The 57,671-nt window shown below is 58.3% G+C and carries 52 protein-coding genes and 1 tRNA gene (1 of these 53 cut by a window edge); 15 read left to right on the top strand and 38 right to left on the bottom strand.

The window, feature by feature from the left end:
* From dnaB to HZC36_05750, 3 genes are all read left to right on the top strand, one after another.
* A protein-coding gene (gene dnaB / locus HZC36_05760; protein ID MBI5706478.1) for a replicative DNA helicase crosses the window boundary here: on the top strand, positions 1 to 1,237 show its 3' portion. It extends 131 nt beyond the left edge of the window; only the last 1,237 of its 1,368 coding nucleotides appear in the window; its start codon lies beyond the left edge, outside the window; its stop codon occupies positions 1,235 to 1,237.
* 93 nt (positions 1,238 to 1,330) lie between these two features.
* Positions 1,331 to 1,405: transfer RNA gene (locus HZC36_05755), tRNA-Val, on the top strand.
* A gap of 110 nt (positions 1,406 to 1,515) precedes the next feature.
* The gene (locus tag HZC36_05750) at positions 1,516 to 2,715 is read left to right on the top strand and encodes a tyrosine-type recombinase/integrase (GenBank protein ID MBI5706477.1); all 1,200 of its coding nucleotides are present in this window, start codon (positions 1,516 to 1,518) and stop codon (positions 2,713 to 2,715) included.
* Here the strand turns inward: HZC36_05750 and HZC36_05745 are convergent.
* The 4 genes from HZC36_05745 to HZC36_05730 form a co-directional block, all read right to left on the bottom strand.
* The gene (locus HZC36_05745) at positions 2,645 to 2,860 is read right to left on the bottom strand and encodes a helix-turn-helix domain-containing protein (protein ID MBI5706476.1); all 216 of its coding nucleotides are present in this window, start codon (positions 2,858 to 2,860) and stop codon (positions 2,645 to 2,647) included. The genes HZC36_05750 and HZC36_05745 overlap by 71 nt on opposite strands.
* Positions 2,861 to 2,875: 15 nt before the next feature.
* Positions 2,876 to 3,235 (bottom strand): hypothetical protein, encoded by a 360-nt coding sequence (locus HZC36_05740; protein ID MBI5706475.1) that lies wholly within the window; start codon positions 3,233 to 3,235, stop codon positions 2,876 to 2,878.
* 199 nt (positions 3,236 to 3,434) lie between these two features.
* Positions 3,435 to 4,265, bottom strand: coding sequence for a replication-relaxation family protein (locus tag HZC36_05735; protein ID MBI5706474.1), 831 nt, complete (start codon positions 4,263 to 4,265; stop codon positions 3,435 to 3,437).
* The gene (locus HZC36_05730) at positions 4,262 to 5,698 is read right to left on the bottom strand and encodes a type IV secretion system DNA-binding domain-containing protein (GenBank protein MBI5706473.1); all 1,437 of its coding nucleotides are present in this window, start codon (positions 5,696 to 5,698) and stop codon (positions 4,262 to 4,264) included. The genes HZC36_05735 and HZC36_05730 overlap by 4 nt, the downstream gene beginning before the upstream one ends.
* Before the next feature lie 286 nt (positions 5,699 to 5,984).
* On the opposite strand from HZC36_05730, the gene HZC36_05725 reads away from it, so the two are divergent.
* The gene (locus tag HZC36_05725; GenBank protein ID MBI5706472.1) at positions 5,985 to 6,590 is read left to right on the top strand and encodes a hypothetical protein; all 606 of its coding nucleotides are present in this window, start codon (positions 5,985 to 5,987) and stop codon (positions 6,588 to 6,590) included.
* A gap of 170 nt (positions 6,591 to 6,760) precedes the next feature.
* Here the strand turns inward: HZC36_05725 and HZC36_05720 are convergent, their stop codons facing one another.
* From HZC36_05720 to HZC36_05685, 8 genes are all read right to left on the bottom strand, one after another.
* On the bottom strand, positions 6,761 to 10,408 hold the full coding sequence (locus HZC36_05720; GenBank protein MBI5706471.1) for a hypothetical protein: 3,648 nt from the start codon (positions 10,406 to 10,408) through the stop codon (positions 6,761 to 6,763).
* Complete coding sequence (locus HZC36_05715) at positions 10,402 to 11,706, bottom strand: restriction endonuclease subunit S (GenBank protein MBI5706470.1); 1,305 nt, start codon at positions 11,704 to 11,706, stop codon at positions 10,402 to 10,404. The genes HZC36_05720 and HZC36_05715 overlap by 7 nt, the downstream gene beginning before the upstream one ends.
* Positions 11,703 to 12,695, bottom strand: coding sequence for a virulence RhuM family protein (locus HZC36_05710; GenBank protein ID MBI5706469.1), 993 nt, complete (start codon positions 12,693 to 12,695; stop codon positions 11,703 to 11,705). Before HZC36_05710 ends, HZC36_05715 begins: the two co-directional genes overlap by 4 nt.
* 939 nt (positions 12,696 to 13,634) lie before the next feature.
* Positions 13,635 to 15,053 (bottom strand): SAM-dependent DNA methyltransferase, encoded by a 1,419-nt coding sequence (locus HZC36_05705; protein ID MBI5706468.1) that lies wholly within the window; start codon positions 15,051 to 15,053, stop codon positions 13,635 to 13,637.
* Between the two features lie 9 nt (positions 15,054 to 15,062).
* A complete protein-coding gene (locus tag HZC36_05700) occupies positions 15,063 to 17,663 on the bottom strand; it encodes a DEAD/DEAH box helicase family protein (protein ID MBI5706467.1) in 2,601 nt (866 codons plus the stop codon).
* A 303-nt stretch (positions 17,664 to 17,966) separates the two neighbouring features.
* Positions 17,967 to 18,149, bottom strand: coding sequence for a hypothetical protein (locus tag HZC36_05695; GenBank protein MBI5706466.1), 183 nt, complete (start codon positions 18,147 to 18,149; stop codon positions 17,967 to 17,969).
* Positions 18,146 to 19,063 carry a DUF1738 domain-containing protein gene (locus HZC36_05690; protein MBI5706465.1) on the bottom strand — a complete coding sequence of 306 codons (918 nt, stop codon included), beginning with the start codon at positions 19,061 to 19,063 and terminating at the stop codon, positions 18,146 to 18,148. The genes HZC36_05695 and HZC36_05690 overlap by 4 nt, the downstream gene beginning before the upstream one ends.
* A gap of 185 nt (positions 19,064 to 19,248) precedes the next feature.
* On the bottom strand, positions 19,249 to 19,593 hold the full coding sequence (locus tag HZC36_05685) for a hypothetical protein (GenBank protein ID MBI5706464.1): 345 nt from the start codon (positions 19,591 to 19,593) through the stop codon (positions 19,249 to 19,251).
* 77 nt (positions 19,594 to 19,670) lie between these two features.
* Here HZC36_05685 and HZC36_05680 point away from each other — a divergent pair, with 77 nt between their 5' ends.
* The 6 genes from HZC36_05680 (at position 19,671) to HZC36_05655 (ending at position 23,687) form a co-directional block, all read left to right on the top strand.
* Entirely contained in the window at positions 19,671 to 20,168 is a 498-nt protein-coding gene (locus HZC36_05680) for a helix-turn-helix transcriptional regulator (GenBank protein ID MBI5706463.1), read from the top strand.
* On the top strand, positions 20,152 to 20,898 hold the full coding sequence (locus HZC36_05675; protein MBI5706462.1) for a restriction endonuclease: 747 nt from the start codon (positions 20,152 to 20,154) through the stop codon (positions 20,896 to 20,898). Before HZC36_05680 ends, HZC36_05675 begins: the two co-directional genes overlap by 17 nt.
* Positions 20,895 to 21,158 carry a hypothetical protein gene (locus HZC36_05670; GenBank protein ID MBI5706461.1) on the top strand — a complete coding sequence of 88 codons (264 nt, stop codon included), beginning with the start codon at positions 20,895 to 20,897 and terminating at the stop codon, positions 21,156 to 21,158. The genes HZC36_05675 and HZC36_05670 overlap by 4 nt, the downstream gene beginning before the upstream one ends.
* Complete coding sequence (locus HZC36_05665) at positions 21,127 to 21,714, top strand: hypothetical protein (protein ID MBI5706460.1); 588 nt, start codon at positions 21,127 to 21,129, stop codon at positions 21,712 to 21,714. Before HZC36_05670 ends, HZC36_05665 begins: the two co-directional genes overlap by 32 nt.
* A 13-nt stretch (positions 21,715 to 21,727) precedes the next feature.
* Complete coding sequence (locus HZC36_05660; GenBank protein MBI5706459.1) at positions 21,728 to 21,943, top strand: hypothetical protein; 216 nt, start codon at positions 21,728 to 21,730, stop codon at positions 21,941 to 21,943.
* Positions 21,944 to 22,106: 163 nt separating this feature from the next.
* The gene (locus tag HZC36_05655; GenBank protein MBI5706458.1) at positions 22,107 to 23,687 is read left to right on the top strand and encodes a recombinase family protein; all 1,581 of its coding nucleotides are present in this window, start codon (positions 22,107 to 22,109) and stop codon (positions 23,685 to 23,687) included.
* A 54-nt stretch (positions 23,688 to 23,741) separates the two neighbouring features.
* On the opposite strand, the gene HZC36_05650 is transcribed toward HZC36_05655, so the two are convergent.
* The 15 genes from HZC36_05650 to HZC36_05580 form a co-directional block, all read right to left on the bottom strand.
* Entirely contained in the window at positions 23,742 to 24,383 is a 642-nt protein-coding gene (locus HZC36_05650) for a hypothetical protein (GenBank protein ID MBI5706457.1), read from the bottom strand.
* Entirely contained in the window at positions 24,380 to 25,006 is a 627-nt protein-coding gene (locus tag HZC36_05645) for a hypothetical protein (protein ID MBI5706456.1), read from the bottom strand. Before HZC36_05645 ends, HZC36_05650 begins: the two co-directional genes overlap by 4 nt.
* Before the next feature lie 41 nt (positions 25,007 to 25,047).
* Entirely contained in the window at positions 25,048 to 26,574 is a 1,527-nt protein-coding gene (locus HZC36_05640) for a hypothetical protein (GenBank protein ID MBI5706455.1), read from the bottom strand.
* Entirely contained in the window at positions 26,571 to 26,978 is a 408-nt protein-coding gene (locus HZC36_05635) for a hypothetical protein (protein MBI5706454.1), read from the bottom strand. Before HZC36_05635 ends, HZC36_05640 begins: the two co-directional genes overlap by 4 nt.
* 291 nt (positions 26,979 to 27,269) lie before the next feature.
* The gene (locus tag HZC36_05630) at positions 27,270 to 27,827 is read right to left on the bottom strand and encodes an NYN domain-containing protein (protein MBI5706453.1); all 558 of its coding nucleotides are present in this window, start codon (positions 27,825 to 27,827) and stop codon (positions 27,270 to 27,272) included.
* 167 nt (positions 27,828 to 27,994) lie between these two features.
* Positions 27,995 to 31,186 carry a CHAT domain-containing protein gene (locus HZC36_05625; GenBank protein MBI5706452.1) on the bottom strand — a complete coding sequence of 1,064 codons (3,192 nt, stop codon included), beginning with the start codon at positions 31,184 to 31,186 and terminating at the stop codon, positions 27,995 to 27,997.
* Between the two features lie 78 nt (positions 31,187 to 31,264).
* Positions 31,265 to 32,035 carry a hypothetical protein gene (locus tag HZC36_05620; GenBank protein ID MBI5706451.1) on the bottom strand — a complete coding sequence of 257 codons (771 nt, stop codon included), beginning with the start codon at positions 32,033 to 32,035 and terminating at the stop codon, positions 31,265 to 31,267.
* Between the two features lie 542 nt (positions 32,036 to 32,577).
* Entirely contained in the window at positions 32,578 to 33,309 is a 732-nt protein-coding gene (locus HZC36_05615) for a sigma-70 family RNA polymerase sigma factor (GenBank protein MBI5706450.1), read from the bottom strand.
* Between the two features lie 52 nt (positions 33,310 to 33,361).
* Positions 33,362 to 33,940 (bottom strand): S26 family signal peptidase, encoded by a 579-nt coding sequence (locus HZC36_05610; GenBank protein ID MBI5706449.1) that lies wholly within the window; start codon positions 33,938 to 33,940, stop codon positions 33,362 to 33,364.
* Between the two features lie 89 nt (positions 33,941 to 34,029).
* Positions 34,030 to 34,428, bottom strand: coding sequence for a cupredoxin domain-containing protein (locus HZC36_05605; GenBank protein MBI5706448.1), 399 nt, complete (start codon positions 34,426 to 34,428; stop codon positions 34,030 to 34,032).
* On the bottom strand, positions 34,425 to 37,889 hold the full coding sequence (locus HZC36_05600) for an efflux RND transporter permease subunit (protein MBI5706447.1): 3,465 nt from the start codon (positions 37,887 to 37,889) through the stop codon (positions 34,425 to 34,427). Before HZC36_05600 ends, HZC36_05605 begins: the two co-directional genes overlap by 4 nt.
* On the bottom strand, positions 37,886 to 40,237 hold the full coding sequence (locus tag HZC36_05595; protein ID MBI5706446.1) for an efflux RND transporter periplasmic adaptor subunit: 2,352 nt from the start codon (positions 40,235 to 40,237) through the stop codon (positions 37,886 to 37,888). Before HZC36_05595 ends, HZC36_05600 begins: the two co-directional genes overlap by 4 nt.
* Positions 40,234 to 41,505: a TolC family protein gene (locus tag HZC36_05590; GenBank protein ID MBI5706445.1), complete on the bottom strand. Its 1,272-nt coding sequence runs from the start codon at positions 41,503 to 41,505 to the stop codon at positions 40,234 to 40,236. The genes HZC36_05595 and HZC36_05590 overlap by 4 nt, the downstream gene beginning before the upstream one ends.
* Complete coding sequence (locus HZC36_05585; GenBank protein MBI5706444.1) at positions 41,502 to 41,933, bottom strand: hypothetical protein; 432 nt, start codon at positions 41,931 to 41,933, stop codon at positions 41,502 to 41,504. Before HZC36_05585 ends, HZC36_05590 begins: the two co-directional genes overlap by 4 nt.
* A gap of 103 nt (positions 41,934 to 42,036) precedes the next feature.
* On the bottom strand, positions 42,037 to 42,228 hold the full coding sequence (locus tag HZC36_05580; GenBank protein ID MBI5706443.1) for a hypothetical protein: 192 nt from the start codon (positions 42,226 to 42,228) through the stop codon (positions 42,037 to 42,039).
* Positions 42,229 to 43,008: 780 nt separating this feature from the next.
* Here HZC36_05580 and HZC36_05575 point away from each other — a divergent pair.
* Entirely contained in the window at positions 43,009 to 44,568 is a 1,560-nt protein-coding gene (locus tag HZC36_05575) for a hypothetical protein (protein MBI5706442.1), read from the top strand.
* Between the two features lie 183 nt (positions 44,569 to 44,751).
* Here the strand turns inward: HZC36_05575 and HZC36_05570 are convergent, their stop codons facing one another.
* From HZC36_05570 to HZC36_05535, 8 genes are all read right to left on the bottom strand, one after another.
* On the bottom strand, positions 44,752 to 45,021 hold the full coding sequence (locus HZC36_05570; protein ID MBI5706441.1) for a hypothetical protein: 270 nt from the start codon (positions 45,019 to 45,021) through the stop codon (positions 44,752 to 44,754).
* Between the two features lie 98 nt (positions 45,022 to 45,119).
* Entirely contained in the window at positions 45,120 to 45,566 is a 447-nt protein-coding gene (locus HZC36_05565; protein MBI5706440.1) for a hypothetical protein, read from the bottom strand.
* 18 nt (positions 45,567 to 45,584) lie between these two features.
* The gene (locus HZC36_05560; protein ID MBI5706439.1) at positions 45,585 to 46,922 is read right to left on the bottom strand and encodes a serine protease; all 1,338 of its coding nucleotides are present in this window, start codon (positions 46,920 to 46,922) and stop codon (positions 45,585 to 45,587) included.
* Between the two features lies 1 nt (position 46,923).
* Complete coding sequence (locus tag HZC36_05555) at positions 46,924 to 47,463, bottom strand: hypothetical protein (protein MBI5706438.1); 540 nt, start codon at positions 47,461 to 47,463, stop codon at positions 46,924 to 46,926.
* A complete protein-coding gene (locus HZC36_05550; GenBank protein MBI5706437.1) occupies positions 47,460 to 47,936 on the bottom strand; it encodes a cupredoxin domain-containing protein in 477 nt (158 codons plus the stop codon). The genes HZC36_05555 and HZC36_05550 overlap by 4 nt, the downstream gene beginning before the upstream one ends.
* An 86-nt stretch (positions 47,937 to 48,022) precedes the next feature.
* Positions 48,023 to 48,709, bottom strand: coding sequence for a hypothetical protein (locus tag HZC36_05545; GenBank protein MBI5706436.1), 687 nt, complete (start codon positions 48,707 to 48,709; stop codon positions 48,023 to 48,025).
* A gap of 64 nt (positions 48,710 to 48,773) precedes the next feature.
* The gene (locus tag HZC36_05540; GenBank protein MBI5706435.1) at positions 48,774 to 49,199 is read right to left on the bottom strand and encodes a cupredoxin domain-containing protein; all 426 of its coding nucleotides are present in this window, start codon (positions 49,197 to 49,199) and stop codon (positions 48,774 to 48,776) included.
* Between the two features lie 348 nt (positions 49,200 to 49,547).
* Positions 49,548 to 50,408 (bottom strand): LOG family protein, encoded by an 861-nt coding sequence (locus HZC36_05535; GenBank protein ID MBI5706434.1) that lies wholly within the window; start codon positions 50,406 to 50,408, stop codon positions 49,548 to 49,550.
* A gap of 323 nt (positions 50,409 to 50,731) precedes the next feature.
* On the opposite strand from HZC36_05535, the gene HZC36_05530 reads away from it, so the two are divergent.
* Both HZC36_05530 and HZC36_05525 read left to right on the top strand, forming a co-directional pair.
* A complete protein-coding gene (locus HZC36_05530) occupies positions 50,732 to 50,872 on the top strand; it encodes a hypothetical protein (GenBank protein MBI5706433.1) in 141 nt (46 codons plus the stop codon).
* A 359-nt stretch (positions 50,873 to 51,231) separates the two neighbouring features.
* Positions 51,232 to 52,350 (top strand): DUF4382 domain-containing protein, encoded by a 1,119-nt coding sequence (locus HZC36_05525; GenBank protein ID MBI5706432.1) that lies wholly within the window; start codon positions 51,232 to 51,234, stop codon positions 52,348 to 52,350.
* A gap of 389 nt (positions 52,351 to 52,739) precedes the next feature.
* Here the strand turns inward: HZC36_05525 and cadA are convergent, their stop codons facing one another.
* The 3 genes from cadA to HZC36_05510 form a co-directional block, all read right to left on the bottom strand.
* Positions 52,740 to 54,839: a cadmium-translocating P-type ATPase gene (cadA, locus tag HZC36_05520; GenBank protein ID MBI5706431.1), complete on the bottom strand. Its 2,100-nt coding sequence runs from the start codon at positions 54,837 to 54,839 to the stop codon at positions 52,740 to 52,742.
* Between the two features lie 233 nt (positions 54,840 to 55,072).
* On the bottom strand, positions 55,073 to 55,978 hold the full coding sequence (locus tag HZC36_05515) for an FTR1 family protein (GenBank protein ID MBI5706430.1): 906 nt from the start codon (positions 55,976 to 55,978) through the stop codon (positions 55,073 to 55,075).
* Positions 55,979 to 56,079: 101 nt separating this feature from the next.
* The gene (locus tag HZC36_05510; GenBank protein MBI5706429.1) at positions 56,080 to 56,430 is read right to left on the bottom strand and encodes a helix-turn-helix transcriptional regulator; all 351 of its coding nucleotides are present in this window, start codon (positions 56,428 to 56,430) and stop codon (positions 56,080 to 56,082) included.
* A 105-nt stretch (positions 56,431 to 56,535) separates the two neighbouring features.
* On the opposite strand from HZC36_05510, the gene HZC36_05505 reads away from it, so the two are divergent.
* Complete coding sequence (locus tag HZC36_05505; protein MBI5706428.1) at positions 56,536 to 56,898, top strand: winged helix-turn-helix transcriptional regulator; 363 nt, start codon at positions 56,536 to 56,538, stop codon at positions 56,896 to 56,898.
* Positions 56,888 to 57,671, top strand: a 784-nt coding sequence (locus tag HZC36_05500) for a hypothetical protein (protein ID MBI5706427.1), incomplete at its 3' end; no start/stop codon positions are given. The genes HZC36_05505 and HZC36_05500, both read left to right, overlap by 11 nt.

Genomic DNA, 57,671 nt, shown 5'->3' with positions numbered 1-57,671 from the left:
CGTACCCGCGCACCGCGAGCTGTTCCGCGCCATGCTCCAGCTCCAACGAGAGAACAAGGCGATCGACCTGGTCACCCTCAAGCAAGAACTCTCGCGCCGTGGGCGGCTGGAGGAGGTCGGCGGAGAGGACTATCTTATCCGCGTGATGCAGGCCGTGCCCAGCCCGGCGAACGCCAGCTACTACGCGCGCATCGTGGTCGATAACGCGACGATGCGACGGCTCGAAGATTCGGCACACCAAATCGTCAAGATGGTGCGCGACCCGGAGCTCGAAGTCGACGACAAGGTCAGCGCGGCCGAACAGGCGGTCTTCCAAGTGGGCGCAAAGCGCCTTGGCAAGGACTTCCTGCCGATGCGTCAATTGGCCACTGAGGTCATGACGGACATCGACACGATTCTGGATACCGGCGAAGAAACGCTTGGCGTGCCCAGCGGCTTCGTCGACTTGGACGATCTGACGACGGGCTTCTATGGGGGCGACCTGGTCATCATTGCGGCCAGGCCCTCTATGGGAAAGACAGGTCTGGTCCTGCGCACCGCGCTCAAGGTGGCTTCTTCGACCGGCCCCGTCGCGTTCTTTTCACTCGAAATGGGTGGCAAACAGCTTGCACGAAGGCTGGTCTCCATGCTGAGCAAGGTGAGCGCCCACACCATGAAGAAGCCCAACCTGGACCACGGGACGCTCAAGAAACTGGCAGACGCATGCGAAACGCTTTATGGCCTGCCGCTCTATGTGGACGAAACCTCTGAGTGCTCACCGCTCCAGATGATGGGCAAGTGCCGGAGGCTGAAGCGTGAGCACGGTCTTTCGATGGTTGTTGTGGACTACCTCCAACTCATGCATGGCGTGAAACGGACGGAAAACCGTGTGCAGGAGATCAGCGAAATCTCGCGCTCGCTCAAGACTCTGGCCAAGGAGCTCGACGTCCCGGTGATCGCGCTCTCGCAGCTCAGCCGCGCGGTCGAAAACCGCGACAAGCGCATCCCGCAGCTCAGTGATTTGCGCGAATCTGGGTCCATCGAAGCCGACGCTGACATCGTGCTCCTGCTCTATCGGGAAATGCACTACAACGAGCGCGACCCGAAGTGGCTCGAAGAGCACCCGGACAGGGACATGAGCCCCGATCGAGTCGAGGTCGCCAATCTGATTGTGGCCAAGCACCGGAACGGTCCGACGGGCATCGTAGACCTGGCGTTCCAGCCCACCTACGCGCTGTTTTCTGATCTGAAGAGGTAAGAGCCGGCCACCTGGCTCCTTCTCCACCGACATGCTGGATACGGCCCATACGCCCATTGAGCCCTATTCGTCGTATACTCAATCGTTGCTTCCGGGCGATTAGCTCAGCGGTAGAGCGCCTCGTTTACACCGAGGATGTCGGCGGTTCGAGCCCGTCATCGCCCACCACCTTTTTTCCTCTATTTTGAACCTAAATTGAGAGAAATAGGCTTGACGAAGCTCCAAGCGAATCAAAGCTGTCTCTCAATTGGTCTCTCAATTATGGTAGTCTCTCAATTATGGGAACGCGGGCTGACAATCGGGAGGGCTCCTGCAGGGAAATCCTGACGGGACGGCACAAGGGCAAGTGGCGCGTTCAATTCACCCTGATAGACGATCTGGAGAGGCGCAAACGCGTCTCCCGGCTCTTCCCGAACAAAACCGAAGGCAAGACATTTCTACAGGGCCTCCGAAAGGGAGCCACCATCGAAGCACGCAAGCGCGATCGGGAGCTGACCTTGGGGGGCTGGTTTGATTGGCTTGCCGAGAACGATTGGCCCGCGTCTCTGGCTGAGCGGACCATCGCAGGTCGAGTTTCGCGGTTCAACCTGCACGTCCGATCAACGTGGGGCCAAGTATCACTTTCCAAGATTGATCCCATGTGCGTGTTCCAGTTCTTCCGCCAGCTTCGGGACAACGGGGTCGGTGCAGCCACGGTGCTTGAGATCAAGCGCGATTTGGTTCGGGTGTTCAACCAAGCGGTATCACCCTACGGCCGCGTCAGTCTCGCCAACCCTTTCAAGCTGACGGTCAAGGCTCCGCCCATTCGGGAAGCAGTGGCTCTGACTCCCGAACAAGCGAAGAACGCTCTCGCAAGCGAAGAACTGGACCCCGAGCGGCGAGCCATGCTGGGAGTCTTCCTCTTGACCGGTCTCAGGCTTGGCGAGCAAATGGCCTTGACGTGTGACCAACTGCTCTTTGATCAGGACCTGATTTTTATCGACAAGGCGATTCAACGGGGAAAGAACGGCGCCCAAACCGTCGGGCTGCCCAAGGGGCGAAAGAAACGTCTGGCCGTGATGTGCCCGACGCTGAAGCGGCTCCTCAAGGACGTAACAACGGGGATGAAGCCGGATCAAGTGGTCTGGTCCGCGGCCTGGGAAAACAAGCCGCGAATGCAGGGGCTGGTCTACGCGACATGGCGAACGATTCTGAAAGACACCGGACTGCCCGCCGAGATGACTCCTCACGACTGCCGGCTGACCCATATCAACTGGATCGAGAAGCTCATGCCCGAGGTCTCCGCCACGACCCTGAAAGAGCACGTTGGCCATGCAGGCGAGGGGGTTACCCAGATCAACTACACCCGCCCACTCACATCGTCTCAGCAGATCCTGAGAGACGGAATTGAGCGGGTGGCCGGCTTGCCTATGCCAGGCGAACAAAGCCGTGATTCTGCTCAACTCGGGACACATACGCCTCCAATTGTGCGTACGTGACACGCCGGCACTTGCCGATCTTGATCGAATCCAAGTCACCGAATTCTATGAGTCGATAGACTTGCGCTCTGGAGAGGGAAAGCAAGTCGCCGGCCTCTTCGACTGTGTAGGCGAGCTTGCTGGATTGCCACTGCGGCTTATGCATTCAAAAAGGCGAAGGTCAATCTCGCCGCGCATCGGATGAGGGTCCAGACTGCTTCGGAGCACCCGAGACTGCCCTCATGAACACCTTCACAGACCAGCGAAGCAGGTGAGGGATCTGCCTCGCACAGCTCTTCAGCACGTTCTCGAATGCCTTGACCGGTAACGAGTTCTGCCCGAGGATGCGACGAAAACCAAGCCACATTATCGCGCAGACAACTGCGATCTGGAAGAGCCCTCCGAAGAACGCTCCCAAGGACTGACCGAAAAGGAACGACCCGATGCCTTCAAGGCCGCCAATCACGATTCCTAGTACAGCGCCAAGGTTCGAGATCAGCAATTTGAGCAGCAAGAGCCCGATGATCCAAGACGCAAGCATCACCGGGATATTGAGGTTTACGTACCTCGCGGATTGGAGAAGCTTCCGGCTGCCGCAAGTGACGCAGCAAACTGACCCGGCCGGGTTGAGATGCTTGTTGGAGCATAGCCTCCCTCCAAAGCTGCATCGGCAGGATCCACAGATCTTAGCTTGGGCGGGCCAAAGGCGATGGCAATTCAGGCAATACTTCATGGTTTCGTTAGGCGGCAGCTCGAAGCGCCGTGTCGAAGCAGACACGGCTGCCGCTCGTTGTGTTGCAGATGCAGCCGAGAATCCCCTGCTCCTCAATTCGTTGCCACGTCGTAACGAAGTGGTTGAAGCTCCTGCTCGGTAGGTCTGCCAGATGGGAAAGTCGCCGCTCGCCAACGGTTACGGTCAAGACTGAAAAGTGGACCTCTCCAAACACCTCTGAGAAGGCACCGCATTCTGCGTATGTTCGATACCGGTCCAGTTTCTGCTCGAAGCGCGGCAGGGACACATTCCCGAGGTCGACTTCAAGAAAGATATGGCGTTGCCCCTGCTCGACTTGGAGGCGAAAGTACGCGTCGGGTTTCATGACAACCGTCGCCCAAAGAGGGGACTGACCAGCGGCTACTTGGAATTCATGCAGGCACTCGGACTCACACAGCCATTCGTTCAGCGTCCGATCAGCCTCTCGATGCAGTTGGACTCGAAAGTCCAGCACCTTAAGGGCATGCTCGACAAGAAGCGGCCCTTCGGTCGCACTGCAATGCCGTGAGATCTCATCTGCAGGCAAGTCCAAGGACCTTCGAAGGTAGGCAGCGGCGGCTTTGCCCGGCGCGTAGACGGACTGGTGACCCGCAAGCCCGTTGATCCCTTCGACTCGTCGAAGCCACCCCGCTCGGACGAGATCGGAGAGGCGCTGATTGCAGCGAGCTACCGAGCCAAAGAACCCAAGCCCCAATAGGTCATCTCTTCTGGCTATTCGATGAAGGAAGATCGTCCTCACGACCTCGAAGTCTCGGCTCTGAAGCCTGAGTTCGCGCTTTGGTCCATTCTCGAGTTTCATTTGCGTCCTGGGCGCCTTGTGTGCCGCACTGCGGGATTCTCTGCCGGTGCATTGCTTGGATTTGTCATGACTTGGCGATTCGCGATTCTCGACTGCGCCTCGTCCGCGGAGAGCGATCCCATTCCTTCGTGCACGAGTGAGAGCAGATTAGCAAGTGTCTCGGCAGAGTGATTGGGCGCCTTGCTCTCGTCGATACGGATCAAGACCGGATCGTTTGGGCGCTTTCGCATGAACGCTTGACCAATCGGCAGAGACTGAAGCAGCTGGACTGGGTCTTCCTCATCGCCAAGCTTGAGATACGAGATGAGCTTTCGGGCATCTTCGCCACCCGTGGCAAAGAAGATCTGGGTGAGGGAGTTGTTGAGGATCGTGTCTCGGAGCTCTCTCCTGACCTGGCTTAGATTCTGGTGCGAAAGGGTCAGTCCAAGACCAAAGCGCCTCCCTTCTGCGATGATGCTGGCGAAAGCTTCTGTGGCCATCGTTTCAAACTCATCGACATAGAAGTTCACTGGGTTGCGATTGTGCTCAACTGTATCGACCCGGGCCATAGCTGCTGCTTCGATCGCCCCGATGATGAGGCTGCCGATCAGCTTCGCTGCAGAATGAAAGCGGTCTACTCCCAGCGAGACAAGCAGGATTCTGCCTGGAGCGTCGAGCGAAGCCTTGAAGTCAAGGCAGTTTGGAGATCCAAATAGAAGTCGCAGCCTTGGGATGCCCAGGAATGGCGTCACCTTGTTGAGCACGGGAAGGAACCAGGCCTGCTGACGCTCGGCCGAAAGGGCATCGTAGCGGCTGAAGAAGGAAGTCACCGATGGATCGCTGGATTGGCTGACGATGCTCTGGCGGTATGCACCGTCCGTAAGGAACGGTTCAAGCTCCAAAAGGCTGAGGTTGGCCTCCGCAAGGGGGATGAGCCCGTTTCGAAGTGTCTCGTCCAGCTGGACGCCCCACGAGTCCGAATGGACTTTGATGGCGTCCTTCACAAGATACGCCCTTGAATGAGGATCGCCGCTTCCTACCAACGGATTAAAGCCAATGATGCGGTTAGAGTCCCGCAAGTCCAGCAGCTGAATTCGCCGGCTGAGGGTTTCATGCCGATTCGGATCGAGCCGGTCGAGCAGCTTGTCCACCAGGTCGCCGCGGAGGTCGATGACGGCAACCGTCCTCCCATCGGCGATGTCTCGCGCCAGGAGCTGCATGATGAAGTTCGTCTTTCCGCTGCCCGTGGCGCCGAGGATGTAAAGGTGGCGGGCTCGCTCCTCTTGTGAGATTTCGAGGGGAAAGCGTGGACCCGGATCCCCGTTAGGCAGAACCCATCCGATCGGCCCGGCCTTTCCATCTGAAGGGGTTTGAGACCTGGTCTGCTTTCGAACCGCCTGTCTGGACGAAGCGAAAAGAAGTACCCCTTCGATGATGGATACGATGCTCTTCATGGTCCCACCCTTGTAATGCCCGGCAACACCTCCCCGCGTGACAGAAGAAAGAATTCAGAGGGAATAAAGTCGGATTTGGAGTCACCTTCACGGTGAACCTACTCTCCCCAAGCAGCCCTGCTTGAACGCCTGCTCGAACAGCTGCTCGAAGAACACCTCCCCTCTTTCTGCTCTCGGACCTTTGTTTCGCTGACGACACCCGATTTGCGCCTCTGCCTAAGTGGCTCTACCGCTGAGTCGAAGGGTCGGACTTGTGCCGGCTCTTCGCACCTCGGAGGTGAAGGAGATGTCTCTATTCGATTGGCCGTTGGGGCCAGAGCTTGTTGAGCGAAAGGTCACGATTGCTCCAAGACCCTTGCGCGGACCGAAGCCGCCTCGACGTGAGATGCCGTTCCAAATCGAGCCGGGCTTCTATGAGGACGGCGAGGTCTGGCTTTACGGCAACGCGCGGATTCTTCAAGGCCATCTGGCGTTTGTTGCCGGTGCCTTGGGATCGAACCATCACACGCTTGCCGAATTGAACTCGATCGAGGCGGAAGCGGAGCGATACGTACTGGACAGCAAGGTTCTCGTCTGCGGCATCCACAGCCCGGCCCATCAGCGAGCTGCGGTCGTGCCACTCAGGTGGGGCTCGCCCCGCATTCTCGTCTTGTCAGGCGGCTTCAAACACCACCTTAGCGAGAAGTTGGATCAGGAACCCTTCCGGGCCGCAAGGCTCTGGCGGTACAAGTGGGATCCACAGACAGATCTTGCGATCTCACGGCGGGCTCCGGAAAAACTCCCTACGTTCGCGACTCACAATCCCACGATTGACCGAATGATCTCCCTGATCGTCGGACGACGGTGGCCAGGTCTATTGTTTGAGGCTTCGTCCAGCTTGCAAACGGTCTGACGACCATCCCAAGAGCCCTCTGAGAGGGCTCGTTTCTTTGCCTCACACTCTGGTTGCCAAGCTTGGCGTAGGTGCGCGAGCCCAGTCGAAGCTACTACATCACAGAGCAATCAGTGACATAGCCTTCGGGTCAAGATCGCAAGTGCGTAGCGGAATGCTGTTAGTTCTGGTTAGTCGCCGATGTCCTGCTGGGCGGAGTCGAGGTCTTCAGCTCGTTTGGCGTCCCTCAGCATTGCCTGGCTTTCCTTCTCAAATCCTGCCGCCCAGTCGCGAATGGCCGGATTAGGGTCGTTCTTCAGCTGGCACGCTACTTTGATGCGGTCGCTAAAAAGCTCCACTCCATGTCCCCAGTAGACGCCGGTGCTGAAGGTCTGAGCCCTGAATTCGCCTTGTAGCTTGTCGAAGTCAGGGGCAGATGGCGGAAAGACTTCCCAAAATGCTCTCGTGACAAGCGGGACTCTGGCTTGACCACTGCCGTCGAGATAAGGTTTAGGGAGGTTTCCAGCGATCGTCATCGCGACCCTAAATTCCTGCTTTGATAGCCAAGTCTTGAAGGCACCATCCTCAATTAGCTCCAGGATCATCGTGACGGAACCGTGAAATAGAAACGGCGGCGAATACGGATCAGCTAACTTTGGAACCAGGGCGTCGAGCACTTCTTCAGGATGGTCTGCTGCTGCAACCTTAAGGACAGCTGTTGCGGCAGAGAACTCCGATTGTTCCATCGCTGCACAAAGCAGAATGATCTCCTTTGGGTAGACCGGAAGGAGCCATTCGGCGACCTCCTGCCACTCATATTCGTCCTGCGTCGAGCGTCGGTCCGGCGGTTCAGTCCTGAAGGCAAGAAGGGCGAATTCGTCAAAAGCCTCGTGTGAAGCAGGGGCGTTCTTCAAGTAGTTGACGACGCTCAGCGCTGGACCGACAGCCTCTGCGTCACCGTTCTGAAGACGAAGGCGAATGGCTTCAACGAACTCTGCCGCAGCACCCTCAAGTGGAAGCTTGATTTCGCGCCACAGTAGCCCAAACAGGCCCGACGAAACGTCAGTCGTGTTTAGCATCCGGGCTGACTCATGGAGGTACACCTCGTCGCCAATCGCCTGGTAAACGGACAGCGACCAGTGGGGATTGGTCGCCTCGGTTTCACGCACAGAGCCCAGGACATGGTCAGTCTCGTCTTGGTGCCTTCCGAGATAGCCGCCGATCATTCCCAGCGCAAACGGGCTGGGGCCCGACTCCTTGAGTCGCCCAAGCACCTGGTCGAGGACACTCTTCTCGACCACGGCACCTAGCTTGACTCCAAGACGCCACCCACCGTGCTTGGCAGGGTCATTTAGGAGCGCGATCACCTGCCCCAAGAATTCAGCATCTTCTCGGCACCTTTTCAGCACCCGAGTTTGGACCTTTTCAATTGCCGGCTCTTGGTCCTTTCGGTAGTAACCGTGCTCTGCGAGCATTAAGGCGTCAACGATCGGATCCGATTGGTCGATCCTTTCGAGCAGCTCCTTGCTCATCGCGTGCATCCGGCTCTTGCGCTGGTCCTTGTCACTGGAAGTGATGCTTAAGTAGTGCCTGGCATCGACGACGATTTCGCGCAATGAATCTTGCGGGAACAGAGGGTGAGAAATCACCTTCAAATACGGTTCGATGGTATTCAGCCGCTCTAGCCAACTGAAGCGAGACTTCTCCATCGCTTTTCCGACTTCGGCCCGCACCGCGACGCTACCTTTGTTCAGCAGACTGCAGAGCAGGTCCGGGATTCGCTGGGCTGCTAAGGCAATCTGGCGATGATGGATGAACTGGAGACTCGGTGGGGCCGCTCTACCTCCAACAATCGGGGACGGCAGATTTGAGCTGCTATGTGGAAATGGACTCGCAAGGGCAGAAAGCACTAGCCGATGCTCATCGTCTTGACCAGACTCAATCCGAGCCCCTAATAGATCGAGTCGCTTCTCATACGGGTACTCAGTGAAGTCAAAGTAGGGCCAAAACCAGTCCACCCAATAGGATGATGCGACATTCGCGTATGGGCTGGGAACCTCCTTGAGCGCAAACCAGTGAACGATCTCCTCCGCTTGCTCGAAGTACTCCTCGAACTGCGCCAGGTCCCGGACCTTCCAGATAATGTCGCGCCTTCCAACGCCTCTGGTTTCATATGGAAGCGACTCAAGCTGGGATAGGTTGTCTTGGATGATCCTGTGCAACTGCGGGAGGTAGGTGTCTGGATCAGCCGTCAGGAGCTGTAGGAAGTGTCGGCCACTCCTTGCGTCCACGAGGTTTGCCAAGCCAAAGTCGGACTGAGGCAAGCTAAAAAAAAGGAGCATCGCCTCCTTCTCCGGTCCAGGCGCAAGACGATTGACGGCTTGTAGCATCGCTTCGAAGAACTTGCCTGGTGCTGCGAGAATCCGTTTGACCTCGTCCGGCTCCTCGGTCCAAAAGCGAATAAGCGCAACTTGAGCGATTGCGGGCCCAGAGACGTACAGGACGTTTTCACTAAAGTGAACAAAACCCGACGTTGACCACGAGGAGCGACATTTCGCGCGGAACGCGGAAGCGTCGATCCCTGTGATCCCACAGAACTCATCGACATCCTCGGACAAGAGCATGGGCACGAGAGCCAACCTCTTGATCGCCTGCTTAGCAGAAGAGTCCTTGTCCAGCTCGTTCGAGACCTCACGGTCCAAGTCCTCCGATGTCAGGTCAGGATTTGGGCGCTTCCTAATGGCATCGCAGAGCCAATTCGTCAGTCTTAGGTTCCCTCTCGCATACTTGATAGCCACCGAACGGGAGGCAGGCAGCAATGCCGGAAAGGCAGTTGAGAAGACCCTTTCGCTCTCGTCGTCTGTAAGCGGTCTTAGTGGGCCGCTTCGTTCTCGCGCCGTGCGGACGTGCTTGAACGAGTGGCCAATCAAGATGACTTTGAGGCCATTGGGAACGGTGTTCTTGTCTATCTGGAGGGAAGGATCGGCGGCGTACTCGTCGATCACGCACACGCCACGGAACTTGTATTGACTGGCCAGGTTGAAGAACGTAGATGCGTTGAGCGGGTTCCGAAAGTAGCAGGCGCATCCCTTGAGCTCAGGAATCGACTCAACGACTTCGAGAATCGCTCGGGACTTCCCAATCCCCGGCTCACCAGCAAAGAACAGCAGGGACTCAGTCGGATCAGGGCTCGCGATAAATCCCTCTACGTCGCTCTTCAGGGCAGCGAAGTAGGAAGGTGCAACATAGTTGGGAAGCAAGGAATGCGGTTTCTCCTTTAGAGCGATATCGGACGATATGAACATCCCACTGGGCCCAACGATTTCCGCAGCGATGACGGGTGTCTGGGACAAGCACGTTGCGAGCCGGTTTGAGTCGAGGAGGACCGGCTTTGGTGCATCGGACTTGATCTCTTTCACGATCTCGTGGAGTGCGTCTTCAAACTCCTTAATCTCGATATCAGTTCGGCCACGCGCCACAACCCATACCAGACGGTAGCCTTCTGCAATCAGGTCTCGAATCCGGGGCTGGCCTTTCTTGGGTGCCTTCGTCAGCTCCTCCTTGGCATTCGCGACCTTCGTGTCGCCAGCTTTGAACTGGAAGACGGTCCTCGCAGCCAGATAACCTGTTGAGTCCGCAATTGAAGCCGCGTTGATCAGACCGTCCACGCCACCATCGGCTCGGAAGCTCTCCCCGCTAATACTCCACTCTGTTCCCGTAATGCCAATTCGCGGAAGGTACACCCCTGCCCACTTTCTGATGAGCGTGGTGAAGCGCTGACCGTCGCTGTTCACGTAGCGGTCAAGAGCACTCGGTTCTACATAGGAGATCTCTAACATGGACTACAGGGACCTGGTTGAACCAACTCACCTCGAAACGCCTTGGCGAGGATGGCTTGGGTGGTGCGCTCGACCTGGGCGGTGGCGTCGGTGAGGCGGGATTCGATGGAGTCGGCAAGGGCGAAGAGGGCATCGACGCGGCGGACGATCTCGGTTTGTTCGTCGACAGGCGGGACCGGCAACACCATCTCCCGACACTGAGTTAGCGAAATGTTTGATTGACCGGCTGACCCTCGGGTCTGCATCAGAATCTCTTCATACGGCATCCCGCTACAGAGAATTACGTAGAGCCATTCCGTGGTTATTCGCGTCGACGGGCGAAACATCGTCAGGGCCTGGTTGAACGTCCACTCAGGATATTGGTCGGACACTATGACAACCTTGCCAAGGGGTGGCCCCACGATGTTCATGAGTACGTCACCGGGGATGGCAGTCGAGCGCGACATCGACTTGGTTGCATACACCGATTCGGAGACAAATTGCGGCTTGTAGTCGAAGTCGAGCCGCTGATCGACCAAGTTGTAGACCTTGAGGAACGGGATTCCCGGCATTCCTTGAAAGCCTTCCTTTGGGGTCGACCCGCTTTGCACACGTCCGCATACGTCCTGAGCCGGGATGTCTTCCCAACCAATAAGGTTCTCTGTCCCTCGCCAGTCGGCGGTGAGCTGGCCAGAGCAGGCGGCGGCGAGGACGGACTGGCGGAAGCGCTTGAGGAGGATCGGGATCGAGGCGAGCCGCTCCCGTGCCGAATTGACCTGCTCAACCAACTCTTCGATCCGCGCCACGATCTCGCGCTGCTCGGCGATGGGAGGAAGGGGAATTTCGATCTCGCCAAGCACTTCGAAACCGATGCGCGGCATTTGCAGGCCCATCGAATGGCGGTGAGCGTATTCAACGACGGTCGCGGAGTTAAGAAAGCGCATCAGGTAGCCCTGATCCAGGTCCTCGTTCGGCGGGAACACCAGAATGTCGGTAGACGAGATTCCGTTGAAGTTCGGGATTGTGACCTTGTTCAAATAAGGTCGGAGTCTGCCATAGAGGACATCTCCAGCCCTGAATGCGGCCTTGGTTGAGTGCACGTCCTCGCCAAGTCCGGCTCCCACGATCTTGGTAGTGTTCGCTTCGATATGCTCAAGGCTTAGATAGGGAGACTTTGGGTAGTCGGTAGGATCGACCTTCGCGGATGATGGCTTGGTCAGGTTCTTCAAGGGGATCATTTGCCAGTGAGCCGGAAGGCCATCGCTTTCGGCGAAGTCTTCGACATCCTGCGGGTTCACAGTGGGAGTGGTTGCGCTCACTCTCCCTCCTGACCGCTGATCCTCTTCACTTCGCGCTCGAAGTCGCTCTCGAACGCCTCGTCCTGCTTTACGCGGAACTGCTCGTACTGCTCCTCTGCGAGCTTTTTGGCGACCTCGGCGGAAACCGTTCCAGGGTTGGTGAGCACGTCACGCTCGTTGAACCTCAAGAAGGCATCGAGCCGCTCCACCCAGTCCGTCATCTTCATCGGGACCTGCCGCGCGGCCATGTCCTCGGCATAGAGCAGGTACTGCTCGACGATGCGGTCAAGCTCCTTGATCTCCTTTTCGATCAGGTAGTTCTTGGCGGTCGAAACGTCGGTTCTCAGGATCTTGCCGTGCGGCGCCTTCTTCCAGGTGGTGAGCCCCATGCTCGGCTTGCCGGCGTCTGCGCGCTCCGCGATGATCTCGGCGGCGGTCTTTCCGCTCACGGCCCAGTGCAGCTTGTTCTGCACGGTGGCAAAAAAGGTCTTGGTGATCTCCGCCTTCGGGTCGTAGTCGATACTCGCTTGCTCGTAGAGGTCGGTGATCTTGAGATAGAAGCGGCGCTCGCTCGCCCGGATCTCCCGGATGCGCTCGATGAGCTCGTCGAAGTAGTCCTTGCCGAACCGCTTGTTGAGCTTGAGGCGCTCATCGTCCAGGACGAACCCCTTGATGACGAACTCCTTGAGGGTGTTGGTGGCCCAGATTCGGAACTGGGTGGCCTGCTTGGAATTGACCCGGTAGCCAACGGCGATGATGGCGTCGAGAGCGTAGAACTGGACCTGGTACGTCTTCCCATCGGCGGCAGTTTGTGCAAATTCTGCACACACTGAATTGCGGTCCAGTTCTCCTTCCTCGAAGACATTGCCAAGGTGCTTGGATATGACCGATCGATCCACAGCAAAGAGGTCGGCGATCTGCTTTTGCGTCAGCCAGAAGGTGTCTCCCTCGTAGGTGACCTCGATCCTGGCCTCGCCGTCTGGCGATGAGTAGAGGATGATCTCACTCATTGCGGCCCCTCGTTCACGCTAGCATTCATGACGCTCCCCCTTGAGCCGTTTTCGAGGGGGCAAGTAGCCCCACATACATCCCGATTAGAGTCGAAATGAGGAGCAAAGACAAGGAAATCTGTGCGACGGCAGCATAGCGCTCAGCTTCTGCTAGTCCCGATCCTCTCTTCGCGACAAACGCGTGATTCATGGTTACCTGGGTCGTGAAACTGTTGTACAGCCATCGGCGACTGCCATTGATCGCTTGGTAGATTAGTCCGAACAGCGCCACAAGTTCAGCCCAGTTCACAAGCCCCAATAGGACAATCCTTGGATTTGAGGCAGGGGGCCCGTCGCCTCGTAATGCCCGAATCTGCGAACGGACAAGTCCGATGCTAAGGACTGCGCAAAGCAGGCAAAGGACCCTCCATATCGCGATTATCCAGACTTCAGGCCCTCGACCTTGAAAGGCTGCCCAATATGCCAACGTCACTGTTCCAAGTGCGTAGGAGTCGATGTACCAACCATGAAGCGTTCTGTTGCGCCGAAACGCATTATTAAACGACAGGAGTGACATCCAATAAAGCAGGCGGCCAAGGGTCCCTTCCAAGAATCCTCGAACGACAGGGCGAGTAGGTCCAGTCCACTTCGGGGAAGACTCCCCCGCATGTAGTTTTGGCGTGAACGGTCCAAGGTCACTATCAAATATGAGAGAAACGAGCTTGCCACCGTTTCTAATAGTGAACTTGTCAGGTGGAAATAACGCTTGCCGCCAAGCAGGCCTCTTCCGAAGCAGGAAAGACCAGCCGGTCGTGGCGATCAGCACCATAAACAGCCTCCAGATTTGCTCTTCAGTTGTCCGGGCCTGAAAGAGGTAATAGAGGACCGCAAGGGGCATTGGTATCGCAAAGAGAATTCCCGCGACTAATTGCCAGGTCATAGCATTCTTTCTGTTTGCGCTCATGCCTCCACCTTCTCTGGCTTCTCCAGAAGTTTGAGCACCTGGTTCAGCTCGTCAATGGCCGCCGTAAGCTGGGTGACCGCCTCGGAGACGATCTCCTCCGGTTCCCCAAGGTCGTCCGCGTCGTCCAGGGATTCGTCCTTGATCCACTTGAAGCCGTCGAGCTTGTATTCGCGCTTCTTGATCTCGTCGATGCCAAAGCATCGGAAGCGCTCTGACTCCACGCGTGGCGACTGGCCGTTCGAATCTTCGCCAAAGCACTTCTCGAAATCCTCGAAGTGCTTCTCTGTGAGAGGCCGGTCCTTCTTCGTGATCCCGGGAACGTTCGCACGGGCATCGTAGAGCCAAACCTGCTTGGTAGGTTTGCCTTTGGCAAAGAAGATGACGTAAGTCTTGGTTCCTGGTGTGTACGGCGTAAACGTCCCTCGCGGGAGCCTGAGCACGGTATGGAGGTCGCAGTCTTGCATGAGGATCTTGAAGACTTCACCGGCTTGGTCGGCAAAGAGCACGTTGTCCGGCACAACCACGGCGGCGCGGCCACCGGGCTTGAGGATCGTCAGGACGTGCTGGATGAAGTTGAGCTGCTTGTTGCTCGTGGTGACGGTGAAATCCTCGCGCTCGGGGGCTTGGTTTGCCCCTCGGTTTCCGAACGGAGGGTTTGTGAGCACCACGTCGAACTTCGGCCCGCTGTAGGTTTCGTAGATCGAGTCACCAATGGCGATGTGTGGCTGAACGTTGTGTAAGTAGAGGTTCATCAGCGCGAGGCGCCGTGGCCGCGCAACCAACTCTTGACCGTAGTAGGTTCTCTCGCGAACCCGCTTCTGGGTCTCACGATCGAGGGCTACCTTGCCCTTCTTAAGTTCGTCCTTTAGCCACTCGTATGCTGAGACCAGGAAGCCTCCGGTGCCGCACGCCGGATCGCCGATGATGAAGTCCGACTTCGTTCGGGGATCGGGCTTGGTGCAGCGGATCATGCATTGGATCAATAGGCGCGGCGTGAAGTACTGGCCTGCGCCTTTTTTGCCTTCACTGGCAGCCTTCTCCAAGAGCCCCTCAAAAGCTTCCGCTTTCACATCCACATCGAGGCTCGTCCACTCGGTTTCGTCGATGAGCGCAATAAGCTTGCGAAGGTTCACAGGATTGGCAAAGCGAGACTGGGCTCCGCTGAAAATGTCCCCAAGGATCCCGTGCTCCTTGCCGAGGTCCCTCAGCATGCGCGGATACTCGTCCGTAAGGTCGGTTCCACTTAGTTTCTTTAGGAATGACCAGTCGCACTTGTTTGGGATCTCGACGCCCCTTTCGTCCGCCATCTTCAGAAACAGCAGATACGTGATCTGCTCGATATAGTCGCCGTAGTCGATCCCGTCGTGGCGCAAAGTGTGGCAGAAGCCCCAAAGCTTAGAAACAACGTCAGTCATTCTTTGTCCTCATGCGGTGGCGGCGACCGCACGGTTAAGGTCGGCAATGAGGTCGCTGAGCATTCCCCCAAAGACCCGGTTCGCTTTGGCCCAGCCGCCGCGCTCGTCCAACGGGTGCAGCTCGAAGTCATCCTTCTCGATGGCCAGGTCTGCGACCAGGCGCTGCCGGATCAGCTCCAGCCAAGATTGCTGCTCGGGCGTGAGCGCCATTCCCATTGTGACCTGCTCGACCGCCCGAGCGACGCGCTCTTCGGCGGTCAGCAATGGATGGGCCCCATCGGCGGCATTCTGAACCATCGAAATGATGTCCGCCAACGCCTTGTGTTTGGCGATCGTAAAGGCCTCTCGAACCCTTTCCTCGGGGAATTGGGCTTGGCGCAGTGCCGCTCGAAGCCCTCGCAGGGCTTCCGTACTCCATCCCTCCGGTTTATCGAGAAGGATGCGAAGCGCTTCGAGCTGAGCACGATTCTCAACGATGAACTTGGTGAATTCGGTCAGGTAGTCGGTCGGTCGAAGGTCCTTGTCGCCATGACGGATCAGCCGCTCCGAACTCACTTCATCGCGGACGCCTGTCGCGATGACGAACTCGCGATTCGCTCGGGGATAATCGATGAGCAGCCTCTGGAAGTCGGGGTTCTTGAGAACGTTCATCGTGCCGTTGAAGTTATGCTTAAGGAGCACGTCCAACTGCTCGGCCAAACCGGAAAGATCAAGGCCGCTCGTGAGTTCTTGGAACTTGAGCCGGCCTTCTCCCGTGACCTCTTTGTCAATTCGCCTGAGCCGCTTGGCAAGGACCCGGACGTGGTAGTCGCGGCGTTCGTTGTTCCAGATGTTGTCGATGACCATCGCAATTGGGATTGGCTCGCTGACGGGGGCTTCGACAAGCATCGCTGAAGCCTCTCGAAAGCTCTTCAGCAGAGTGCCATCGAAGCAGTCGAAGACGACAAAGTGGGATTTGTTTGGCTGGAGGTCATCGCAGAGCCGGGTTCCTCGGCCAAGCATCTGCTCAAAAAGGATGCGGCTCTTGACCGGCCTGAGAAATACGATGAATTCGATTTCGGGGATGTCGACGCCGGTGGTAAGCAGATCGACGGTGACGACGATCTTGGGCTCTGGCCGATTCCGGAACTCCTTGATCCGCTGAAGGGGACGATCAACACGCCCGGTGATCTTCGCGACAAAGGAATCGCCCCGCCCGAACAGTTCGCGTGCCGTTCGCACCAACTGGTCGGCATGCGATGTATGCGGAAGGTCGTTCGCGGCGAAGATGAGCGTCTTGGGAAAGCGCCCGTATTCGGCTTCGTGCGCTTCGGCGTGTTGCTTAAGCTCCTCCAGGATCTTTCGGTTGGAATCAGGAGCGGTGATCTTGGTCTCGATCTGGGACGAATCGTACTTCACTTCGTCTTCCAAGTAGTCGATGCTCTGTGTGGTGCCTTCCCTCGTGTCCACGACTTCAATGCGTTCACCCTCTTTGAGAGTTACGCCCTCGATTCGAACATTCGATTTGACGTTGACCACGTCGAAGTCCACCAGAAAGCCGTCACGAACTGCTTCTTCATAGCTATAGCGAAAGACCGGATCGCCAAAGTAGGCGACCGTGTGAGCGGCCGGCGTCGCAGTCAAGCCAACCTTGATCGCGTCGAAGTGATCGAGCGTGTTGCGCCAAATGGCTTCTTCCTTGGCCGAGTAGCCACGGTGACACTCGTCGGCAATGATTAGGTCGAAGGCGTGTATTGGGATGTTGGTGAGTTGGTCGGCGTCGCCTTCGCCCGAATCACCCTCAAGGTTCTCAAACATGCCTTGTCGGCCAAAGAGATTGATCGCCATACGCTGGATCGTGCTTACGTATACGAAGGCGTCACCAACTTGGGGATCGGTTAGGTAACGATTGGGAAGGAGCTTGGGGTCGAACTTGTCGTCAGCATCGAAATCGCCTTGCTGGAAGCGTTGGCTGTAGACTTCGTAGGCCTTGTCGAACTTCATTCCAGGTTCCGCCTCAAAGGAAGCGAAGGCGCGGACGGTCTGGGCAGCGAGTGCTCGACGGTCCACCAGGAATAAGATTCGCTTTGCAGCTCCCGACTTCATTAGCCGGTACGCCTCCTGGATTGTGGTGCGCGTCTTGCCTGTGCCGGTCGCCATCACGACCATCATCTGGCGTTTGCGATCGCGGATCGCTTGCTCGATGGCAAGAATGGCCCGCTCCTGATATTCACGAACTGAGCCAGGATTGAACGAGAATTGTCGAAGCTTTTCCCAAGTAGCTTCCTCGTCTCGCCCCATCAGTTCAGATATTGCGCTGGGCGTGTGGAAACTGCTGATCTTGCGAGAACGGTTCAGGGGCTTGCGTCCATCGTGAAACCAAAGGACCTCGCCGTTTGTCGAGTATAGGAATGGGACCCGGAGCCCTTCACCGTACTTGGCCCTTGACTCTGCAACACCTCGGGCGTACCGCTCAGCCTGGGTCAACACGTTCTGCGGTCCAACAGTGACCTTTTTGGCTTCAACCACTCCCAGGACCTGGCCATTTACGCAAAGGGCGTAATCTGCAGGACCATTTTCGGTCGGATATTCGGCCACGGCCTGCTTCGAGCGCTGGGACATGGCGATCATCGGATCAAACTCAACCACCGACCACCCTTGGGCGGTCAGCTTTGGATCGATCCGCTTGCGCCGAGTGTTCGCTTCCGACTCGGTACCGTGACCATTTGTCCCAAAGTCATGCATCAGGTTCAACTCTACCAAAATCTGGGTCATCCCGCAATTCAGGTCCCCGATTGACTGGCAAAGAGTGTCCCCGAGCTAGTCCAACGGCGGTCTACCGACATGGCCTTTCACTGAATGCTCGAGAGGGACAGTTTTTGATTGAAAGACCCTTGCGGAACAAGGGTCTTTGGAAAGGGGCTGTGGCAGCCTTCAACTTAGGACGAGTTCAGCCAAAGCATCGATATCGGGAATCATGTCCGACATGAACTCTTCGGGAGTTTGGCCGCTTTCGAAGGCATCGTAGAACGGCATGTCCGGCAGGTCGTAGATCGACATGAGATAGCTGTTCATGCAGATCTCGTTGACCTCTTGCATCCAGCGCTGGAAGGTCATGGCGCCACCGCCTCCGGTCCTGGAGCTGATTCCAAGTTAGGAGACTCGTCAGACTCCAGCTTCCCTTGGATGTAGTTTGCAGCTCGCTGGGCTTGGCCCGAAGCCGCGATGACAGCTCGTGGATCGCCCGACAAGGCGTGTAGCCAGCCATGGATGTAGCTTGCGGCGTTCTCAAGATTCGAGTTGTCGATACCGACCTCGGCACAAACAAATGCCGAAGTCAACTCAGCGACCAGCTCCTCACGGCTGTAGTCGCAGGAGCCGAACACGATCTGTCCGGTTACGCCTGGACGGTTGAGCCTCGTCTCATGGCCGGTCGAGTGGCCGAGCTCATGGAAGAGGGTCGAGTAGTAGGCTTCCGGGGATTCGAAGTCCTGAATCTTCGGTACCCGAACCAGGTCTTGAGGCGGGAAGTACGCTGCGAGCGCTCCGCCTTCAACGATCTTCGGCGGGCTCGGCATCTGCTGGATAACCCGTTCTGCCGACTCGATGCGGGCTTTGAGCTCTGCATGCCAGTCGTCTAGAACCGGCAAGTCCAGGCCAACACACTGCTCGGCGTTGAAAACCGGGTAGTACCGAAGCAGAGGAACCGAGACCTTCTGGCGCTGATATTTGTCGTCCTCCTTCTCCACTTCCAGCCGCTTCCAGAACACGGCGATCGAGGCATGTTCGCCTTGACGAACGTGGCCGCCAAGCTCGTTGGCCTGCCGAAGCGTCAGCCAGCGATGGTCGGTGTAGGGTGTCAGCGACAGAAGCAGCAGGTTGATGCCGTGGTACGTCCGCTTGCTGACGGCGTTGCAGGGCAGCTGATCATGACCTCTCCAAGGTTTGCGCCAAGGCACGACGCCGGCTTGAAGCGCCTGGATGATCCGATCGGTGATGATGTGGTAGGTGGTACGTCGCTCGGCCTTCAACTGGCGAGCATGGTTTCGCCTCGTCTGAGCTGATGCTTGAAAGTGCGATAACAAGGAAGGCCTCCTTGAAGACCACCAATTGGCGGTCCGTCATCGCCACGGTTTCAAAGCTGGGCAAAGACCGCAAAGGGAGTTCGGTCCGAGCAACCATCCGAACGCTTTGCCAGGCGGAGATCTGGCGCTGATCAGTTGAAAAATGTCCTGACGGCGGCGAAGAATCCGGCCAGAAACAGCAGGAGAAGTCCGATCATCGTGAGGAACCACCTTAGCCTGGCTTCGGGAGAACGGTAGGCGCCTCTGCCCCAGTCCAGCTTGGCCGCACAACCTGAGCAGACGATCCTCATGCCGTAGTGTCGCCGATGGCTGCTCTGACGCCTCCGAGCGTAGAGTGTCCAAAAGGATTCGCCGACGTAGACCTGCCGGCGCTGCCTCAGTTCTTGGCCTGTGATCGGTTTCCCGCAACGGTAGCAGCTTGCCATCCCTTCGGCATACGTATAGGCACCAATGCCGTCAAATGTAGTTGCTTCCACCGTCGTGCTAATCGGGCCAGGGATGATAACACACCCACGCATTGAGTGCAAATGCAGTTCGGCGTATTCTTCCCTACTTGACCAAGTGGCTCCCAGGGTCAACGCTACGCAAGGACATGGGTAATGCCTCGCGTAGCGCTAACGCTGCGAACGAAAACAAGCCAAGACATCACAACCGCATCCGGGCGATCATGATTCACGTGGCCCGTTATTGGTCAATGGGTGCCTCCATCCTTGCCCGCGATGTCGGCGTTTCGAAGTCAACGATCAGCCATCTGCTGCGCGGCAAGTCTAACCCTCTATACAGCACGGCCAGCCAGGTCGTCAAGTGCCTGGAGCGCGAGCTCAGCTTCCCGCTGAACCCCGATGAGGTCTTTTCCAAAGACGGCTCGTATCCGACGCCGTATGTCTGCATGCTCGTCCGCTGCAAGGGCTGCTATGCCGACGCCTTTCTCGGTTCTTCACGCCTATTCAAGCCAGGCATCAAAAGGATTGAGCGCGGCCACTGCACCGGCGACAACTTCGAACTTGAAGACTTAAGCGAACTAGAAAGGCAAGATGGGAAAGAGAATTGATGATCTTGGGGCAGGTGGTCCCAGCGGCCGGGACGACAGCGGCAACAGCAAGCGTAACAGCAACAGCGGAGTATACAGCGAGCTGACGTTTCGGCTAAGAATGCTGAGTTTCCAAGCGTTCCGAACGCTGGTTTTTCTTTGGCTTAGCGCCAAGGGTTATCGCCAGGTTCAGGTGCTGAAAAGATCTGCTTCGAGAGGTCGAAGACCAACTGGAGGTCCGGATTTTCTGGCGATTTCGCCTTACTCTCCAAGGACTCGAGTTGCGATCCAGATTCGGCATTGGCAGACTCCGGTTCAGAAACGAGTGGTCGATGAGATGCGTGGCTGGATGCTTCGACTTGGAGTTCGGCAAGGCCTGATCGTGACCAGGAGTTCGTTCTTCCCGGGTGCTCGAAGAGCTGCACGAGAACTTGAGGGTAAGCCGATTGTGCTTTGGCCGGCTCCGCGCCTGGCCGGATCGGTGGCCGCGCTGGGACTTGGAATTGAGCGGGTTGGAAACCGCTTTGAGATCGCGGAGTGGTTCTTCCGGGGCATGAACCAGATCCAACTCGGCTATAGCTTCAAGGACCGGAGCTCTAGAGCCCATTTTGCCAAGCAGATTATGCCTACTCAGCTCGGCTCGGTTGTTGGTCCTGGCTTTGGGGAGAACTGGCCAGACTGCTTGTGGCAGATCGTCTTGATTCTCCTTGTTGCGCTCTTGGTTGCCGCCCTGGTCGGAGGTGCCAGATGAACGGTCGCCACCTGCGCCAAGCTCCTGAACCGACTCCAGACGAAGTGGCGCTGAGCGAAAGAGACCAACTCGTGCTTGAGCTGGTCCAGATTGGTGTGGCACTGCGCAAGGCCGAGAGCCTTGTACGTCGGTTCCCGGAAACGGAGATCAGACAGCAGATTTCGTGGCTCCCGTTTCGATCGGCACGACGCCCTGCCTCGATGATCATCGCCGCGATCGAAAACGCCTATGACAAGCCCGCTTATGCCAATGGGGAGTGAATTCAAGCCGCGAACATTCGGAACGACGCCCTTTCCAGACTGGCTGCTCGACCGGCTCATGCCGCGGCTTCGGGATGTCGAATGGCGGCTCATCTGCGTGCTCGTGCGACAGACCTTGGGTTGGCAGACCGGCGACGGCAAGCCCAAGCAGTCGGACTGGCTCTCTCATTCTCAACTTCGACGTCGAACGGGCCGCTCAAGCTCTGCAATCAGCCCGGCGATTGACTTCCTGTGCCGAAATCGTCTGGTGGAAATTGACGACGGGTTGGGCGAGCCGCTGCGAACCGCCTTCGAGCGCCGCCGACACCGTGGTCCCTTGTTTTTCCGGTTGCACTTGGAGCGGTTGAAGCATAAACAAAAGCGCTTAAGACTAAAAAAACGAATCCACAAACCGGGAACAACAATAAACACTTTGACAAAAGAAGCTGTTGTCTGTTCCAGAAAAAAGAATGCTGAATCCGGAAACCGGAAATCGGAAACCACCCAACAGGACTGGGAGCACATAGGGGAAGTCCTGAAAAAAAGAGGTGGCCGCTTCAATGCGATGGATCGATAACGACTTGCCTGCCATGAGACGTGGCGTACCAAACGGTGTTGAAGAACAGATCTTCCTGGCCCTCAAAGTCTGCAAACAACAGGACTATCGGACCACTGCGACGCTGCTGGATTGCATCGACCACCTCTGGCACCTCTCGCTCGACTTGCTCAAGCACTTCGATTGGAATTCTCCCCATGCCTCGAATCTATCAATCGGGGACGTTCGCGGCAAGCCCTTGCGGCCATGAAAGTCGAGGAATCTGGGGAGCTTGTTCAAAAGCGGTTTTCCATCAGGATCGTTCCCGTAGACCCTCCTGACGATCTGGCTAGTGACAAATCCAAAAAACCTGCGAAGCTGACTAGCGAGCGGGCGAAGCAGCTTGCCCAGCTCATATATCAAAGCTACAAGCAATGGAACGGGCTATAGCCTACATTCGGGTATCTACCGACCGTCAAGCCAAAGACGGCACTTCGCTCGTGACCCAAAGAAAGCGGGTGCTCGAATACTCTGCGGTCAAGAGCTATGAACTCCTCCGCCAGTTCGTCGAGGAAGGCGAATCTGCCAAAACCGATGATCGGCCCGTGCTCCAGGAGATGCTTCAGTTCTGCAAGAAGAATCGAGGGAGGATCGACGTTCTCATCTTCCCCAAAATCGACCGTTTTGCCCGCTACGCCGCCGACTATCACTTCTTGAAGGGCTTTCTCAGGGACCTTGGCATTCGGGTCGAGTCCATTGACGAGCGCTTCGACGACTCGCCCGCAGGCCGATTCTTGGAGAGCTTGCTTGCGGCCACAGCCCAGTTTGACAATGACGTTCGATCAGAGCGGGCTTTCAATGGGATGAAAGAAGCCGTTTCGCAAGGAAGATGGGCTTGGGGAGCGCCTCGCGGCTACCGTAATGTACGCATCGGCAACAAAGCGACTATCGAGCCTGATCCCGGAACCGCGCCTCTCGTCGCCAAGGTCTTCGAGAAGCTTGCTTCGGGCAACGCCAGGCCGCTGGATGCCCGGTTGTGGCTAACCAAACAAGGCGTCAAAGTTAGCCGGTCCCAGTTCTACCGGATGATATGCAACAAGGCTTACATTGGCACCATTGAGGCGTTCGGGACCACTCGGCAAGCGGCCCCGCCCTTCTTGCCGTTGGTCACAGAGGCCACGTTTCTGAAGGCACGAGAGGCGTTTCGGCCAAGGCGCGGCCCGAGGACCTATCAACTGGATCACCCGGACTTTCCGTTGCGAGGAACTGTCCGGTGCCCATGCGGCAACTTTCTGACAGCCTGTTGGGCCAAGGGCCGGTCCCAACGCTACCCGTACTATCGCTGCAAGGATTGCCCAAGAGTGAACTTAGCACGGGCTCTGGTGGAAACCAAGTTCTCCGAACTTCTTGGCAAGATCCAGCGCCGGTATGAGTTGACGCCGCAAGTCAAGGCGTCACTGGTGGAGGCATGGGAGGAGGATCAGGAAACCCGGGTCAAACGACGCGGCCAGCTTGAAAGTGAGATCGCATCGTTGACATTGCTGCAGAAGGCAATCGCCGTCAAAAATGCCCAGGGAGTCCTGCCCGACACCTTGGCACGGGAGCAGATTGAGGAGTTAGAACAGAAGCTTATCGAGAAGCGGACGCAATTCGAGGAACTTCGTACCGACGACGTAAACATTCAGGCAGTGCTCGACCATGGTGAGCGCTTCCTGTCTAGCCTCCAACACCTCTGGAAAGGTTCAGACCTGACAGTCAGGAAGAACATTCAGCGGTTCTTTTTCCCGAGCGGTGCAACCGTTGAAATTGAAGGCAACATTCGAACCGCAAAGCCGACCCCTCCAACGGGTTGGGAAGGGATTTTGCGGCCTCAATTGTCGCGTGTGGCGCGCCCCGCGCACAAAAGACCGAACCGCATTACTCCGAATTCACAGTACGAGAAGACCTTTGTCCAATCAACCCATCGAGAAATGATTCAGCGTCTCATTGAACTGTACAGAGCATTTTCAGAATGAAAAGTGGGCCTGCCAAGAAGTGGGGGAGGGTGCGAGGTCATATGGTCCGAGAGATCAGATTGAACTTGGCGACACAAGCAAGCAGGTTACGTAAATTGTCCGGGTATGGGCATTTCGAACGATGCCGACGGCGCCGATGGCAAATGAGTCTGCGAACACGATATTCCTGGTTCTCCTGCTCCTGAGCCAAGTTCGAACGCAATACTCGCTCGGGTTTAGCTTATGGTCGCCGAAGCGGAGGACGAGCGCGGCGACGGCTTGCGCTCCTCTTTCGGTTCCCGTTCGTTCGCAGAGGTCGCCCTCCTCAATATCCTTCGTGCCAAAGAAGGGAACCTTGATCATCCGCAGGCTGTGGCGGCGGGCTCGAAACAGAAGTTCGCTATGGAGCCCCACCGGATCGACGCCCCGTACTTGCCTTGCCTGATTGAGGCGCGTGAGGATGTCCTGTTCGAGCATGAGAATGTCAAAGTCATGGTCGTTTTCGCGCTCTTGGTCCGCCTGGGATGGAAATCCCCCGCCGTTCGTTGCTCGAGCTCTGGAGTCGGCCACGTACCTGACCGCTCCGATCAGAAGCAGGAGGAGAAGAAGGCTGAGTGCTGCGAGCAGGGCAAGCCTTACCTGCCAAGAGACATACAGGAGAAGGAGCCCGATGGCTCCTGCGAGCGGATACCGCAGGTCTAGCCATCTTGTAGTCATCCCTTGGCGAACTCCTCAGTGGCCCCCTGAACGATTAGGACCGAGTCTGGGAGCTTGCTGAAGGCTCCCGGAATCTCTTCCCTGAGCCGCGCCTTCACTCCCCAGTAATGGATTCGCTCCACTCGGGGATCAGAGGCGATCTTGCGCGCTGCGCGGTCGCTCAGCTCAGCCATCGCTTTCGAGCCGTCATCGTTGCCGTTGTCGCTCGCGATGAACAACTCAATCCGCTTGTCTTGGGCCTCCGGCGAATCGAGCAAGCGTGCCACCTCGTCGTAGAACCGCGCGAGGCGAGTTCCTCTTCGCTCTGCCGGTATCTTGAGTTGAGTTTCCAGCGTTGTCCAAAGCGCTTCCTTTCTCTGGCCGAGCGTGCGCAGGATCTCATGCGGCTCGTAGTCGAATCGAATGACCCGCACGGCGTCTGTTCCCGGCCGGAGCTCTCGGACCAACTTGTAAGTGATCCTTCGGTACTTGCCCAGGTCTGCCTGAGCACTCCCGCTTGTGTCCACACCGACGATGCGGAAGACCGGGTCCTTGCCACATCCAGTCAGGCTCGCGAGCATTGCGCTTGCCAGGGCCAGGGTGCCAACGCTCGGTCTCACTCCAAATCGGGTTGTCATTTTCATCTTTGTTTTCACTCCTCCTTGCTGAAGCTTCATCTGGTCCGCTACCGGGATCGTAGTGCTTTGCGGACCCTCGCCCAGAACCCAAGCGGCGCCTTTGGAGAGCGAGATTGCTGGGTGGGCTTCACGCCCTTGCCGGAAACCCCAATCACGCCGGCAAGCACCGAATCGAGCTCGATCTGGCAGCCGATCAGGTTGTCGAGTGCGTCCTGGACCCGGTATTTCTGGTCCGTGCTCAGCTCCTCTGGATACGGGATGCGCCGAGACTCCTGGCGGACAATGAGCTGGTCGAACTCTTCGCTTTTGGCTGCGAGCTCCGCCTCGCGTTTGGCGAGCTTCCGCATTCTTTCCCGGGCAAAGCTGACTGCTTGGAGAGCCTCCCTGACGATCGGCATTTCTCGTCGTGCTTCGGATCGCTCTCGAAAGTCCCTTTCGATCTCAGCAGCCACGGCGTTCTCGACCGCGTCCTGGCGACCTCGGACCAAGCCGTCGTAGGCGGCGTAGACGAGGTAGCCCAAGGTGATAACCGCCGCCATGCACCACATCGTCATCGCTGGCAGCTGCTTCTGGTCAAGGCCGTTCTGGAGCGCCTGGAACTGAGCCAGCTTGAGAATGCCCTCCTTGTCAACGGCCATCGCGACGACCAAAAGGGATCCGAAAACGCCCAGAGCCGCGGAAACCCAAGACACCTGCTGGCGTCGTGGCCGACCCAGGTAGAAGCTCTCGGCGAAGTGGAAGAAGGCCCAGCCGACCGCCTTTCGCATCGCCACCGCGAAGCCCTGCCCGAGGGTCATCCAAGTGAGGGTCATCCAGAGGTCGCCGAATAGGTCCTCGATGAAGCCGCCAAAGATGCCCAGGGAGATGCCCATCACACAGCCGCACAGGGCCGTGATCGTCCACGAGAGCCAAGCGGGGAGGTGAAACGCGTGAGCAGCGGCACCCCAAGGAAGCTGAAGCGCGTGGGCTGCTTGTGGACTTGAAAGCCGCTCAACGCGCACGACCGCGTCTTCGCTGGGTTCTTCGGGGTTGTAAGAGCTGCCTGCCGCCGAAACCCGCGCGGTTGCAAGCTTGTGCGCTTCCTCCAGCTCGGACTGTACTGCCTCAAGCTTTGCCAAAAGCGGAATCAGAGCGGACTCTCGCTCCTCAGCCAGAGCCTTGACGATCGAGTCAATCTCACGGTCAAGCTCGACCGAGCGGTGGCGTAGGGCGGCCAACTCATCTTCGACCTCGCTTCGCACGCTTTGAAGGCGTAGAAACGCAGGGCGAAGCCGGTCCTGATAGAGTGATCCCAGATAAGCGGTCTTTACGGGCTCCGCGCTTTTGATCTCGGCAAGCAGGCTGCAAAGCTCTGTTTCCCTCAGGTCCTTGCTTCCTGAAATCGCCGGAATGTAGGCGATTCCGAAAGAGATTCGATTGCCATGCTCATCGCGGCGGCGGGCAATCCGGTCATGCTCGAACGAGCAGCCGTTCGCGTTGACCGTCGCGCCAGGATGACCGTTGGATTCGGTCACGATCGTGAGCTCCATTGGAAGCTTGCCGTTTGATTTCGAATTGCTTGTGCTGATCATCATCGAACCTCCATTGAAAAGAGACCTGGGGACTTGCGAAGGTGGGCTGAGAGTGCGGGGAACGAGCGACGCTTCCACTGCCTAACCGTGCAGGGCCTAACTTTGAACCGCGCTGATTCCTCAAGCTTCTCGCTGATTTCCTGACAACTAAGCCCCTGACTTGCAAGCAGGTAGCCATAGACAACCTCCTTGCGGTGGCCACCCTCTAAAAGCGTGCTGAACAGATTTCGCATGAGGAGCTTGTCATGGACGCGCTCGATGGCACATGGCATCGCTTGAAGTGAGCCAAGGTCAAAACGAATTGCCCTGGACCTGCTTCGCGCGTAGCTGCGCCTGGCGTTCCTCATCCAGACGAAGTCCAGAAGCCTGACCAGGCGCTTGGGGTCTTTTGCCTGCTGAATGCTCATCTGAGCCGAGTCGAGAAGTTTCTGCACATGTCGCAGGACCGCTTCAACCATCCGGCCAGGGGTGTCGGAGACACTTGTTTGCGGCCATCTGCGCTCCAGAGCAGCGGCCCGCAGGTAGAGAGCCCGGATCAACTCATCCCCCGGGTTCCAATTGCCTCTGGATGTTGGCTCTTGAAGCCGAGCAGACGCTGCGCCATCTGTCCCTTGGCGTGGGAAATCTGGAGTGGACCACTTGTTCTTGCTTGGCTTCATTTCCGTTTGCTTCCTGTGAATCTGCTGGCCTGCCCGGTCCTAAGCGGCGTATGCAGCCGCAGGCAGCTCCTCAACTTCGAAGAAAGTTGCAGCCGCCATGAGAAGGTCGGGAGAGGTTTGATCCCGGCCCGGAGACAGGATTACGGTCGTGACAGCCGCGGCACCTAAGTCCCGGACAAGGTTCGTGAAGTCCCCATCGCCGGTTCCTAGCACGACCATATCGAGTCCCTTGGTGACGGTCACCCGTCCGATCGCATAGGCCATGTCAACGTCGACACGGGACTTTTGCTGGCCACGTCCCGTCGTGCCACGCGGCTCCGCGATGACCTGGAAGCCCGCCCTCCTCAGTGCCATCCAGAGCGGGCTCATTGCGGACCCGCTCGATTGATTCGCATCGTAGGAAAGGTATGCACTCGCATGGACGATCTCGCCAATTGAGCTGGCCATGGACCTGATTGCAGCAAGGTCCACAAACTTGCCGGACTTGCGGGCGCCAATGAACAGGTTCTCTTCGAGGAAGATGCCAATGCGAGGGCGTCGGTCCACAATCGTGGTGGTCCTGGACCGTGCGCTGGATGGGCTTGTTATTTCGTACATGTTCTCTGCCGTCTCCTTAGTGCTTTCTGATGGGAAGGGGCTTTTTGCCCTCACTGCAGCAGGAAGACACCGAACGTCAGGACCACGATGCAGATGCACCAGATATTTGTGTGAAATGGAGATGCGGAGGGCCGGTGAGCCCTCAGATCAGGTTCAGCCGGCAAGCTCTAGCGGCTGTCGCCGACCAGAGCCCAAGCGGCCCAAAATGCCGGTGACGATCGGTCAAGCTTTTGGCCTCGCGTTCGAATGAGCTTAAGGCAGGCCTCTCGTGCGCTATCGGCTGCCGGCGTCCCCTTGGCGTAAGACTTGTAGAATGCGTCAACCCAAAGCTTGGCCGCAGCGTCGTCCAAGTCCCAGCGGGTCGCGATCGTGCTCGGACAGCCTGCCACTAGGAAGGCCCAGCTAAGGCCCAAGATGCCTTCGCCAGAAGACTTCGTGCCAAGAGTACTGCAGGCTGAGAGGACCGCTAGTCGTGCTTTGGTGCGAGTTCGATAGATGTCCCGTGCGTAAAGATAGCCAAGCTCGTCTTTAGTCTCTGGCGCCAGAACAAGGTAGCCCATGAGTGGCGCCAAGCTGTTTCCACACGCGTGAGTTGCGAAATGGAGAATCCCCGCAGATTCGAGGCGCTTCGTCACAACTGAGGTAGTGGCGTTGGATTCTAGTATTGGCTGACACCCGAGAATCTGGGCCACTGACTTTGCTTCCTGAGCAGCTGCAGGAAGCGCGTCAAGACTGCCGCCTGAACGAATGGAACGCGGCAGCCTTGGAAGGGCTGAGGTAGGCGACCGGCCGAACCTGGAAATCCCGACCACGAGCGGGGCCCCAGGGCGCTCCCTTCTTCGAGCTTCAGCAACGACCCTGCAGGCTTGCCATGACGATGCAGAGGGCGCGACTGCAATAGCATTGGCTTCGATGACATATCTGCCATCGGGACCGACCAGGGCTCCAAACGGCAGTTCATGCAAGTACCGGTCTGGGCAAATGACCAGACCAGTGATGCCCTTAAGCGAGCCTTGGAGCGGCTGAACAAGCCGTGCGTAGAGCCGCTTCCCGAGAAGTCGCAACGCTTGTGCGTTCGGGGTTGCGCGCTTCAGCTGCAGTGAGAATTCGGCCGTAGCGGTCTTGGCTGTACTCGAAGGTCCCAAATCGAATCGTGTGACTATGGGAATGCCATTCAACATCCGCGCCACGAACGCATAGATTCGCTCATCGCCGCAGATGTATTCGACGGAAGCATCATTCGGGCCGAGCGCTCTGCAAATCTCACTGAGCGTCGCAGGGCTCGAGTATAGGGCTCGAAAGCTGGGATATTTGGTCCTAAGATAGAGATCAAAAGCGTTCATTGCCGCGAATGCCCTTCCCCTCGCTTCGGTCAATGAGGCATCGGACGGCTTCTTCTGAAGCTCCTTCTCTAGTCTCTCGCACTCGCTGCGGAGTTCTCGGACGCGCTTTGCATCTTGAGCGCCGACTGCCACTTCGAGACTTGACTCTTGCAAGAGCGATGCTCTGAGCAGCCCACCCTTGGTGCGCTGGCACGCGGCAAAGGCGGCCTCCGGGCTCACATCCCTCTTGGATGATTCGATGTACTTTGCGAGCAATGAGGAGCCGACGTCGCTGAGCGTAGAGGACAGAGGATCAGACTGCGCGGTTTGAAGCTCGTTTAGTTTGTCAAGAGCGCTGTCGTATGACTGCAAACTCCCTTTGCGATCACCAGCCCGAGCATAAAGGTCGCCAAGATGCATCGAGGCTTTGAGAAAGTCAAGGGGCATTCCGAGTTCATCGAAGACACGAACTGCGCTGCCAACTTGCGCCAATGCGCCATTCAGATCAGCGTTGGCGGCAAGCAACCCGGCAAGCAAATCGACTCGCGCAATGTCTGGCGCTGCCTCCGTTGCTGACAGGGCAGTGCGCGCAGCGGCCAGATGCTCCTGAGCTTTAGCCAAGCTGCCTTGGTCGAAGTACAGCTGCGCGATGTTCAGGTGGCAAACTCCAGCTTCTTTCTGCGCCTTGAGTTCACCAAAGGTCTTCAGTGCCTGCAAGTGCACTTGAATCGCTTGGGGGCGCCGACCTTCCAGGCCAAGGGCAAGTCCGATAGAGGTCTGGGTTGAGGCAAGCTCTTGGATCATCCCCGACGACCGGAGATATTTGAGCGATTCCTCAAGACACGGTATCGCCTCGGCTGTCATCCCCAACTCCTGATAGCAGGTGCCCAGATTGCTCAGACAGCTTGCTGCTGTGATCTCGTCCGGCGCTGCCAGAGCTGTTTGCCGCGCGGATTCGAAATACACGATCGCTTCAAGCGGCCTCTGCATCGAGTACTTGGCGGCGCCTAGGTTCATGGTCGCCCGTGCGACACCGAAGAGATCGTTCTGCTTCTCGCTAATTGCGCGAGCTCGTTCAAAGCTAGCGCATGCATCTTGGAATCGACCCAAGTTCAGATAGGCGGCGCCTTCGCCCGAAATGGCCGAGGCAAGATTGAGGAAGTCTCCAGACGCCTCAAACACCTTGTGTGCCAGCTTGAACTGGGCTAGCGCCAATTCATACTTGCTCGTCCTAATATAAAGGTTTCCAAGGTTTAGCTCTGCTTGCGCAACCCCCGAATCATCCTTGAGGGCTTCACACTGGGCTCTTGCGGCTTCAAGTTCAGATATTGCTCGGCTAGTGTTGCCCAGGTTCATCAGCACGTCGCTAAGGTCCACGTGCGCCATCGCAGCGTGAGTCAAGTCGTTGCAGGCAGTCAAAGTTGCGAGGGCTTCCTCGAACGCCTGAAGGGCCTTTGGAAGCTCGCCTGAGTCGCGAAAGACAGTTCCGAGGTTTAGCTGGCACATTCCCGCGAGCTGCTCTGCCGGTATCCCAAAGAGCTCGTTTGCTGATGAGCCTGCATCACGGAGCGATTCTTGGAGACCTGCGGCGGCTCTGCCGCGAAAAAGGGAGATTGCAGTTCTGTAATGAAGTTCGGCAGGCCCGAGGTCCCTTGCGCTGGCGGCAATACCGCCGACCTTGAAGTGAGCATAGGCGAGGGAGTAGTGGCGGTCGGTTGGAAACACGTGTCGGGAAGGCTCTGGATAGACGACGTGCTCTGCCAAAGTCAGCAGACCATTCGTGGCGGGCAGCCAATTGACCGCCGTTCCGGGGTCACTGGTGTCGAAAGCTTTGCAGACGCGCTCGAAGAAGGCGAGGGTGCGCCAATCTGGGTGCGCCTCAATCAGCCGATCCGTTTTGGCTTGGTCCCCGGCACGGGCCAGCTCTCTTAGCCACGAGAATTGGGCTGAACTGACGCCCTCGGGTAGTTGGACATCTTGTTGCCCCGACGTGCCCTGCTGGGCCAATGCCAGGAAAAGAGCCAATCCGGCTCTCACGCACAAAACCATAATGTGGGCTCCCCCAAGCGGCACCAAGCCGCTTCCCAACATTATAGGCTCCCTCCTGAAACGAGCCTATTCCTCGGGTTTGGAGAGCCGCCGTTCGTATTGGCCGCGAATAGCCTTTCGCCATCGCAGCCATGTAGAGCTTCTCTCAATCGGTTGAGTCTGGCTGTTTCCGCCGCTCTTGCCATTCAAGGACTGCTTGTCCAGGACACGGCAAACCCGCTCGGCGTCTCCATATTGGCCCAGGCGGCTGTATGCGATCGCGGCGACGACAGGCAGCTTCGCCTCATTGGCCTTGGCCCATCGGTATTGGCTCAATTCGTTTTCACTCAATACACGAAAGCGCCAGGCGGTTGTCTTCTCGGAGTCGACCCTGGTTCCACCGATAAGCTCATCGGACTTGGCTCTGACCTCCAGAACATAGTCGTGGCCGCGCTTCAGTGAAGACCCGCCGCGAAGCGCTGCCGCTAACTGGGATCGAGGCTTGTCGCCTCCCGTAAAGGCCAACGCTCCAGAGATCTCCGTTCTGCTACCGTTCGCCTCGACCTGAAGGATTCGCACCGTCCTGCTCTCCGCGTCGTCCCAGGCAAGTCTGAAAGTGGGGTTAGTCTCTACGAGCGCCGAATTGCCTTCGACCGGATCGTCGAGCCAGTTGGCAACCACTTTCGGTTCCGTGGAGCCCGCTTTTATATTGGGTCGCTCACGCAGTGCGCCTCCCGAAATGCCGCGGTCGACGGTTGGCCCTTCGGTAAGTGCTCTTGCAAAGAGCTGTGCGTCGTCGGGAAGGTCGATCCCGTTGTAAATGTGCCTCCCGCCACTAATGGTCCAATTGCTTGCCACTAGCGTGGATCTGACAGAGGACCCTTCCTTACCGGGCGCTACAATACTGCCCGGGTCGGTTTGCTGTTCCGGACCGTCCTGAACCAGGCGCGAACCCTTCGCCCCATTGACACCCCTCGGGTTGACGTTTGGATCAGATTGGTTTTCTCCGCCGTTTGCCTTGTCGTGCGAGGCTATGGGCTCAGGACCAGTCGATCCGCCAAACCATCCTGATCGAGCAAGCAAGAATGCACATGCGACAACGGCCATGGCGGCCGGGATCGCAAAGGCAAGCCTTGGAAAGGTGAACCACCTCGCTATGGAATCGGGAAAAGATGATCTTGCCTGCCTGCTGGCAAGGTCGGCCTCCGTCATCTCTCGGACGGCTTCACGGCAGACGCTACAGAGCGCGAGGTGTTCGATGTGACGATCATAGTGCCGCGCGCGAGCTCCCCGCTCAGCAACTTCAATGAGCTCCCTTGCTGTCAAGCACGGACCGGTGGGATTCAACTCGTTCAACGCTTCGCCCCACTTCTGCTCGATGGCGGTTCTTTCGGCATCTTTCAACTCCTACCCCCCATCAAAGGCAAGGCGAACAGCAGGGCTGTCAAATGCGTGGCAACCTTAAGTAGTGCTGCACGCAGGCGCAAGGCACCGCCTTTTCTCTCACGAACCGCTTCCGCCTCATGGTCTGATAGCTCGCCTCTCAAGACAAGCGTATCGAGCACAGCCAGAACCTGGTCCTGGCCGCCAAGCAGGTCCGGCGAATTGAGCCAAAGATGCTGAAGCAGCTTCTCACGAGCCCGCTTGAAGTGGCTGCGAACCGTCACCGCATTCATATGGATGTCCTTGGAAATCTCATCGAACGATGCGCCCTGAAAGAAGAGCATGGCGATGCTTCGCTCGATCGGGGAGCAGCACGTCTTCATTTCGTCAAACATCTTCACGGCAAGGTCTCGCATCCCAATTCCTTGATCAGGACACGGCTCCCCGCTCTGGCGTTGCACCCCATAGTCTTCTGCCCAGTTTTCAAGCGAAATCCGGCTCGACCACCGAGGAAGGTCGCGCTCGTAGTAGTTCTTGACCGCATTCGCGGAGGCTCTCATGGCGTAGGCTTCCATGGATGCCGGTCCGAAGTTGTCTCGATTCTTGGCAAGAGCGTAGAAGACTCTCTGGACAACCTCATCGCAATGGTCATCACATCGAACGCGCCGCCGCACCCAACGAATCAGCGTGGGCCTGACTCGACGACAGGCGTCATCGAATTGCTGCTCAGACCAACTGAACTCGCTCAAAATTGGTCCTCCTAGGTCAGCCTGTTGGGTCTTTCGATCTGACTCCACGAGCCTATTCTAACAGTTCAGCACAGATTCGACCAAAGTCGTGAGCGCATTCTTCTGCATCGCCTTGACTGTAGCGCTTTGAAAGGCGGCGCAGGAGGAGCCAGTCGGCTGCGATCAGGGCGATGCCGGCAAAGACAATGACGAAGGGAATGCTCATATCCCAACTCCAAAGGTGCACGCATTTGCCGCGGACGCTACTCAGGGGCACGGTCCCGAAGTCCCGGCTGTCGGTGGATTCGTCGCGGTTGTCGCCAAGGACGTAGATCTGGCCCTTGGGGACGGTCTGCTTCATGCCGATCGGCGAGAGGCTTGAGGGCACTTCGCCTCCGGGCATCGCATAGACCCGCTTGACGAGCTCCCCTGACGGACCCTCCGGGTCATCGATCACGACGACGTCGCCTTTGCTTATGGGCCCGACGAGCCAATAGTCGGAGGTCATGAGGAACCGCTTTCCATCGGGATGTTGGGGCTCCATGGACGGCCCGACGACCCGAACGGTTCGAAAGGTCGCGGCGAAGAACGCAGCGAGCGCAACGAGGACTAGGAGACTAAAGAGGGCCGATCTTCTGGAACTGGGCTTCATTGCCTGGGTCTCCTGATTCACCTCCGAATCACAAGAAGGAAGGGTGAGGTCCCCCTCTGGGGTAAAGGGGGAACCTCGGAACGCTGCCACTACTTGACGATTAGGGTTCCCTTGATCATCTTCATGGGGCAGGCGAATGTGTAAGTGCCCGCTTTCTTGGGGGTGAACGACACGACGGTCTTCTTGCCGTCGGTCAGGTCCTTCTTGAGATTGAGCCCTTCGAAGTTCACGGACGAGGCGCAGCCTCTCTTCTTGGTGTCAAAGGTCAGCTCGACCGGCTGGCCGGCCTTGACCGTAAGGGACGAGGGGCTGAAGCCGCCGTCGACGACGATGGTGGCCTTCTGCACGCCTTTCTTGTCGGTCTGGACCTGAACGGGCGCGCCCTGAGGCGCGGAGCTGCCGCCGCATCCGCCGCACATTTGTGCGGACGTAATGGACAGCGTCGCCGCTCCGACGGCTAGGGCGATGAGGACTCGAGTATTGATCATTGATTTTCTCCTGTGTTATGGTCGCTTGGATGATCAGGCGCATCTTCTTGAGGTGGGTTGCTCGGAATGGCGTAGTCCGAATCTGGATCGGTTACGGGCCAGTTCCACTCACGTCGCAAGAATGTCCTGTTGAGCCAGCGGACGAAATCGTCCACGTACGTGTGCATGATCGGGATGTCGAAGAGTGAGAGGACCGTTCCCGAGATCAGTCCTCCCACAACCGCCATGGCGAGCGGTTGGTAAGCGTCGAGGCCGGTCTTTGGCGCAAACGCCACCGGCAGCATGACAACGAGTGAGATGCCTGCGGTCATGAGGATCGGCCGCAATCGATCTGGGCATGCTCTTCGAATGGCCTCCTCTCGCGGAACCCCTGCGTCACGGTATTTCATGATCAGGTCGATCATGAGGACAGCCGTGGTGATGTCCATGCCCGTGAGCACGATAATTCCGAGAATGGAAACGGTCGAGAAGGACTGGTGAGCAAGGAATAGCGCTACGAAGACGCCGGCAAGCTCCAAAGGCAACGATGCAATCATCTGGAAAGGCTGCAGGAAACCTCGGAACTGGATGACCAGAACCAAGTACATCATGATGAGCGACAGGCCAAGCCCGGACATAAGCCGCCTAAAGCTGTCCATCATCTGCGTCATGTCACCGCGCATTTCCATGCCGTATCCAGGCGGGAAGTTGACGGGCCCGATGCCGAGCTTCTTGTTTCCGCCGTAGGCATTGGAGACAAGGTTCATGACCACGTCCATGCTCGGCAGGTTGCCAATGCGGTAGTAGCCCGTGACGCCAACAACCCGGCGCAGGCCGTCATGTTCGATGGCTGTTGGCGCTGATGTCTCTTCGACGCCGGCGACAGATTTGAGCAGGATCTGCTTTCCGCCCGGCGTCGTGAGATACATGTTTTCCAGGTCTTCGGGTGTTTTACGCTCTTCCTTGTCATAGCGCACCAGGATCGTGTTCTGCCTGAGATTCGGAATCCTGTAGAACTCGCTGGTCAAGCCGCCTCGCGTAGCGTAGTAGGCCTGTTGCGCAATCTGGTCTGGTGAGAGGCCAACTTCTTGCGCTCGCTGCAGATCTACATTGACCCGATAGTCAGGCACTCCCATCGACCAGGTTTTTCCTGGCTGGAAGAGCTCAGGCATTTTCTCCCCTACGCCCAAAACCTGTGACCCCAGGCGGTCTAGCTCATTTAGGTCGGGGCCGTAGACGTAAACGTGGATTGGTGCCGCGGAGGTCGCCATGACGTCCGAGCCCATTTCCTTTATCTGAAACCGCCTGATTCCCGGCACGGTCTGAAGGGCTTCTTTCTGTATGCTGTCGATGACTTCAAAGATGCTGCGCTTGCGCAAGTCCTTGTCGCTAAACGTCAGCATCATGGCCGCGCCACTCACCGAAGGCATTTGATAGCCGGTGAAGAATGGAGACCACGTTTCAAACATCGTCTCGGCACCCATCTCGATGCTTGCCTTTTCTATCTCCGGGTGCTTTCGAATGATTGACTCGACTTGCTTTACGGCGTTCTGCGTACCGAGATATGAGGTTCCAGGCTGCATCTCCAGCAATGCAGAGGCTTGGCCAGTATCGGCCAAAGGCATCATTTCGCTGCCGAGAAAGTAGTAGAAGCTAAACCCAAGGATGAGCGTTGCGAGTACCCGAGTGAAGTTCGCGAACCTGTGCTTTAAGAGCCAAGTGATCGCCCTCGCATAGCCATGTTCCATTCGAACAAGAAATCGCTGACAAGGGTCGAGGATCAGATACAAGAGATTCAGGCCCGGCTTTCGACGCTCTTCGTCTCGCACTTGTTCTGGCCGCAGTAGCTTCGACGCGAGCAGCGCCGTTAGCGTGAACGAAACGAACATGGAGGCGAGCAGCCCAAAGATGAGGGGCCAGACAAGTTCGACAAACATCAGTCCAACGATGCCGCCAGAAAAGATCAGGGGCAGCAATGCGAGCACGATCATCAGCGTTGAAGCGATGACCGCCACACGGACCTCAGCGATACCGTCAACCGTTGCCGCTTTGGCGTCTTTACCCATCCGGAGATGTCTCTCTACAGCGTGTATGTCGATGATTGAGTCGTCGACGAGCCGGCCAATGCTCAACAGCAGACCTATGAGCGTGCCGCTGTTAAAAGTCATTCCAAATGGCACCATGAGCAGCACAGCCATGGCAAGGCTCGTCGGGAGCGTGACCATCGCAATTAGCGTCCCGCGCCATTCACCAAGGAAGAAGAGAAGCGCGAGTCCGGTTAATAGGACTGCGATCGCCAACTCATGCCATACGTTCTCAAAGAGAATGTCGACAAAGTGCGCGTTGTCATAAGCCACATTGAAGTGAAGTCCCGGGTTCTCCGATTCCAGTTGCTTCACAACCTTCATTACTGCGGGCACAATGAGAGCTGAGCTCGCCCCTGGATTCTGGATCACGCTGACGGATATGGACGGATGCACTTCGCCGGCTACGTTGTCAAGGTAGTGGTATCCGCTACGTTGCTCCCAATGCGAATCCTCGACCCGGGCAACGTCTCGAATGTAGATTACGCGTGGCGTACCGCTCTCAAGAGCACCGGCGCTTCGAGAAGGTGCCGATGCAGCTCCGCCGCCCATACCCATTCCGCCTCCTCCGCTTGCTGGCGGCGGACCCGTGCTTGTAGAGCCTCCTGTAACCGTTGCGATTGGATAATCGAGGACATCTTGCGGTCCCTTCGCGCGCGTCTGGACCCTGACGATCCCCTCGCGTTCCGCGTCGGTTAGTGTGCCGCCAGAGGTGCTCACATTCGAGCGGTCGATTGCGTTTCGCACGTCGAGAATTGAAAGTCCGTAGGCTGCAAGTTTGTCCCGGTCCACAATGACTTGAAGCTGTCTGCGAAAACCGCCAAACGGCACCACGGAATATACGTCTTGCACTGTCTTGAGGCGATTGATGGCGGTGTTGTCCGCAAACTGCCGGACCTTCTCCATCGTCCACCCTTGCGACGCGTCGCCGTGTAAGGACAGCGTGAGGATGGGAAGGTTGAGCGGGTCAATCGGAACGACCCACGACGGCTTCAGGTTGGCGCCGGTCGCCGGCAGGTTGGACTGCACCACGTTCATCAGCGATTGGATATCCGTGATAGCCCGCTGCATGTTCGTTTGGTACGGGAACTCAAGCGTTACGATAGAGAAACCGTCTTGCGACGTGCTCCGAATGTAGCGAACTCCCTTTACGTTGACGAGCTGTTCTTCAATGGGCTTGGATATATAGAGCTCCATTTCTTGCGCCGACAGGCCCGGCATCATCGTGACAACCCCAATCATGGGGCTCTCCACATAGGGAGCAAAGCGACGCGGCATCCGCCCAATGGATATCCAGGCGAGAGCAAGCATCGCGACGAAGAACGCAATGACGGCATAGGGGTGCTCGATCGACCACTGGGGAATGCGATTGAGCGCGCCTTGTACTTTTTCCTTCACTTGACCACCGCCTTGCCTTTCAGCATGTTCATCGGGCAAGTGAAGCTTAAGGATTTGCCGCCAGGCTGGGGCGGGATTTCAATCGTCACAGGCTGATTGAGTGGCAGGTCCCTTTTGATGCCGAGATCGGGGAAGATGACTTGCGTGCCGCAACTCTCGGCTGCTTTTCTGATGAAGATCACCTTGAATGGCTTGTCCGCTGGAACCGCTATGGAGGCGGGGCTATAGCCTGCTTCCGTGATCTCGATGACCTGCGGCTGGTCACCAATCGCGACGGACGGCTCGCTGACGTTCGTCACATGATTGCCCGCGGCCAGTCCCTGTGGAGGAGCGAGAACAACCTGGTCGCCGGCTTTCAGCCCGGATGCAACTTCCACGAGGTCTCCCGAACGGGCGCCGATCTGCACATCCTTGCGCGAGACCATGAGTTCGCTCCCCGACATAGGCTCAGCAACCCACACGTAGTGCTGTCGTCCGGTTTCCTGAGTCTCCGACAGGACGGCAGAGGATGGAATCACGAGAGCCGTCTGCCCCGATCCGATAGAAATCTCCATCGTCAGGTACTGACCGGGCGAGAACCTCCCGTCTTCGTTCGCGAACAGCGCCTCGACTATCCCGGTTCTAGAACTGGGGTCAAGTGAAGGCGAGATGCTCGTTACTTTCGCCGCTATCGGCTTCTCGCCCTTTCCACGTCGGGTGACCTTTACATTAGCTCCCAATTGAATTCGGGCAAGGTCCTCTTCTGGTACGTTGGCCTGAAGTCGGATCGGCTTGATCTGAGATACCCTCATCACCGTTTGACCCGGGTTGACGATCGTTCCTGGGCTGATGACGCGCTGAGTCACAACGCCATCGACTTCGGATCGAAGTTCGCTGTAACCCCTCTGGGTTGTCGCTCCCCTAAGGCCAGCAGCCGCTTCCGCAACCCCCGCTTCGGATTGGCCAATCTTCCCTTTAGAAGCCTTCGCTCCCGCTTCCGCGGTCTTCACACTAGCTTGCTTGGCCCTCAAGTTGGCTTCAGCCTGCTGAACCTTACGTTTTGCCGCCGCGATCTCAGCATCGGTTTTCCTTAGCATTGCTTGAGCTGAGTTGGCTTGGGCGCGAGCGCGATTGACGTTTTCGCGAGCCTTGGAGACCATAGCATCTGCCTTCTTCGCTTCCGCTTGGGCACGCTGCAGTTCATCCTTCGAGATCGCTCCCCTCTCAAAGAGGCTTTGCATTCGTCCTAGTTCTTGCTGTTGGTAGGTTCGGTCGGCTTCAGCAGCAACAAGATCGGCCTGCATCGCCTGAATGTCAGCCCTCGCAGACTCGATCTCGGACTCGGCGCTACCCCGTCCTTGTTGCGCCGCGACCAACATGGCCTCGGCCTCGCTTTGTTCGCCTTCTGCCATGCTGACTTCAGCGCGAGCCTGCGTCACCATATTCATGGCTTGCTGATATTCCATCGAGGCAACGCCCACGCCTTGCCGGGCCGTGCTGACACCGGCAAGCTTCTCGCTGACCATCGGATCGAGTTGAGACGTGTCGAGGCGCGCCAGTACTTGTCCTTTCACAACACGATCGCCAACGTAAAGCGGCATCCAAACGATGGCGCCGGTGACGCGGGGAACGACATCCTGCTCGATGAACCCGACGGCTTGCCCTGAGTAAGTGACGGTCGCCTGAAACGGCTTGCTCTCTACTTTCCCAAGCCGTACAGGAAGGGATCCTTCAGGAGCCGGGGTGTTCATCTCCATCACTTGAGCTTCCATTGGCGTCATCGCACCTTCTCGGCGCTTGCTGTTGACAAACCAGACTGCGACGGCGAGTGCCGCACCGAGCAGAAGCAATGACAGAAGCACCTGGCGATTGAAGATGCTGGCGATATTCACTTGCTGGCCGGTTCGACGAATCTGCCTTACCACAATGATTGCGATAACAATCAGCCCACCCCAGAGGACGATGGTGCCCAGCGGAAACCCGCCTCCTCCGCCCTCGGTGCTTTCACCCGTTTGGAGAGACAGCACGGCCTTACCGGTTCCCGCTGAACCTGAAATCGTGATCGTCGCTTGGTAGGCTCCGGCCATGGCGAAAGACGCAGGAGCTATGTAGGTACCGGGCTCAGAAGCTGGTGAAGCGGTTTCCTCGCGTTCACCCATGTTCATTCCGGGCATCTGAGCCATCGCCTTAACTGTGGCACCGGATACGGGTTTGCCGTTGGCCGTGACCTTGATGATCAACTTCGCCTTGCCAACAGGCACGATCGCCGGGTCCGTGCGGAGGTCGATCTGATACGGGCCGGCCATTCCTTGAACGGCGTATGTAATGGCGACGAGCGCCAGCAACAAAAGGGTAAGTAGTCTTTTCACTTGTTTCCTCCCGCGGCGCGGGTGAGCCTGGCTGCCGCGAGGTCCAGGTCAAATCGGGCTTGTGCCAGATCGGCTTTTGCCTGCGTCAAGGTCTGCAACGAATCGAGCTGTTCCACAAGGATGCTCTTGCCTGAAGCGACGCGTAACGCGATGACGTCATAGGATGCTTGCGCGCCAACCAGCGACCTCTCGGCCGAATCTGCATTTGCGCGAGCGGTTTCGAGGTCGAGCGAAGCTTGTCGAATCTCTTTCTCGACCGTGAGTTCAGCCTGACGAACTTGCGCATCGGCTTTCTCTTGCATGGATCGAGCCTGAGCGACCTCGGCGGAAATCCTCCCGCTATCGAAAACCGGAAAGCTAAGCGTCAAGCCGATGGTGCCGCCACCCATGTCCCGACGATTCGTGGTGTCTCCCATGGCAACTCCGTAGAGCTGGGGGAGTCGTTGGGAGGCTGCGGCTCGCACGTCAGATTGGGCAGCCGAAGCTCTCGCGCGTGCGGCCAACAACATGCCCCGTCTCTGCTTGCCCGCTGCTATGGCGTCGTTCAGACTCGATGGCACCAAAGGTGATGCCTCACCGTCCACCACGACATCCGTTCCGAGGTCCAAGCCGATCGTCTCCTTTAGGTCGAGGATCGCCTTTGCCTCTTCGTTCTTGGCGCTAGTGAGGCCACGCTGGGCAGATGAAAGTTCGGCTTCGGAACGTTGCACGGCGGCCTCGATGCCTTTGCCGGATTCGAACAGCGCCCGCGTGTTCTTCACGAGCTCCGTAGCGGCCGCCTTTCTGGTCTCGGCCACTGCAATCATCTGCCGAGCCAGAAGCACACGATAATAGGCTTCGGTGACCCGAAGATCGAGATCTGCCCGAGCCTCAAGGAACTCCCCTCCTGCCGCCCTGGCCTGCCAACCGGCAGCGGAAGCCATCGCAGATAACCGCGAGGCGATCAAAGGAAACATTAGCGAGAGGTTCCCGTCGAAGAAGGTCCCTGGAGCCGTCGCCATAAAGGCCGGTGGCTCGACCATGGGCGAAGAACTGAGAATGCTGCTCTGTTTCCCGTCGGCTGCGAAGCCGTTTGCGGAGAGCTGTGGCCGGGTGCGCGCCCGAGAAGCCCGGGCTCCAGCCGAGGCAGCGTTTGCGTCCGCCTGCGAGGCCCTTAGCACCGGGCTCTTTTCGTGGGCCAATCGGAGCGATTCGCTCAAGGACAGATGCTGTTGACCAAAGGCAGCAGTCGTCAAGACGAGCGCCGCGAAGATAAGGGGTCGTCTCACTGCTGCACCTCCTTTCGCTGGGAAGGTGTGAGTACGGTGAGCGCCTCGGACCAGTAGTGCGCTCGAGTCGAATCGTACTCGCGTGAAAGCTGTGAATACCCTCTCAAGCTCTTGCTGATCTCCTGAACCTGCCCCTGCTTCGGCTGAAACGACGACATGGCGGTTACCAGACCAGCTTTAGAGCGCTGCCATTCGGCGTCGATCGCGACAATCTTGGTTCGCTGAGCCTCCGAGAGCCGAAGGGCCCTGTTGGACAAAAGCTGGGAGGGCTCGGGCTTGGAGAGCGGCCGCTGGGGCGAAGGCAGGTGACTCGTGCTTGGCAGGGCTGCCGCGGATCTTTGGCTGAACCCATAGGCGGCGATCAAGACGATCACTGCCAGCATGGCCAAGGTGCCGAGTCCGATCGGACGGGGTTTTCGGGTGCTCAAGCGGCTATTTCCGCCGGAGCTTCCCTGATGAAGGCGTTTGATGATGGATACCTCGCTAGTTCACATGGCCGAGCGGTGCCACGCACTCTCGGCGACGACGAAACTAGCGGGAAGGAGGCGCACGTAGCCCGTTGAGCCCTGGATCGGGCGGGCGAATCCGATGCACCACGAGGTGCGTTGCCGGAGCATAATCGCCAGACCTGATCTCGACAGCCGGCAAAATCGGCGCTGGCGCCAGAACGGCCGTCGTGCTCGCAGAGAGCACCGCCGCCGCCGACTTGGGAGTTTTGCTCATGTCCCTCGCCGCAACCTGGCATTTGGCATGTGAAGACATGCCGTCGTGGCCCAAAGCCGAAAGTCCGGAACGCCCGCCGGGGCCGTCAGAAAGACAGCACCCACAGTTTGCCTTCTTTGACATGGGGCAAACGGAGGCGGGCTTGATCGGCGGGGCCTGCTGAAGAGGCGGACAGACACAAACTGCCAACGAAAAGCTCACCTGAGAGGCGAGCAGAATGATTGCCGTTAGCAGTCGGCCGAATAACTTCAACGTTTCACTTTAACTGTCCGAACGCCGCATTAGTTCCGGCATCCGGTTCTGTGTCCTTTGCATCATAATGGGCTTGGGTACAAGGGATGTCTATGTTCCTTGTCATATTTCCTCACCTAAGACCGCGTCTCCCTCGCCGTCGGTATTGGTGTGATAACGCGCACCATGCGGCCACCTCACGCTGTTGCCCAGCGTACCTGGGGCCCTCGGTCCGTCGGGCATGAAGGGGCGCGGCAGCTGCCATCCGTATCGGCTAATGCTCCGGCGGACGCGAGGACGCTTGTATGGACTACAATTCATGATTCCGATCAATCAGCCGAAATTGTCATGTGCACCTCCAATTCCTTGGTTCGGTTTCTGGCCATCGTCCTGCTCTGCGCTGCAATATCCTCGTGCGGGGGTGGGAACGGCGGAAGCAAGAGCTTGACCTATGAAACCGATTGGTCGTCACGAGGCCGAGGCGTGACGGGTCTTTCCCAGCGTGTGCAGCTACTCGATTCCACGGGTCGCCTCGTTGACTCCAAAATCGTGAACCAAGACACGAACGGGCTGCAATCCTCTGGGCTGAGCGCCACTGGAGAAGGGCTGTTTCATCTTCACGTGGAGCTTTTCTCCCAGCGGGATTTGGGCGGGACGCAGACGGGAGAACTCGACGCCTGGGTCGACGTTGGCCTCCAGTCCCGCTTCCGCACGGCGGTCGGCCTCGACGTCGCGAGCCTCACCGTCAATCCGCAACAGATCAGCCTGGAAGTGCAACACAGCAAGCAGTTCTATGCGACGCCTTACAACTCCGGGGCGCAGGCCGTCTTCACTGAACTGGGCAGCCTCTCCTGGACGACGCTTGGCGGAACTGCGAGTGTGAACGAGAACGGCCTAGTGCTTGGAGAGTCGGAGGGCCAAGGATCGGTACGTGCAACGTACGTGCCTCAGGCGATCAATGGCAGTGCCGTCTTCACCGTGACGCCGTTCACCGCCACTCGCACCAAGTGGACGGTCATCGTATATCTGAACGCGGCCAATGATCTCTACACGTTCAGCGACCTCAACGTGAACCAGATAGAGAAGGTCGCCAATAACGATCAGGTGCGCTTCGTCATTCAGTGGAAGCAGTCCAAGGACATCTACCCTCAGTCCTCGTTTGACGGGACTAGACGCTATTTGGTCAAGTTCAACACCTCGACCGCGATCGCCAGCGAACTGCTTCAGGATATGGGAACCGGCGTCGATATGGGACGGCCCGAGACGATGCTGGGCTTCATCAATTGGGCGAAAACCTACTACCCAGCCGACCGGTACTGCCTTGTGATCTGGAACCATGGAAATGGATGGCGCAGGGGGCTTGAAGAGCCGAGCCGAGCCGTCAGCTATGACGATCAGACGGGCAATTCGATCCAGATATCGGAACTCGCTCAGGCGCTCGGCGACACGCGCTTCGACATTGTCGCCTGGGATGCCAGCCTGATGCAGATGCTGGAGGTCGCATATGAGATTCAGGATCACGCGCAGTTTGTCGCCGGCAGCGAAGAGAGCCCTCCTGGAGAGGGTTATCCTTACGACTTGATCTTTCGAGAGTTTCGGGACCGTGACTCGGAATCCACCAAGAACCTATCGAAGGCGTTCGTGGACGGAATGCTGGCAGTCCCTTCATACGCGAGCCGCAAGATCACGCAAAGTGTGATCGACACGGCCAAGCTGCCGGCTCTGGCCTCCGCGGCTGATGCCCTTGGAACGCAGCTTTCGGCAAACGTCGCAACCATTGGTCAGCAGATCATCTCGATTCGCTCGACCTCCCAAAGCTACAGCCCCACGGCCTCTCGGGTCTACCGCGATCTGGACCACGTTTGCGACCTGATCAATCAGCAGATCGGCATCCCCTCTGTCCAATTGGCGGCCACTAACGTGCGCTCGGCGCTCGCCAACGCCGTCGTTTGGGAGGGCCACAACGCGAATTCGCCCAACAGCCACGGCGTTTCGGTCGACTTTTCATCGGCCACCACGTTCAATTCAGGCACGACGGGCTTGGACTACTCTCTGATGCGCTTTGCGGCGGAAACGTCCTGGAATGAATGGCTACTGATCGCTCCGTAGGCTCTGACTATGGGCACAGACTTGAATAAAGGCGGTGAGACCGTCATGATTCTCACCGCCCAGACACGGAGACCGGCCTAGGCGGCACTATCGTGTCTAGCGTGCCGAATCCATCCGGTGCCGTCAAACGAGTGGCCCGGCGGCCTGAGGATTCCGGTCCGCCGAGCAGAGAGGGGGCTGCCATTACCAACCGTATCCGTGACGGCCAAAGCCCCTTCGGGCGCTGGGATACCAGTAGCCGTAGCCGCCGTAGCCGAAGCCGTGGACGGTGCCAAAGTCATAGCGGCGCCAGTGGCTGGAGCCATATCCGAAGGAAAGGCCGGAGCCGCCATAGCCGTAGCCGCCATATGAGTAGCCGCCCCCGCCGCATTGCGCCGAAGCGCTCGCGGCGAGGAGGCCGAGGTTGAGGAGGAATGCCGCCGATATTGCGGCCTTCTTTAGGGCTCTCTTCATTGTCTTGCTCCTATTGTGCGTTTGATTCTGCCCAGGCTCAGGATTGACCCGCCAGGGCAAGCCGTGTTGCGCGAGGCTTTGATGGCGCCCAGAGGCGTTCAGGAAGGCCCCCGTTTTGTGGATTCTGGGTCGGCAGAGGCTCGTGTGATATCAGGTGCGTATGGGTATCCAATCCCATTTATCCAATCAACGAGCTTCTGCTCTCCAAATTCAATGGTCGACGGCCGAAACAGATCTTCGGCGCCAACAGACATCGGCGGGGAGCCATGGGCGCCAAGTTCAAAGCCTGTCGATGATTGAACATCTATGGTGAACTTGGTCATTTGCAGGTTTTGATTCAAGACTGCGCTTCGCAACAGCATCAGAGCTGGAATCACGTGGTTAAACCAATCCTCCATCGGGTTTTGTCGTTGGTCGGCCAACTTTGGATACCGAAAGGCGGAGCCACCCAAGTTCTGCCAGCCCAATCGTTCGAAGAAGCACTGCATCCGGTTTCTTGTTGCGGGCCCGGCGCCTTTCAGGTGGAAAGTAATGACGATTGGCATTTTTCTGTCCTCACGCCCTCATTGCTTCTCGCCACCAGTCGAAGGGAGGAACGACTTTGGGGCAAACCGCCATAAGACCAAATTCGTGTCCACCAAGGCATCCGCGATCCCAAACGGCGTTGGAACGTTCTTCATGTCGTGAAGCTGTCGCAGTTCGACCAGCCCAGGGCCGTACCAAACCGTGCGGACCGCGCTCATTGGGCGGCCCCCTTCCTTCTCCGTTGCTTCAAATTGGAGCTTGGCGGTTCTTACTCCCCTGAATGTCTCGAAGCCAAGGAACTTACCCTCGAATCTCACCGCCGGGATGAACCGGGTGCCCGTCGCCTTTGGAATCTCGACGGACCAGGATTGGCCCTCCTTTACGATCCCGCCCAGGTCTTCGGCGCGGTAGATCTGGCTGATTCGAGAGAACCGGGCCATCTCCGTCTGCATATCGGGCGGAACGTTGTCGGCGGCCTCCGGCTTGAAACCCGGCAGCGGGTGGTGCATCGAGGTCTTGGGTTCCGGCAATGGCCGCTGGGTTTCCGCTCCTTTCGGATCGATGGACAGGTATTTCGTAAAAGTCGTGCGAACGGTCGCTCCTCCCACCGGCTGCGCATCAATCACCTCCTCTTTGTGGAGGCTCAATCCGCGATCGACGACTTTGCTGTCGACGGAAATGGAAGTCTTCGTCTCTTGAGTGAACTCGTCGCCTTTCTTCCACTTGCACTGAAGCGATAAAAGATTCGCCATTCTCTTTTCGCGGAAATCTCCAATTGGCGTCGGCGTCTCCGTCAGGCTCGACCCGAGAATGGTTGCAACGGGTACCGCGAAATTCAGGCTTCCCTCTCCCGCATAACCCCAGCTCACCATTCCCACAACCTGGCCCGATTTGTTGAGCACCGGCCCTCCGCTGTATCCGTGGGTCACCGGATTGGATATCTGGTAGACCGTCACCCCATTGACCGCCCGCGCCTGGCTCATGAGGCCTTCGACGATCGATCCTGTTAGGTCCTTTGGGGCTCCGATCGCGTAGAGGGTCTCGCCCGGTTCCGGCCTCTTCCGGTTGTTCTGTAACGGCTTTGGCGCGTCTTCTATGGCGAGGATGGCGAGGTCAGCCTTACTATTCGCGTCGACGACTTTGGCCATCTTCTTTACTTGGCCGGGAAAACTGAGCCAGATCTCCTCAGCATCCCAAACCACGTGCCAAGCCGTCGCGACACGGTCTTTGGCCAGCACAAATCCTGAGCCGATGCTTCCCTCCGTCGCTGTCCGCGTCTCAATGCGGCACACTGAAGGCGCAGCTGAGCGAAAGACAATTTCGCCTTGCGATAGGGGGGTCTCGGTGAGCAGCAGCGCTAAGGCTATTGAAAGCATTTCAAGCGACCTCCTCTTGGCACGGTCTCTCTATATCGCGACATTTCATCCAGTGGTGGTAAGCCGTGACGATGAACCTCGCCTCCTGGTCTGAGCGCTGTTTGCGCGGAGTCAAATGGACCACCGTCTCATAGTTGCCCGGCCCCATGTGCAGGATGACGTTCCCTACCATGTGTCCGAGTTCATGGCAGCCGCTGGTGTGCCCAGCCTGGTTGAGCATCATCAGCCCGCTCAGGGAGCACGTCAGTTGGTCGGGAAACCTTGCCTCGACGTTCATTCCGCCGTCGCTGGCTACCACGCCCGACACCGTTGCGTCGTTGCTCGCGACGTCGTCGTGCATCGTACCGGCGACCCGGCCGCCCGCATCGATCGCCAGGTTCAGTGTGCCGTTGGCTCCGCCGGACTGCGAATCGTACGTGCCGACCCACTGTCCTTCGAATGAAGATCGGAGAGCATCGTCCATACCCATACTCGCGCCGCCGCAGCCGACGACAAGGAATGCGAACATTGCGAAGAGGAATGACAAGTGCTTGGTTTTCACTGCAATCCTCCAGTGCATGAGAGATCTCTGGTCAAGGTGTTGGCGTCGGGAGTCTCTACAAGGATCTTCCCCTTGAGCCTGCCTGTGCCGCACGTAAAGGGGATCACACCGAGCTTAGTCGGCGTGAATTTGACAGTGACCTTCTGGCCAGTCTCAAGGGACTTGCGGACGCGCAGGTCAGGAATGAAAACCTGGTCCGAACACTCCCAGAAGCCATTCCGGTTGAAAGTGAGTTCCACAGGAACGTTTGGCTCGACGACGATATCAGCCGGGTTGAATTGACGCTCCTCGATGACGATGGTTGCCTGTTGCACTTGGCCGCTCTTCTTCGCTCTCGGTGCCGTTTGCATTTCGCAGTTTGCGCATCCGGAGCATTGCTCGGGGTGCTGGGCGATCGCGGGCGTCGAGAGAAGCGGAAGAACCTGCCCGACAACAAATAGCAGGGCGATGTAGGTTGCGTTGACGCGTTTCACATAATCCTCCTTTGGGCGATGCCGTTGGGGACTTTGGAACGGGCCTGGGAACCGGCCCGTTCCACGTATGGCTTCGAGTGTCCTTCTTAGAAGCCGCGGCCACCTCCATAACCGCCGCCGCCGAAGCCACCGCCGCCGAAGCCGCCGCCTCCGAAGCCTCCGCCGCCGAATCCACCGCCTCCGAAGCCGCCACCTCCGAAGCCACCGCCTCCGAAGCCGCCGTAGCCTCCACCGCCATAGCCTCCGCCGCCGTAGCCGCCTCCATTGCCGCCGCCTCTACGAGAGTTAAACAGCGAGCTCATTTCGGGATAAATCCGCGTAGACTGGGTTCCCTGGAGCATCAACATGATGAAGAGCGGGTCGGCTGAACGAATCTTGATTCGCCGAATGGGGTTCTTGGCAGTTGGCGCATTGGGGGTCGATTGGGTCTCGGACTTCGGTATGACCTCCGTTTCCCGTTTGATGATCGTGTAGATCGGGCCTTCGCGCCGATAGGTCGCGTCGACCTGCTTGAGGATGTGCTGAAGAGCCGTTTCGAACGGCACCTTCTTCAGGCTCACGGTAACAGTGCCTTGCACGGCAGGATCGATGCTGTAGGAGACATCGCCAACCTGCTTGAACAGGATCTTCAGCGCCTCGCGCACATCCGCCTGTTCGAGCTCCATTCGCTCGATGATCGTGTTCTGCGGATCTTGCGCGAGGACGTAAGTGGGGAGAGCGCTGGCAGTGAGGACCGCAGCGACGCCGATGATAGTTCTTAATGTCGATTTCACATCTGCACCTCCAGTCGGGGTTAGGTCCTGTGGTCCCGCACACGGGCTTACGGGACCGGCGATGTCACTGGACGATGATCGTGCCGCTCTGCATTCCCATGCCACAAGCGAACTTGATGGCGCCCTCCTTGCTTGGCGTGAACTTGACAATGGTCCCCTTCTTAGGGTCGATCGTCTCGCGGAACTTGAGGTCTTCGATGACCAATTCGCTCGCGCATCCTGGTTTGCGCCCCAACTTGAAGGTGAGCTCGACCGGCTTGTCCCTCACGACCGCGATCGACGATGGGGAATACTTGCCGGAATCCACCTTGATCGTTGCGACCTGGACGCCCTTGACGATCTTTGCTTTCGAGGGTTTCTGGGCTTGGTGCTCCTCGTGTTGCATCGCGCCGCCGTGATTGCCACAGCCTTGGGGTGACGGTGCAGTGAAGGCATAGATCGAGAGGGCGGCAATCCCGCCAAGGACGATAATAGTAATCTGTCGTTTCATTTGCTTGATCTCCGGAGCCGCAGCATCGGAGCTGCTAGCTGTTCTTGCCTTGCCCATTGCGGGAAAAGCACTGTAGGTAGGGCCGGGCCGCCCAGCGTCTTTGCCGAACGACCCGGGGGCTTGGGGGAGGGACAGGAAATAGGATGGGGTGAGACCGCAGATGCGGGAAGCAGTCTGGCAAACTTCACCTCTTTGGGAGTCGGCCAACAGCATTCGTCCGCAACGTGATGGTCCTCGACATACGGCTCGGCCATGCCTGGGACGAACTCAGGCGCCGATGGCACAATCACAACTCTGTGATGTCGCCGTCCGCTTCGCAAAGGGGCCATGGGTCTCATTCCTCGCACCTCACTTCCTGGGTGAAGACACGAAGAGAGACTCACCAATCTCCCTTTGCGCGATGAGTCGCTCGACCAGCCGCTCAGGCACGCCGTCGTAGAGCACGTGCGCGCCTGTGGTCTTGTCGAGATGAGGTTCCAGCTTGGGAAGCGATGCGGTGTGACCGTCCACCCCCATCAGCACTCCGATGAGCTTGCCTTCTTGATATGCGGCCGCGAACTCGTTGGGTGTGTCCGAGCGGCCGCCGACGAGAATCACGATGTCGCTGCTGCGAATAGTGATCAGCTCGCTGCCGGAGACGCCAAGGCCCGTGTAGACCATGGCGTCGTATTCCTTAAACGGCGACTCGTACTTTCCGGCGTGTTCCCGGAGCCTGGTCGCGGGGGAAATGCCGATGACGTGGCCGCCTTCCGCTTTGGCGCCAAGAACCACAAGATGGGGTAGCCCCGGGCATGCGCCAGTCAGCAGGCAGGCCTCGGACCTTGCAACGGCCTTGCCAAGCCGGAAACAAGCGTCCGCCACCGATGGACTGAATTCTGTGGCGGTGGAGCCCAACACCCCAATCCGGTGGGAGTAGATCGGCTCGGCTCGGCTTGTTAGCGGTTCGAAATCGCCGTCGTGGGAAGGCAGGTCCCGATGAAAGTGAAGCCGTGTCCAACTTTGGGCACTAGGCTGATGGCCAAGCGTCGACACGCTACCATTTGAGGAAGGTTGTTCATCTTCCTTGTAAAACAGCTCCCAAGCTGATGGCGAGGGGCGAGTGAGGTACCCGGCGACGCTGTTGCCAACGGCGCGGAACGCGGGACTTCCATAGAACAGCTTTTGTAGGTTGCACAGATTGGACCATGCGTCGCGAAGTCTTTGAAACATGATGACCTCCGGGATGTCTTGGGGTGAGAACGTTGAGGGCACACGCGAGCTAAAGGCTCAAGTGGCGGTTCTCAGACAGCCGGAGGTGCACGGCCAAGATCGGGAACATGGCCTAAGTCGTGAGGCGGACTTGAATCCGACGAATGGACAACGGACTGCGTCGTCGGTAGGGCTTGCTGGGGAAGCTCGAGGGGCTGGGGGAGCGCGGCAATCGAGATCCCATTGGGAATGGAAGCCGTTGCGGCTGCCGTAAGCGGGACTGAATTCGGGGCCGGCCGCACTGAACACTGGCACTTTGCGCCTTTGCCGCAGCAGGATTTCCCATGCATCAGATCGGTCTGATCACAATCCGATTTGAGGGCCTGAAGCTCGGCACGGTGCGATGCATTTCCCTGCATCGGGACCGCGCAAACTCCGCAAGCCTTGCCCACAAACACCGGCGCAAGCAGCGCCAGTGCCACTAGCAAAGCGAACGGTAGCTTCAGTGATGTTGGCTTCAATGCCTTGCAGCCTCTATGTCACGTAACGATCCTATTATGATACAAGTTCCATGATTCCTATCATGTACTTTTCTGTAAGGTATAGAATGACTTCACAATCGCAAAGACCGCCGACGCGCCACCACATACGTCGCCAAGCATCTTCCTGCGCATCTGGACCCAGGATTCTGGATGATGGGCCTGACTGGAAGCTCCAATAAGTGCGCTCCCTATGATCCCGCGCATACAACGGTGTTCCTCGTTCATGAAACACTCGAAGCACAGCGTGAGGCGAAGCCCACGATCACTCTTCGCCTTTCGTAGACTTTATCTAGGTGCTCGAAATGAAACTGAATTCAATCGCTCGCGGACTGCTCATACTGGCGGCTGCCCTATTTGCCTTCGGCGCACTGATCGCCGGCTGCGGCGGCGGCGGAATCGGCGGGGGAGGAACCGTCGGCGTCTTCATCGGCGACGATTTCGGAGGCGACTACAACCAAGTATGGATGACCCTCTACCGGGTCGAGGCGTCCGCCGACGGAACCGACTATCAAACCGTCTTCGACAGCACGAGCGGCACGCCGATGAACCTCTGCACGCTCTCGAACACCGCGCAGTTCATGGGCGCGATGAGCATGGCTTCGGGCCAATACACCAAGGCGAGAGTCACCATCGGCGACCAGTTCCATCTCGTCACCAAAGTCGGCAACGTGCCCAGCGATGTCCCCGTCGATCCCACCGGCGGCACGGCTTTCGGCGGAAAATTCACCTTCACCATGAACATGCCCCTCTCCGTCGGCATGGGCCAGATGGCCAACATGGCCATTGATTTCGACCTGGCCGGCTTCCAGATGATGGGCGGCAAGGTCCGCATGTCGGTCCTCCCCATGGACTCAGGGCGCTTCGGCATGATGCAGCGACGAGGCGACCTCGAAGGCACGGTCGCCAACCTCGTGCCCGGCGTCAGCTTCGACCTCACCATGGGCGGCGGCATGATGATGGGCCCGATGCGGGGCGTCAGGGTCCTCCTCGATGCCTCCACAGAGATCTTCGGCGAGAACGGCGCGGGTGCGACCCTCGCCAACGGCCAGCGCGTCGAGGTCCAGGGCGCGATGGACCCCGCCGCCATGACCCTCACCGCCAACATCGTCCGGATCGAGACCGCCCAGGGCGGCCAGTACGATCACGCCGGGGCGCAGGGATCGGTTGATGCGATCGACGCGGGCGCGCTGCGCTTCACGATGACCCCCGCCTGGACCGAGCACTTCCAGCCGGGCGGCACTTCCCTGACGGTTCAGACGGACGCGAACACGGTCTTCCGAACGGGAGGCATGGGCGGCGGCATGATGGGCGGCAATGCGGCTTTTGCGGACCTGGCGCAGGGCGCGTTCGTGATGGTTTCGGGTGTCTATGATCCCGGCACGGGCGTCCTCACCGCCCGGCGGGTGATGATCGGGAGGTAGGCGTCCTCCGCAACACTCCGGAAGCGAGTTGGTTCCGGAGTATTGCGCCGAGAAGGCCAGGGGCCGATACAGCTGCAGCTCGATGGGTATCCGCATGGCCTTCGCGCCGACCGGCAGCGCAGGACCGAGCGCTGCGTCGCACTGAAGTGAAGACGCCGACTATCGGGGAGGACTTCTTCTTCGTGCAGGATGGGCCGTGATCCGGGCGCACAGCAACCCCGTGCTCGCCGAGTCCGGCCGCCTCAGCGTCACTCTTGCAGGTGAAGCCGATTAACTTTCGAGCCACGACTTTCTCGCACCCGATCATGATCTTCGAACTAGGCTTGATCCTCGTAGTGACTGCTACGGATTTGGACCTCAAGCAGAGGTTTCACGATGATCTGATGGGTTCAGCTGCCATTCGGAGTCCGAAGGAGCCTTAGCCCGTTGCCGACCACGATCAGGCTCGCGCCCATGTCGGCGAAGACCGCCATCCAAAGCGTCGCGACTCCAAAGAACGCCAAGCCAAAGAACACAACCTTGATCCCAAGCGCGATCGCGATGTTCTGCCGCAGGACGCGGCTTGCCTTGCGGCTCAAGCGGATGAATTCGGGGACCTTGCGAAGGTCGTCGTGCATGAGCGCCACGTCGGCGGTCTCGATCGCAGTATCGGTTCCCGCAGCGCCCATCGCGAAGCCGATGTTCGCCTTGGCCAGGGCCGGTGCATCGTTGATGCCGTCGCCAACCATGCCGACGTGCCGGCCCTCTTTCGCTAGCTCCTCGATGATGCGGAGCTTGTCCTCCGGCAAGAGGTCTCCACGTGCGTCGTCGATCCCGACTTGCGCCGCGATTGCCTTCGCGGTGCGAGAGTTGTCCCCGGTCAGCATCAGGGTCTTGACCCCGAGCCGGTGAAGCTCCCGGATCGCCTCAATGCTCGTCTCCCGTTCGGTGTCTGCCACAGCCAGGACTCCAAGGGCGCGGTCGCTATCCCCGAGAATCACGACCGTTTTGCCCTGCTCTTCGAGGCGTTCGAGCTTCGCCTCGACCTCGGGACTGCAGTAGTTCTCTTCATGTGCGAGCCGGTGGTTGCCGAGGAAGTACATCTTGCCCCCTACAGTGCCTTTGACGCCCCGCCCCGTGATCGAATCGAAGCCCTCCACTCTGGCGGGCTCTGCCTCGAAAGCCGCTATGATCGCCGACGCAACGGGGTGTTCAGAGAGAGCTTCTAGGCTTGCTGCAATCCGGAGCACTTCGTCCTTCGGAACCGAATTCAGCGGCTCGATGTCCGTCACTTTGGGCTTTCCGAACGTGATGGTTCCGGTCTTGTCAAGCGCAATGGTCGTGAGCTTTCGTCCCTCTTCCATGTAGATCCCGCCCTTGACCAGAATGCCTCGACGAGCTGCCGAAGCCAAGGCGCTGACGACCGTGACCGGGGTCGAAATGACGAGCGCGCAAGGGCAGGCGATCACCAAGAGCACAAGTGACTTGTAAAGCCAAGGAACAAAGGGCTGAGAAAACAGCAGGGACGGCAAGGCGGCGACGAGGATCGCCAGAACCACCACCGTCGGCGTGTAGACCTTGGCAAACTGGTCGACGAACCGTTGGGTTGGCGCCTTTTGGCCTTGGGCTTGTTGGACGGCTCGGATAATCCGGGCGAGCGTCGTCTGGTCCGTGTTGGCGCTTACCTCGAATTCGAACGATCCCTTCTCGTTTACGGTTCCGGCAAAGACCTTCGCGCCTTCCGACTTGGAGACCGGCATGCTTTCGCCGGTGATCGGCGCTTCATTGACGGTCGAGGAGCCTGAAACTACGAGACCGTCGAGGGGTATGCGCTCTCCGGGGCGAACCCGCACTACTTGACCGACCTGAACTTCCGAGGCTTGGACCTCTTTCCATTCGGAACCCGATTTCACCCATGCAAGCTCGGGCGAAAGCTCCATGAGGGACCGGATCGCATGGCGGGCCCTATCGAGCGAGAAAGCCTCGGTCATCTCCGCGACCCCGAAGAGAAACGTGACCATTGCCGCCTCGGGCCATTCGCCTATCGAGACCGCGCCAATGATGGCGAGGGTCATGAGGAAGTTGATGTTCAGGGTGAAGGTCTTGAGGGAGACGATGCCCTTCCGAATCGTGGTCCGCCCGCCAAGAACGATTGAGAGGACGGCGGCGGCAATCACCGGCGAGGACGTTTCCTTGCCCGTGACCCATGAGGCGATTTCCGCCCCAAAGGCCAGGGCTCCCGAGATTCCCATGAGCCAGCGCTCTTTCACGGGCACGGCGGGACCATGCTCTTGCTTGTCGGCCCCTTTTGCCTTGGGTTCCATCCCGACGGACTTCAGAGCTTTCAGAAGCGGCTTGTCGTCGGCGAAGCAGTGTCGGACCGTGAGCTTGCGGCTCATCAGGTCGAACTCCAGGTTCTCGACCTCCTTCACGACCTTGAAGCAGTTGCGGATGATCTGCTCCTCGGTGGGGCAATCCATGGCTTCGATAGTGAAGGTGCTTTCCGGCATGACGACTGGGTCTCTTCCTAGTAAGAGCGCGAAGGAACGAGCTTACGCGAAGCGCGAATTTCCAGGGGCAAGAGTGTTGCGATACGCTCTCTCCTTTGGTGCGGATATGCCAGCCCCCTCCAGCTTCTGTTCTTTGGAGCGCACGTGTTCCTGGCGGCAGCACTGGGCACTCAGCAGGCTGGGCAAGACGAGCAGCCTCCGAAAGGCACGCCAAAGGCTCATGAGAATCTGACTCAAGGGCTCACCTCGCACTTGGCCGTGACGAGCTCGCCGGACTTGGTGCGCGGCACCTTGCTCCGCACCCAGAGGAATGAGCCCACAACGAGCAGGGCCGCGAGAAGCTGCGAGGCCAGGCCCTCGATGTTGGGGAACGTCGCGAACCACACTCCCATCCAGTCCGGGATCGGAAGCGGTAGCGGATGCGTCGGGAGCCATCCGGCAAGCTGCATCTCCTGGGCGCTCTCTCCGACCATCACGATCAGCACGCCCGCCAGCAGAATCCCAGTCCAGACCAGCATCTTCTTGTAGGGCATGCGGCGGTGCGCGGTGAAGGTGAGCGCGGCGACCACGGAAGTCAGCACCAAGCCGAAACCGACGCCGTTCATGACGACGCCGCTGCCTGCCTTGAGCCGCAAGTCTTGCAGGAAAAGCACGATCTCAAAGCCCTCGCGGTAGATCGCCGTGAAGCCCAGCAACGCGAGCCCCAAGTAGACGCGTGAGGCGGTAGCGCCCGGCTCCTCGAAGATGCGGTCCCGTCGCTTGCAGTGATGGCAGATCCAGCCGGTCCAATAGAGCTTGTGGAAGAACCAGTTCATCACGACCAGCAGCACGACGATGGCAAGCAGGCCCGTTCCCGCCTGAATTGCGAGTTCCGAGGCGTTGACCGAGCCAATGAGGGCGATGGCGATAAACCAAGTGGCGATGCTTGCTGCGAGCGCCGCGCCGATCCCTGCCAGAACGGGCGGCCAGTAGCCCTGCCGATAGCGGGCGAGGCCCGCCGTCACAGCAGCAAGGACCAAGATCGCCTCAAGTCCCTCGCGGAAGACCAGGATCGCGCTGCCCATGACCGCCGATGTTCGGCTTATCCCATGCGCGGTTGGGTCAGGCGTGCCGCTCATGCCGATTGCCTGCCAAATCAGAATGCCGACGACCAATGCAAGGCCGAGTCCGATCCAAAGCCATTTCCAAAAGGTGAACCTGGCGGTCCGGCTGAGAACAGCGGCTTCGAGCGAGGTAGCGCTCACTTTTCGTACCTCGGGCACCCGCCAATGGGCCCGCCGATCCGCGCCAGGATGTCCTGAGCCAGAAGAAAAAGGTCCTCGATGCGCTCGTCGGCAAGGGAGTAATAGACGGACCTCCCCTCCTGCCGCCCGACGACGAGGCCGCAATCCCGAAGGCACGCGAGATGCGCCGAGACGTTGGGCTGGGAGAGTCCCGTTGCCTGAACGATTGCACCAACCGGCTGCTCGCCAAATCTCAGCGTCTGGAGAATCGAAAGACGGGAGGTATCGCCAAAGCCTCGGAACAGCTTGGCTTGAAGCGCGGGGTTTGCAGCTATTTCTACGGGTGAGGGGGCTGTCGTATAACCCATCCTTTATATGTTACCGCCCTTGAATGACGAAGATGTTGGGGAATGTAGCTACTTTCGGAACTCGCTGCCCGCATGTCTCGTTTGATCACTTGAAGAGTCGTTCATATGAGTATTGCTGAGCCCCGACCGAGTGCCCTTGCTGAGACTTGCCCGGTTCCTTGCTTTAATGTGGAGCTGGTTGACCAGATTAGGGCCTCGCTGCCCAATGAGGCCGTGGTTCGTCGGCGCTCCGAGCTTCATGGCGCTTTGAGCGATCCTTGGCGGCTGAAGATTCTCCTGGCGCTGGCCTATGGGGAGCTTTGCGTCTGCGATATCGGGCACGTGCTGGGCCGGTCACCTTCCGCTGTATCACACCAATTGAGATTGCTTCGAAGCCTGTCGCTGGTAGAGCGCCGGAGCGACGGGAAGATGGTCTACTACTCGCTTGCCGACGAGGGGCGGAAGCTGATTGCCGACCATGAAGGATAGCTTGATCCCGAAGATCGCCCAGCCCGCCATCGCCGAAATCGAACGCGGCATGGCGCTCAAGAAGTGCCGTAAGTGCGGGTGCATGAAGACCGCTCTCGATCAAGCCGAAGCGGCATTCGGGCTTTCTGAGGAGACACAGATTGGGAACCTCGTGTCGCTCATCCGCGAACAACAGGTGAGGATGGAGCCCCTTGCCTACGATTGCATCGGGTGCAAGAAGTGCTGGGGTGCCGATGCGACCATCAAGCTTGCCGAGAGCTTTGAGGGCGTGGAGTTGGGAGGCTGCGAGGGAGGCCCGCCTTCCGAGAAAGACCTGCCCGTGGACCGGCGGTCTATTGTCAAGGAAGCTCCCTGGCCGCCCTATCCCGGAGACTACACGCTTGGCGATGCAGAAGGTTCGGTGGCCGTCTGCACCCTTTCCGATCGTGAACTGCCCGCGCTGCTTGCAAGCCGGAACGCCTCGGGAGTCGCGATCGCGGGCCGGTGCGACACCGAGAACATTGGCATCGAGAAGGTCGTGCTCAACATGATTGCGAACCCTGGGCTGCGATGGCTCGTTCTGGCGGGGACGGAAGCGAAGGGCCACCGGGCGGGAGACGCGTTTTTGAGCCTAAAAGAAAGAGGCGTGGACGCAGATATGCGGGTGTTGGAGTCGGCCTCATGGCGACCCATCTTAAAGAATCTCAGCCTGCTCGACGTGGCGCGTTTCCGGGAGCAAGTGGAAGTCGTCAACTTGATTGGCAAGAGCGATCCTAGCCAGATCCTGAAGGCCG

This window comes from Armatimonadota bacterium (assembly GCA_016223145.1).
In the GTDB taxonomy this organism is placed as follows: Bacteria; Armatimonadota; Fimbriimonadia; order Fimbriimonadales; family Fimbriimonadaceae; genus Nitrosymbiomonas.
This window is presented reverse-complemented; position numbering and strand designations above follow the sequence as displayed.

Bases quoted from the DNA above. Each gene is read 5' to 3' on its own strand.
- HZC36_05670 (MBI5706461.1), top strand. From the start codon at position 20,895: ATGAACGGTCGCCACCTGCGCCAAGCTCCTGAACCGACTCCAGACGAA.
- HZC36_05630 (MBI5706453.1), bottom strand. From the start codon at position 27,827: ATGTACGAAATAACAAGCCCATCCAGCGCACGGTCCAGGACCACCACG.
- HZC36_05605 (MBI5706448.1), bottom strand. From the start codon at position 34,428: ATGATCAATACTCGAGTCCTCATCGCCCTAGCCGTCGGAGCGGCGACG.
- HZC36_05675 (MBI5706462.1), top strand. From the start codon at position 20,152: ATGGGAAAGAGAATTGATGATCTTGGGGCAGGTGGTCCCAGCGGCCGG.
- HZC36_05530 (MBI5706433.1), top strand. From the start codon at position 50,732: ATGCATCAGATCGGTCTGATCACAATCCGATTTGAGGGCCTGAAGCTC.
- HZC36_05725 (MBI5706472.1), top strand. From the start codon at position 5,985: ATGTCTCTATTCGATTGGCCGTTGGGGCCAGAGCTTGTTGAGCGAAAG.
- HZC36_05640 (MBI5706455.1), bottom strand. From the start codon at position 26,574: ATGATGATCAGCACAAGCAATTCGAAATCAAACGGCAAGCTTCCAATG.
- HZC36_05570 (MBI5706441.1), bottom strand. From the start codon at position 45,021: ATGAAGAGAGCCCTAAAGAAGGCCGCAATATCGGCGGCATTCCTCCTC.
- HZC36_05510 (MBI5706429.1), bottom strand. From the start codon at position 56,430: ATGGGTTATACGACAGCCCCCTCACCCGTAGAAATAGCTGCAAACCCC.
- HZC36_05710 (MBI5706469.1), bottom strand. From the start codon at position 12,695: ATGAGTGAGATCATCCTCTACTCATCGCCAGACGGCGAGGCCAGGATC.
- HZC36_05750 (MBI5706477.1), top strand. From the start codon at position 1,516: ATGGGAACGCGGGCTGACAATCGGGAGGGCTCCTGCAGGGAAATCCTG.
- HZC36_05660 (MBI5706459.1), top strand. From the start codon at position 21,728: ATGAGACGTGGCGTACCAAACGGTGTTGAAGAACAGATCTTCCTGGCC.
- HZC36_05740 (MBI5706475.1), bottom strand. From the start codon at position 3,235: ATGCTTGCGTCTTGGATCATCGGGCTCTTGCTGCTCAAATTGCTGATC.
- HZC36_05730 (MBI5706473.1), bottom strand. From the start codon at position 5,698: ATGAAGAGCATCGTATCCATCATCGAAGGGGTACTTCTTTTCGCTTCG.
- HZC36_05655 (MBI5706458.1), top strand. From the start codon at position 22,107: ATGGAACGGGCTATAGCCTACATTCGGGTATCTACCGACCGTCAAGCC.
- HZC36_05695 (MBI5706466.1), bottom strand. From the start codon at position 18,149: ATGACCTTCCAGCGCTGGATGCAAGAGGTCAACGAGATCTGCATGAAC.
- HZC36_05665 (MBI5706460.1), top strand. From the start codon at position 21,127: ATGACAAGCCCGCTTATGCCAATGGGGAGTGAATTCAAGCCGCGAACA.
- HZC36_05720 (MBI5706471.1), bottom strand. From the start codon at position 10,408: ATGTTAGAGATCTCCTATGTAGAACCGAGTGCTCTTGACCGCTACGTG.
- HZC36_05645 (MBI5706456.1), bottom strand. From the start codon at position 25,006: ATGAAAATGACAACCCGATTTGGAGTGAGACCGAGCGTTGGCACCCTG.
- HZC36_05525 (MBI5706432.1), top strand. From the start codon at position 51,232: ATGAAACTGAATTCAATCGCTCGCGGACTGCTCATACTGGCGGCTGCC.
- HZC36_05565 (MBI5706440.1), bottom strand. From the start codon at position 45,566: ATGCCAATCGTCATTACTTTCCACCTGAAAGGCGCCGGGCCCGCAACA.
- HZC36_05735 (MBI5706474.1), bottom strand. From the start codon at position 4,265: ATGAAACTCGAGAATGGACCAAAGCGCGAACTCAGGCTTCAGAGCCGA.
- HZC36_05650 (MBI5706457.1), bottom strand. From the start codon at position 24,383: ATGACTACAAGATGGCTAGACCTGCGGTATCCGCTCGCAGGAGCCATC.
- HZC36_05535 (MBI5706434.1), bottom strand. From the start codon at position 50,408: ATGTTTCAAAGACTTCGCGACGCATGGTCCAATCTGTGCAACCTACAA.
- HZC36_05505 (MBI5706428.1), top strand. From the start codon at position 56,536: ATGAGTATTGCTGAGCCCCGACCGAGTGCCCTTGCTGAGACTTGCCCG.
- HZC36_05705 (MBI5706468.1), bottom strand. From the start codon at position 15,053: ATGACTGACGTTGTTTCTAAGCTTTGGGGCTTCTGCCACACTTTGCGC.
- HZC36_05610 (MBI5706449.1), bottom strand. From the start codon at position 33,940: ATGAAGCCCAGTTCCAGAAGATCGGCCCTCTTTAGTCTCCTAGTCCTC.
- HZC36_05635 (MBI5706454.1), bottom strand. From the start codon at position 26,978: ATGAGCATTCAGCAGGCAAAAGACCCCAAGCGCCTGGTCAGGCTTCTG.
- cadA (MBI5706431.1), bottom strand. From the start codon at position 54,839: ATGCCGGAAAGCACCTTCACTATCGAAGCCATGGATTGCCCCACCGAG.
- HZC36_05580 (MBI5706443.1), bottom strand. From the start codon at position 42,228: ATGAGCAAAACTCCCAAGTCGGCGGCGGCGGTGCTCTCTGCGAGCACG.
- HZC36_05745 (MBI5706476.1), bottom strand. From the start codon at position 2,860: ATGCATAAGCCGCAGTGGCAATCCAGCAAGCTCGCCTACACAGTCGAA.
- HZC36_05540 (MBI5706435.1), bottom strand. From the start codon at position 49,199: ATGAAACGACAGATTACTATTATCGTCCTTGGCGGGATTGCCGCCCTC.
- HZC36_05560 (MBI5706439.1), bottom strand. From the start codon at position 46,922: ATGCTTTCAATAGCCTTAGCGCTGCTGCTCACCGAGACCCCCCTATCG.
- HZC36_05700 (MBI5706467.1), bottom strand. From the start codon at position 17,663: ATGATCGCCATGTCCCAGCGCTCGAAGCAGGCCGTGGCCGAATATCCG.